This window comes from Thermoflexibacter ruber (genome assembly GCF_900113045.1).
Lineage (GTDB): Bacteria > Bacteroidota > Bacteroidia > Cytophagales > Thermoflexibacteraceae > Thermoflexibacter > Thermoflexibacter ruber.
The window spans coordinates 57,672-115,342 of the sequence record NZ_FONY01000011.1 but is presented as its reverse complement, the minus strand read 5'-3'; the positions used below and the strand labels follow the sequence as shown (position 1 = coordinate 115,342).

41 protein-coding genes and 1 riboswitch (2 of these 42 cut by a window edge) are annotated in these 57,671 nt (G+C 38.3%); of the genes, 21 read left to right on the top strand and 20 right to left on the bottom strand.

From position 1 onward, the window contains the following. On the bottom strand, positions 1–567 hold the 5' portion of the coding sequence (locus BM141_RS07940; protein WP_091543564.1) for a HipA family kinase. Its footprint begins 282 nt before the window's first position; the window shows 567 of its 849 coding nt (coding positions 1–567); its start codon is at positions 565–567; its stop codon lies beyond the left edge, outside the window. A gap of 490 nt (positions 568–1,057) precedes the next feature. Between BM141_RS07940 and BM141_RS07935 the strand changes: the two genes are divergently transcribed. The 5 genes from BM141_RS07935 to BM141_RS07915 all read left to right on the top strand — a co-directional run bounded on the left by BM141_RS07935 (position 1,058) and on the right by BM141_RS07915 (position 5,138). Next, the gene (locus tag BM141_RS07935; RefSeq protein WP_091543561.1) at positions 1,058–2,353 is read left to right on the top strand and encodes an MFS transporter; all 1,296 of its coding nucleotides are present in this window, start codon (positions 1,058–1,060) and stop codon (positions 2,351–2,353) included. Between the two features lie 213 nt (positions 2,354–2,566). After that, entirely contained in the window at positions 2,567–3,196 is a 630-nt protein-coding gene (locus tag BM141_RS07930) for a peptidoglycan-binding domain-containing protein (protein ID WP_091543557.1), read from the top strand. 109 nt (positions 3,197–3,305) lie between these two features. Further along, a complete protein-coding gene (locus BM141_RS07925; RefSeq protein WP_091543554.1) occupies positions 3,306–3,626 on the top strand; it encodes a hypothetical protein in 321 nt (106 codons plus the stop codon). 21 nt (positions 3,627–3,647) lie between these two features. Then, on the top strand, positions 3,648–4,298 hold the full coding sequence (locus BM141_RS07920; protein ID WP_091543550.1) for a hypothetical protein: 651 nt from the start codon (positions 3,648–3,650) through the stop codon (positions 4,296–4,298). Positions 4,299–4,310: 12 nt separating this feature from the next. Beyond that, complete coding sequence (locus BM141_RS07915; protein WP_091543547.1) at positions 4,311–5,138, top strand: hypothetical protein; 828 nt, start codon at positions 4,311–4,313, stop codon at positions 5,136–5,138. A gap of 1 nt (position 5,139) precedes the next feature. Here BM141_RS07915 and BM141_RS07910 read toward each other — a convergent pair whose 3' ends face one another. The 3 genes from BM141_RS07910 to carB are packed head-to-tail and all read right to left on the bottom strand — an operon-like array spanning position 5,140 to position 9,240. Beyond that, positions 5,140–5,610, bottom strand: coding sequence for a WbuC family cupin fold metalloprotein (locus BM141_RS07910; protein WP_091543545.1), 471 nt, complete (start codon positions 5,608–5,610; stop codon positions 5,140–5,142). A gap of 2 nt (positions 5,611–5,612) precedes the next feature. Next, a complete protein-coding gene (locus tag BM141_RS07905; protein ID WP_091543542.1) occupies positions 5,613–6,389 on the bottom strand; it encodes an SDR family oxidoreductase in 777 nt (258 codons plus the stop codon). Between the two features lie 37 nt (positions 6,390–6,426). Then, the gene (carB, locus tag BM141_RS07900; RefSeq protein ID WP_091543540.1) at positions 6,427–9,240 is read right to left on the bottom strand and encodes a carbamoyl-phosphate synthase large subunit; all 2,814 of its coding nucleotides are present in this window, start codon (positions 9,238–9,240) and stop codon (positions 6,427–6,429) included. A 451-nt stretch (positions 9,241–9,691) separates the two neighbouring features. After that, positions 9,692–9,801, top strand: a riboswitch (SAM riboswitch). 269 nt (positions 9,802–10,070) lie between these two features. Between carB and BM141_RS07895 the strand changes: the two genes are divergently transcribed. Together BM141_RS07895 and metX are read left to right on the top strand one after the other, a co-directional pair. After that, entirely contained in the window at positions 10,071–11,369 is a 1,299-nt protein-coding gene (locus BM141_RS07895; protein ID WP_091543537.1) for an O-acetylhomoserine aminocarboxypropyltransferase/cysteine synthase family protein, read from the top strand. Positions 11,370–11,521: 152 nt separating this feature from the next. Next, positions 11,522–12,592: a homoserine O-acetyltransferase MetX gene (gene metX / locus BM141_RS07890; RefSeq protein WP_091543535.1), complete on the top strand. Its 1,071-nt coding sequence runs from the start codon at positions 11,522–11,524 to the stop codon at positions 12,590–12,592. 86 nt (positions 12,593–12,678) lie between these two features. On the opposite strand, the gene atpA is transcribed toward metX, so the two are convergent. The 5 genes from atpA to atpB all read right to left on the bottom strand — a co-directional run bounded on the left by atpA (position 12,679) and on the right by atpB (position 17,049). Then, positions 12,679–14,262 carry a F0F1 ATP synthase subunit alpha gene (gene atpA, locus BM141_RS07885; RefSeq protein WP_091543531.1) on the bottom strand — a complete coding sequence of 528 codons (1,584 nt, stop codon included), beginning with the start codon at positions 14,260–14,262 and terminating at the stop codon, positions 12,679–12,681. A gap of 130 nt (positions 14,263–14,392) precedes the next feature. Further along, positions 14,393–14,950, bottom strand: coding sequence for an ATP synthase F1 subunit delta (gene atpH, locus BM141_RS07880; protein WP_091543528.1), 558 nt, complete (start codon positions 14,948–14,950; stop codon positions 14,393–14,395). 12 nt (positions 14,951–14,962) lie between these two features. Beyond that, positions 14,963–15,457 carry a F0F1 ATP synthase subunit B gene (gene atpF, locus BM141_RS07875; protein WP_091543525.1) on the bottom strand — a complete coding sequence of 165 codons (495 nt, stop codon included), beginning with the start codon at positions 15,455–15,457 and terminating at the stop codon, positions 14,963–14,965. 181 nt (positions 15,458–15,638) lie between these two features. After that, entirely contained in the window at positions 15,639–15,890 is a 252-nt protein-coding gene (atpE, locus tag BM141_RS07870; RefSeq protein WP_091543523.1) for an ATP synthase F0 subunit C, read from the bottom strand. Positions 15,891–15,984: 94 nt separating this feature from the next. Then, the gene (gene atpB, locus BM141_RS07865) at positions 15,985–17,049 is read right to left on the bottom strand and encodes a F0F1 ATP synthase subunit A (RefSeq protein WP_091543519.1); all 1,065 of its coding nucleotides are present in this window, start codon (positions 17,047–17,049) and stop codon (positions 15,985–15,987) included. 226 nt (positions 17,050–17,275) lie between these two features. On the opposite strand from atpB, the gene BM141_RS07860 reads away from it, so the two are divergent. The 3 genes from BM141_RS07860 (at position 17,276) to BM141_RS07850 (ending at position 23,716) form a co-directional block, all read left to right on the top strand. Next, complete coding sequence (locus tag BM141_RS07860; RefSeq protein WP_091543516.1) at positions 17,276–18,310, top strand: WD40/YVTN/BNR-like repeat-containing protein; 1,035 nt, start codon at positions 17,276–17,278, stop codon at positions 18,308–18,310. A gap of 76 nt (positions 18,311–18,386) precedes the next feature. After that, positions 18,387–22,802: a hypothetical protein gene (locus BM141_RS07855; RefSeq protein WP_091543513.1), complete on the top strand. Its 4,416-nt coding sequence runs from the start codon at positions 18,387–18,389 to the stop codon at positions 22,800–22,802. A gap of 32 nt (positions 22,803–22,834) precedes the next feature. After that, positions 22,835–23,716: a fructosamine kinase family protein gene (locus BM141_RS07850; RefSeq protein WP_091543510.1), complete on the top strand. Its 882-nt coding sequence runs from the start codon at positions 22,835–22,837 to the stop codon at positions 23,714–23,716. A gap of 8 nt (positions 23,717–23,724) precedes the next feature. Here BM141_RS07850 and BM141_RS23775 read toward each other — a convergent pair whose 3' ends face one another. The 3 genes from BM141_RS23775 to BM141_RS07840 form a co-directional block, all read right to left on the bottom strand. Further along, entirely contained in the window at positions 23,725–23,892 is a 168-nt protein-coding gene (locus BM141_RS23775; RefSeq protein ID WP_221407647.1) for a hypothetical protein, read from the bottom strand. 25 nt (positions 23,893–23,917) lie between these two features. After that, on the bottom strand, positions 23,918–24,058 hold the full coding sequence (locus BM141_RS23415; protein ID WP_221407644.1) for a Uma2 family endonuclease: 141 nt from the start codon (positions 24,056–24,058) through the stop codon (positions 23,918–23,920). A gap of 174 nt (positions 24,059–24,232) precedes the next feature. Continuing rightward, a complete protein-coding gene (locus BM141_RS07840; protein WP_091543507.1) occupies positions 24,233–28,375 on the bottom strand; it encodes a DEAD/DEAH box helicase in 4,143 nt (1,380 codons plus the stop codon). Between the two features lie 187 nt (positions 28,376–28,562). Between BM141_RS07840 and BM141_RS07835 the strand changes: the two genes are divergently transcribed. Continuing rightward, a complete protein-coding gene (locus BM141_RS07835) occupies positions 28,563–31,091 on the top strand; it encodes a TonB-dependent receptor plug domain-containing protein (RefSeq protein WP_091543503.1) in 2,529 nt (842 codons plus the stop codon). Positions 31,092–31,214: 123 nt separating this feature from the next. On the opposite strand, the gene BM141_RS07830 is transcribed toward BM141_RS07835, so the two are convergent. The 3 genes from BM141_RS07830 to BM141_RS07820 form a co-directional block, all read right to left on the bottom strand. Continuing rightward, complete coding sequence (locus BM141_RS07830; protein WP_091543500.1) at positions 31,215–33,437, bottom strand: M56 family metallopeptidase; 2,223 nt, start codon at positions 33,435–33,437, stop codon at positions 31,215–31,217. Between the two features lie 342 nt (positions 33,438–33,779). Next, positions 33,780–35,225, bottom strand: a complete 1,446-nt coding sequence (locus BM141_RS07825; protein WP_091543497.1) for a serine hydrolase domain-containing protein — start codon at positions 35,223–35,225, stop codon at positions 33,780–33,782. A gap of 38 nt (positions 35,226–35,263) precedes the next feature. Then, positions 35,264–35,620, bottom strand: a complete 357-nt coding sequence (locus BM141_RS07820; RefSeq protein WP_091543494.1) for a BlaI/MecI/CopY family transcriptional regulator — start codon at positions 35,618–35,620, stop codon at positions 35,264–35,266. Between the two features lie 281 nt (positions 35,621–35,901). Between BM141_RS07820 and BM141_RS07815 the strand changes: the two genes are divergently transcribed. From BM141_RS07815 to BM141_RS07775, 9 genes are all read left to right on the top strand, one after another. Next, complete coding sequence (locus BM141_RS07815; RefSeq protein WP_143090848.1) at positions 35,902–37,185, top strand: hypothetical protein; 1,284 nt, start codon at positions 35,902–35,904, stop codon at positions 37,183–37,185. Positions 37,186–37,202: 17 nt separating this feature from the next. Next, positions 37,203–37,961 carry an SDR family NAD(P)-dependent oxidoreductase gene (locus BM141_RS07810; protein ID WP_091543489.1) on the top strand — a complete coding sequence of 253 codons (759 nt, stop codon included), beginning with the start codon at positions 37,203–37,205 and terminating at the stop codon, positions 37,959–37,961. 168 nt (positions 37,962–38,129) lie between these two features. Next, positions 38,130–40,745 carry an AAA family ATPase gene (locus BM141_RS07805; RefSeq protein ID WP_245764015.1) on the top strand — a complete coding sequence of 872 codons (2,616 nt, stop codon included), beginning with the start codon at positions 38,130–38,132 and terminating at the stop codon, positions 40,743–40,745. A 30-nt stretch (positions 40,746–40,775) separates the two neighbouring features. Continuing rightward, positions 40,776–42,044: a M16 family metallopeptidase gene (locus BM141_RS07800; protein ID WP_091543485.1), complete on the top strand. Its 1,269-nt coding sequence runs from the start codon at positions 40,776–40,778 to the stop codon at positions 42,042–42,044. 78 nt (positions 42,045–42,122) lie between these two features. Next, positions 42,123–44,024 carry a sensor histidine kinase gene (locus BM141_RS07795; protein ID WP_091543481.1) on the top strand — a complete coding sequence of 634 codons (1,902 nt, stop codon included), beginning with the start codon at positions 42,123–42,125 and terminating at the stop codon, positions 44,022–44,024. A gap of 25 nt (positions 44,025–44,049) precedes the next feature. Continuing rightward, complete coding sequence (locus BM141_RS07790; protein ID WP_091542823.1) at positions 44,050–45,099, top strand: SO2930 family diheme c-type cytochrome; 1,050 nt, start codon at positions 44,050–44,052, stop codon at positions 45,097–45,099. Positions 45,100–45,291: 192 nt separating this feature from the next. Beyond that, positions 45,292–45,996 carry a hypothetical protein gene (locus BM141_RS07785; protein WP_091542820.1) on the top strand — a complete coding sequence of 235 codons (705 nt, stop codon included), beginning with the start codon at positions 45,292–45,294 and terminating at the stop codon, positions 45,994–45,996. 27 nt (positions 45,997–46,023) lie between these two features. Beyond that, on the top strand, positions 46,024–46,551 hold the full coding sequence (locus tag BM141_RS07780; protein WP_177217303.1) for a 3-hydroxyanthranilate 3,4-dioxygenase: 528 nt from the start codon (positions 46,024–46,026) through the stop codon (positions 46,549–46,551). 37 nt (positions 46,552–46,588) lie between these two features. After that, entirely contained in the window at positions 46,589–47,611 is a 1,023-nt protein-coding gene (locus BM141_RS07775) for a dipeptide epimerase (protein ID WP_091542817.1), read from the top strand. Here BM141_RS07775 and BM141_RS07770 read toward each other — a convergent pair. Further along, positions 47,608–48,363: a hypothetical protein gene (locus BM141_RS07770; RefSeq protein WP_091542813.1), complete on the bottom strand. Its 756-nt coding sequence runs from the start codon at positions 48,361–48,363 to the stop codon at positions 47,608–47,610. The two genes, BM141_RS07775 and BM141_RS07770, sit on opposite strands and share 4 nt — an antisense overlap. A 146-nt stretch (positions 48,364–48,509) precedes the next feature. Further along, entirely contained in the window at positions 48,510–49,382 is an 873-nt protein-coding gene (locus BM141_RS07765) for a universal stress protein (protein ID WP_091542810.1), read from the bottom strand. Between the two features lie 106 nt (positions 49,383–49,488). Between BM141_RS07765 and ribD the strand changes: the two genes are divergently transcribed. After that, on the top strand, positions 49,489–50,529 hold the full coding sequence (gene ribD / locus BM141_RS07760; protein WP_245764014.1) for a bifunctional diaminohydroxyphosphoribosylaminopyrimidine deaminase/5-amino-6-(5-phosphoribosylamino)uracil reductase RibD: 1,041 nt from the start codon (positions 49,489–49,491) through the stop codon (positions 50,527–50,529). Positions 50,530–50,533: 4 nt separating this feature from the next. Here ribD and BM141_RS07755 read toward each other — a convergent pair whose 3' ends face one another. From BM141_RS07755 to BM141_RS07745, 3 genes are all read right to left on the bottom strand, one after another. Next, positions 50,534–51,151 carry an NUDIX hydrolase gene (locus BM141_RS07755; RefSeq protein WP_091542808.1) on the bottom strand — a complete coding sequence of 206 codons (618 nt, stop codon included), beginning with the start codon at positions 51,149–51,151 and terminating at the stop codon, positions 50,534–50,536. Between the two features lie 29 nt (positions 51,152–51,180). Then, complete coding sequence (locus BM141_RS07750; RefSeq protein WP_143090847.1) at positions 51,181–53,985, bottom strand: alkaline phosphatase family protein; 2,805 nt, start codon at positions 53,983–53,985, stop codon at positions 51,181–51,183. A gap of 102 nt (positions 53,986–54,087) precedes the next feature. Then, a protein-coding gene (locus tag BM141_RS07745; RefSeq protein ID WP_091542806.1) for an AAA family ATPase crosses the window boundary here: on the bottom strand, positions 54,088–57,671 show its 3' portion. It continues 1,750 nt past the right edge of the window; 3,584 of the gene's 5,334 nt are visible here — the last part of the coding sequence; the start codon falls outside the window, past its right edge — the gene reads right to left on this strand; it ends in the stop codon at positions 54,088–54,090.

The following is a 57,671-nucleotide window of genomic DNA, read 5'->3' as shown; positions in this document are numbered from 1 at the left end:
GGAAAATATTCCAATACTTTGCTCTCCGCCAAAAGTAAAAGCATGGTCAAAAGCAAAAATTTGTTGCTTGCTCAGAAAAGGGGCAAACAAAAGGTTATAGTTATACCCTCCAATTTTTAATGCTTTCCCTCTATCATTGTTGTCCACCCATAAGTCAAAAATAGCTATCTTAATTAAATCGAGTGGGTTTATAATTTTATGGAAATCTTGTTCTTTTTCTATTACTTCAAAATCTGTAATCAAATGACTATTAGGTATTTCTTTTGAGCCAAAGGCAATAATATTAGGTTTGGCATATCGCTTATTGGCTTTCAAACTCTCAGGGCTAAAACTTCCTTCGCTAATATAAACAAGGGCTGTCAGAGGAGTAGGAACACGGAGAGTTTGAAGTAACTTAGAACAAAGTATTTCATAAAAAAGAAAAACTAATTCATTCTTATTGAAACTTTTACCACTCCTGTACTTCACATAATAAATATCTCCATCAGAACAAATAAACTTCATAGGGCTGTGTCCATCTGTTCTCATTTCCTCTATGAGCGTAACGGTTTCTACTTTAGGAATCATGTTTTCATCACTTTTTCTAACTCACAAACTTAGTAAATTTCCTTGTTTTGTGGAGAGTATATATTTAGAAAAGAATAACTTATACAACAATTTCGTAGGTGATGATTCCAATTGTATGATGTGATGGTATTTTATCTACTGTTATCAATTTGATGAGAAAAGTGTTTTTTTGAATAAAAATCTGTGTTTATCAGCCAAATCCGTATTATCAGTGTTCTATTTTGGAACACTGATGACACAGATTGTACCGATGAGAACGGATTTTTTTAAACACATAAAATTATCATACATTTGAAAGCACCACCATTTCGTATTAGGTAAAAGATAGAACTATCTTGGATTTTAGTAGAGGAAAAATCTCAAATTTTTTTTCTATTCCCTCAGAGTTGCTATTTTTGAGCAAAGTAAAAAAAGATTAATTATCCTGACATAAAAAGTCATACTTGTCCACTGTATGTATTCTTTTTATTTTATACTTTAAAAAACAAAGATGAAAAAACAAACAAATCCTATTGGGAGGTATCGTTGGGTTATTGTTGCCTTGCTTTTCTCTGCTACCACTATCAACTACATTGACCGCCAAGTCTTAGGCTTTCTTAAGCCCGAGTTAGAAAAAACCTTTAACTGGTCAGAATCAGACTATAGCAATGTTGTCATGGCGTTCTCGGGTGCCTATGCTATAGGTCTGCTCTTATTTGGGAGATTTATTGATGTGATAGGAACGAAATTGGGCTATATTATTTCTATTGTAGTGTGGAGCGTTGCGGCTATGTTTCATGCCGCCGCCCGAAGTACCTTAGGCTTTGGTATAGCAAGAGCGGCATTAGGACTGGGCGAGGCAGGCAATTTCCCTGCCGCCATCAAAGCTGTCGCAGAGTGGTTTCCTAAAAAAGAAAGAGCCTTAGCCACAGGTATTTTTAACTCAGGAACAAATATAGGAGCAGTCATAGCCCCTATTTTAGTGCCTTGGATAGTAGGCATTTATGGATGGGAAGAGGCTTTTATCATCACAGGGGCTATTGGATTCGTTTGGCTAATTTTTTGGTGGATTTACTACGACATTCCTACTAAGCAAAAGAGGCTTTCAAAGGCTGAGTATGAGTACATACATAGCGATAATGAGCCTGCTAATGAAGTAAGTAAAGATAAACCAGTGAGTTGGCTCAGGCTTTTCCAAATTCGACAAACTTGGGCTTTCGTTTTCGGCAAGCTATTGACAGACCCTGTGTGGTGGTTTTTCCTTTTCTGGCTACCTTCTTACTTTGCGACTACTTTCCAGATTGATTTCAAAAAGCCCAACATTCATTTGGCTATTGTCTATACTGCTACAACGATTGGGAGCATAGGCGGCGGGTATTTGTCCTCTTACTTGATTAGTAAAGGCTGGGTAGTGTATAGAGCGAGAAAAACAGCTATGCTTATTTTTGCCTTTTGTGTAGTTCCAATCGTTACCGCTCAGTTTGCCAGCAATGTATGGCTGGTAGTAGCGTTGATTAGCTTAGCCGCAGCAGCACATCAGGCTTGGAGTGCCAATATTTTCACTACGGCATCTGACATGTTTCCAAAAAAAGCTGTAAGTTCGGTGGTAGGCATTGGGGGAATGGCAGGTTCAGTAGGCGGCATTCTGTTTCCTCTCTTTGTGGGGAAACTATTAGATAGCTACAAAGCAGCAGGGGACATTACGGCAGGCTACAATATACTATTTACGATATGTGGCTTGGCATACCTATTGGCATGGGTAGTTATGCACTTTTTTGCCCCCAAAATGGAGCAGGTGAAACTGTAATATTTGCTACGTACTTACTTTTTATTTAGTAAGGTAAAAGCAAATAAATTTGTATATTTTTGATTTATTACTAATTTTACCCTGAATAATTATTAGAAAACTTACTTTTGTAAAATTTAATCTGTTTTACCTACAAAATCTATTTTCTCTATAACTTGATTGAATTAATAAAAAAATTAACAACTTTGTTATTCAAAACCTTAACGCTTTGCAATGAAACGCATTATCATTTTATTGGTATTCATTAGCTTAGTCATTATTGCCTTTTCTCAGTATTTGAAATACAAGAAATTCAATATTCCTAATGATTACGACTACAAGGTAGCTGAGGACATAGATGCGAACTACCACGATGTCAGCCTATTATCTGATTACTACACTACCGCTTATCAAATAGGAAGTTTGGCAAGAGAAATGTGGTTCAATCATGGCATAGATGTTAAATTAGTCGACAAGAGCGACCCTCAAAGCGTAAGCGCGACCTTAGCTTACAATCAACTTTTGGCTAAGGTCAAGTTTTTGGAAGGTAAACTCAGAGAATCCAAACGTCTCAAAGACTTAGGTTATAATAACTTGGATATTAAATACATGGAGGAGAATGGAGTTTCTGAGAAAAATTTTCTACTTTATCAACTGTTCGGAGGAAAGCCATTAAAAAATGGAGAAAAGTCCGAAGCAGTTTGGGAGTTACAAAGTCTTTTGGTCAAAGCAGGATATGAAATTCCCGTAGATGGCTTTTTTTCTGATAAAACCGAAGGAGCTATCAAAGAATTTCAAAAAAGTCAGAAAATATATCCCTCAGGGATAGCTGATACAAAAACCCTTAAACTTTTAATCAAATAATCTACCATGTAGGAATAGCGAATGAGAAGCAATCACAAAATTTAGAATACGCCTAATATGGTAAATTTGCGTTTTCATTCCAGATTAAACAATTCTTAATTTTAAAAATATGGAAAACTACGACAGCTACACAAATTCACGCATTGATGCAGTCAAAGACCTTATCTTTGGGCAAAACCTTAGAGAGTATGAGGAGAAAATACAGGCGATTTACGCTAAAATGGGACAGCAGAACAGTCAAATCCAAAGTGAAATGAATAGCCTTCGCTCCCAATTATTGGAAAATATTGCCAATATGGAAAGCCGTATGTTAGCACAAATAGAGGAAGTCCGCCGTGCTACCGAAGCAGAGCTGAATCGCCAGAACGAAGCCCATATAAGCAAAGAAAATTTAAGTAGTATCCTTAGCCAAATAGCCAGAAATATCTAATTTTCAAATAGTTAAAAAATTATGGAGGAAATAAATGACCCAATCCAAGAGGAAGAAGTATCCAAAGTAGAATTGGTCAGAGAACTCATCGTTGGGAAAGACCGCAAGGAGATAGATGCCCAAATTACAGGCATGAAAGAATTATTTACTTCTATGCTTATTGAGAACAAAAAAGAGTATGACAGACAAGTCAATGACATGAAACAACTGTTTGTCAATATTTTAGAAGAGAATCGTAATACATTTAAACAGCAATTGGAAGAAATACAGCGTGCCTTGCCTCAGATGATACAAAAAACAATTAACAAGCAAGCACAAGAGGAGTTCATCTTAGTTGCCAGCGAAAGTGAACGCAAAGAGCAAATTCGCATGAGCAAAATCGATGCCGTCAAAGAAATCATCTTAGGCTACGATATGGAAGTGATGAATGAAAAGGCTCACAAAGTAAATCAGCAATTAGATGCTGACTATGAAGCACATATAAATCATCTCCACGAAATAGGTCAAGATGTAACCAATGAACTAAAAGCTACTATAGACCGACTAAACAACGTATTGGCGAGGCTTAGTGAGGAAATTTCAAAAGCATTGGCTAAAAATGACCATCACCAAGCACACAGAAAAATATTTAGCAGTTTCTTGGACGAAGTAAGCGAAAAAATTAAAGTTTGATAAGAAAAGCAGGTGGAAGACAAAATACTTCAAAAACTAAAAGATATTTTATTAGAAGAAGAAGTCAAAAGACGCGCACTTTTGGAAAGGGAAGTCTTGTCTTTAAAAGAGGAGATTTCACCTGAGCATATCAATTCCCACTTAGAACCTATTGTCGATAACAAAGTCAATGAAATAAAAAATAACATGACAGCTCTCTCTGGAGAGGCACTTGGCGAAGCTATCAGAACACAAATACGCAACAACAGAGATGATATTATAGATGCGCTATATCCCATTATGGGTAGTCTGATTAGTAAATATATCCAAGTAGAGTTAGAAAGATTATCGGAAAATATTAATAAACAGATAGACGATACTTTCTCTTGGAAAGCTATCAAACGAGAGTTTTTAGCCCTTTTTGGCATCAAAGAAAAAGACCAACTGATGAAAGATGCACTTGCCCCTGTCATTGAGGAAGGGTACGTCATTTACCAAAACTCAGGTTTGCTCATCGGACACTATACCCGCAAAGATACAGTCGACCAAGATATGATTGCAGGTATGCTCACAGCTATCAAGTCCTTTGTAGAAGATGCTTTCCAACAAAAAGGAGGGAATTTGGATATGATAGAGTACGGTACTTTTAAGATTATCATACAAAACAGCTACCGCTACTACATCGTTGCCGTAGTGAGTGGTGTAGTAGATACTAACTACAAACTCAACTTACTCAAATATTTAAATCTCTTTGCTGAACGGCACTTAGCCAAACTCAAAGAAGAAAACTTAAGCGAAGGAGCAGTTTCAGAACTACTTGGCAAGCATTTGTTAGAATTTGACCCAGAGTATATATTCTAAATTATGAAAATCCCAACTTTCTGATAATATTTTCATTAAACTCCAAGCAATTAGCCTCTCCCTCTTTTGGAGCCCAAGTGGCAAAGGTTTTGTCTGTTTGGGCATCGTAAGGACCGTGTTTGATTTCAAAAATAACTGTCCCAGACTCTAAGGAGATAAGCGTATGATAAGTTTTAGGAGAAATTTCCAATCCAAAATCCGAAGTTCCAGCTTTCAAAAGATAGTATTGCATTATTTTCCCATTTTCATCAAAAATAACAAATAATATGCTCCCTTGCAGTATAATAAAAGCCTCATGTTTATCAGGGTGGAAATGTGGCTGGACATAGGTATCTGGCTCTAAGGCATTTAACATTCTGTGCATCGTATCTTCGTCTTTTTCATGAAACCGAAAGATAGCACGCCTCCTTGGAGAGTTTTTTGCTTTCGTAACCAACTCATCTATAAGCACTTGGTCTATTTTTACCATCATTCTTATTCGTATTTTAAAATTTTCTTAGTCATCATTTTGACTATTGAAGTAGGTAAAAGTTTTGCTAAAAAGAAAAATAGTTTAGTATCCGTTCCCACCAGCCAATGGAGGCGATTTTTATGTGCTGCTTTCCATACTGTTTCTGCCACATCTTCAGCGGTAAGTTTGACTTTTTCTAATTTCACATTTCGATATTTTTGATAGTAATCTCTTACCATATTTGTTTTTACATAGATAGGTAAAATATCACATACCTTAATATTGTACTTTTCCAAAGCAATATTCAGACCTTCAGTTAAGCTCTTAATAGCACTCTTAGTAGCGGCATACACACTAATTTCAGGATTTCCATAAATCGCTGAGGCAGAACTCATATTGATAATCTTGGCGCCACTTTTGTTTTCTTTCAGGTATGGAAGGGCAAAAGTGATACAATTCACTACTCCTAAAAAGTTTACCTCTACTATGCGCCTATGCACCTCAATATTAATAGTTTCAAAATCTCCTACCTCTACTATGCCTGCGTTATTAAAAAGCACATCAAACCTTCCCCTTGTTCGAAAAATGAAAAGTTCTACTGCGGCTTTGACGCTTTCAGGCTCAGTAACGTCCATTGCGATATAACAACAATTTTCTTTACCTATTTGCTCTGCCAATATTTCTAAACCTTCTTTATTGACATCAAAAAGCCCAACAAACCACCCTCTTGCTGCGAACATGAGTGCAGTAGTTCTTCCTATGCCCTGTGCCGCTCCTGTAATGAAAATTGTCTTTTGCATTGAATAAAATTTTATGTTAAAAACTCTTAACTTCTCCTTACCTACTCAAATACAAGTTTCTTTTAGAGTACAAATCCATAAAATAGTCGTCTGTGAGGTCATCTATGAAGTAAATCGCCTCACCTGTAGATTTCATCTCAGGACCGAGTTCCTTGTTTACATTGGGGAATTTGTTGAAAGAGAACACAGGAAGTTTGATAGCATAACCATTTTTATATGGATTGAAGTCAAAATCTTTGAGTTTTTTCTCGCCAAGCATAACTTTGGTGGCATAGTTTACATAGGGTTCTTTGTATGCTTTGCAGATAAAAGGCACTGTACGAGAGGCTCTTGGGTTTGCCTCTATGACATAGACAATATCGTTTTTAATTGCAAACTGTATATTGATAAGCCCAACAGTATTGAGTGCCAAAGCAATTTTGCGAGTATGATTTTTGATTTGTGTCATTACAAAATCTCCTAAATTAAAAGGAGGCAACACTGCATTGGAGTCGCCAGAGTGAATCCCCGCAGGCTCTATATGTTCCATGATACCAATGATATAGACATCTTCCCCATCGCAAATAGCATCTGCCTCTGCCTCTATCGCTCCGTCTAAGAAATGGTCAAGCAATACCCTATTCTCAGGATTGTCGTTCAAAATATTGACTACGTGTTGTTCTAATTCTTTTTCATTGATAACGATTTTCATACTTTGCCCGCCCAAAACGTAGGAAGGTCGCACTAAAAGCGGGAAGCCCAATTCTTTGGAAAGCTCTATGGCTTGGTCAGAATCTTGTATGACTCCGTATTTTGGATACGGAATATTATTTTCTTTCAAAAGGTCTGAAAACTTGCCTCTATCTTCGGCTAAATCAAGACTTTCATAGTTTGTTCCTATGATTTTTATGCCATAGCGGTGCAATTTCTCTGCTATTTTCAAGGCAGTTTGCCCTCCTAACTGTACGATTACGCCCTCGGGTTTTTCGTGCTGAATGATGTCATAAATATGTTCCCAAAAAACAGGCTCAAAGTACAACTTATCCGCAATATTAAAATCAGTAGAAACCGTTTCTGGGTTGCAGTTAATCATAATCGTTTCATAACCACACTCTTTTGCCGCTAAAACTCCATGCACGCAAGAGTAGTCAAACTCTATGCCCTGCCCGATTCGGTTAGGACCAGAACCCAATACTACTACCTTCTTTCTGTCTGTAACGATAGATTCGTTCTCCTCCTCAAAAGTAGAGTAATAATAAGGCGTTTTCGCTTCAAACTCTGCCGCACAGGTATCCACAATTTTAAATACCCTATTGATTCCCAATTCAGTACGTTTTTTATATACCTCGCTTTCTAAACATCTTACCAAGTGAGCAATTTGTCGGTCAGCATAGCCTTTCTGCTTAGCAGTGCGTAATAAATCTTTGGGAATATCATGAACAGTATATTTTTGAATTTCTTTCTCCAGCAAAACCAACTCCTCGATTTGATACAAAAACCACTTGTCTATTTTGGTGAGTTTTTGGATAGTCTTAAAAGAAATCCCCAATTTAAAAGCATCATAAATTCTAAACAACCTGTCCCAAGAAGGATTTGCCAATTTGTCTAAAATTACATTTTGGTCGGTGAGTTCTTTACCGTCAGCCCCCAAGCCATTTCGCTTGATTTCCAAAGACTGACAGGCTTTTTGCAGTGCCTCTTGGAAGTTCCGCCCTATTCCCATTGCCTCCCCTACTGATTTCATTTGAAGCCCTAATTTGGTATCAGAACCTTTGAATTTGTCAAAGTTCCAACGTGGGACTTTGACAATCACATAGTCTAAGGCAGGCTCAAAAAACGCAGAAGTCGTTTTAGTAATTTGATTTTCTAATTCATCTAAGTTATAGCCAATTGCCAACTTTGCCGCTATCTTGGCGATAGGATAGCCCGTAGCTTTAGAAGCCAATGCAGAAGACCTTGAAACTCTGGGATTTATTTCTATCGCTATGATTTCATCAGTATCAGGATTGACGGCAAACTGTACGTTGCACCCACCAGCAAATTGCCCTATGCCGTGCATCATCTTAATAGCTAAGTTTCTCATTTCTTGATAAACCGTATCGGGCAGGGTCATAGCTGGTGCAACCGTAATAGAGTCGCCTGTGTGTACGCCCATAGGGTCAAAGTTCTCAATAGAACAGATAATCACCACATTTCCCACATTATCTCTTAACAATTCTAACTCAAATTCTTTCCAGCCAAATATGCTCTGCTCCACCAAAACCTCATGCACGGGCGAAGCATGCAGCCCTCTATTAAGTGCTTCATCAAACTTTTCAGGGTCATCTACAAAGCCACCACCTGTGCCTCCCAGCGTAAATGAAGGTCTGATTACTAAGGGGAAACCAATCTCTTGGGCTATTTCTTTGCCTTCTAAAAATGATTTTGCAGTACGTCCCTTGCATACGCCAACGCCTAACTCCAACATTTTCATACGGAAAAGTTCCCTATCCTCTGTGGTATTAATCGCCCCAACGTCCACGCCTATCATCTGCACTCCATATTTCTTCCAAATCCCTGCTTTTTCGCACTCAATCGCCAAGTTCAGAGCCGTTTGCCCACCCATAGTTGGCAAAACCGCATCTATTTTATGTTTTTCCAAGATTTCCCTGATGTACTTTTTCTCCAAAGGTTTCAGGTACACATGGTCAGCAGTAACAGGGTCAGTCATGATAGTCGCAGGGTTGGAGTTAATCAAGATAACTTCTATCCCCTCTTCCCTGAGAGAACGAGCGGCTTGCGAGCCAGAATAGTCAAATTCGCAGGCTTGCCCAATCACGATGGGACCGCTGCCGATAATGAGTACGGATTTGATATTTGGATTTTTTGGCATTTTTATTAAATTGTTGAATAGTTTGATAGTTGAATAGTTAATGATTAAGTATCTATAAATAATTTTAACTGTTTAATTTTTTAACTATTTCAAATTTCAAAAAATTGGCTTTACTAAACTTTTATCAAGTTCGGTAAAGCCTTGTATTTATTCGTTTTATTAAAATCGGTAATTGTAGGTATCTTCACTTTTGACACATTTGCTTTGATGTGAAAAGTATTATTTTTATTTCCTTTCATCAAAAGACGAAGGCATATTCCTTAAAAAATCTTGCAAAGATAACAGCTTTTTCAAAGATAGTATATCAAAACGAAGTTAAATTTTATGATGTCCCACAATAATTTTTCGTATTACTCAAAATTTACCAAAAAATCTTGCAATTCTAAAACTTATCTTATTTATTTGCGTTGTAAAGAAAAACACTTTTCTATCAACTCCACCAAAGGTAGTTGATTTATAAAGAAAGGGGGAGAGATTAGGCTCACTGAACCCTTAGCAACCTACGCCAAAACGCAAGGTGCTACATCCTAACCCAAATTTAAGTTTAGGGAAATATAAATTAATTACAAAACATGAAAAATTCGCTTTCTACATCTTCTAATCCTGACTTGTCTTTCTCACAAAGACTCTTTTCTCTTATCTTTCTTTCTACACAAGCGCACATACAATCCTGTATGATGTGTTGTTGTTGCTGTTAATCCCGTTTAATTACCAATTCATAATGACTAATTACTAAAGAGTTGATTTCTTGTAAACATCAAAGTAATTAGTAATTAAAAATTAGTAATTCCATTCATAACTCATAACTAATTCATAACTCAATAAACACTATGTCTAATTACAAATTCGAAACCTTACAATTGCACGCAGGTCAAGATGTCGACCCAACTACTCGCTCAAGGGCAGTACCTATTTACCAAACTACTTCTTATGTGTTCAAAGATTCAGAGCATGGGGCTAACTTATTCGCTCTCAAAGAGTTTGGAAATATTTATACCCGCATTATGAACCCAACTACTGATGTTTTTGAAAAACGCATAGCAGCATTGGAAGGTGGGGTAGCGGCTTTGGCAACTTCTTCTGGGCAAGCAGCACAGCTCTTGGCTTTACATAATTTTTTGCAAGCAGGCGATACTTTGGTGAGTAGTCCTTACCTCTACGGCGGCACTTACAACCAATTCAAAGTAGCTTTCAAACGCTTAGGTATTACCGTCAAGTTTGCAGATTCAGACTCAGCAGAAGACCTTGAAAAACAAATAGATAGCAATACCAAAGGTCTTTACTTAGAAACCATCGGCAACGGGGCTTTTAGCGTGCCTGACTTTGAAAAAGTCGTAGCTGTAGCAAAAAAATATGACATTCCTTTGGTAGTGGATAATACCTTTGGCGCAGGGGGCTACCTCTGCCAACCGCTTAAATTAGGGGCAAATGTGGTTGTGAACTCCGCTACTAAATGGATTGGTGGGCATGGAACAAGCATTGGTGGCGTAATCGTGGACGGCGGAAACTACAACTGGGGCAATGGCAAATTCCCTCAATTTTCTGAACCTGCTGAGGGTTATCACGGCTTAAACTTCTGGCAGGTTTTTGGCACAGATGGACCTTTTGGAAATATTGCTTTCATTATCAGAGCAAGGGTAGAAGGATTGAGAGATTTGGGTGCCGCACTTAGCCCATTCAACTCTTTTTTGCTCTTACAAGGACTTGAAACCCTTTCGCTTAGAGTAGAGCGAACTGTAGAAAACGCACTTAAAGTAGCTCGCTGGTTAGAGGCACATGAGCAAGTAGAAAGTGTAAACTACCCCGGATTGGAAAGCAGTAAGTTCCATGCCTTGGCAAAAAAATATTTGAAACATGGCTACGGAGGCGTATTGACTTTTAACCTCAAAGGGGACAGGGCAAAAGCGGCAAAGTTTGTAGATAACCTAAAGCTAATCAGCCACTTAGCTAATGTGGGTGATGCTAAAACTTTGATTATCCACCCTGCCTCTACTACGCACCAGCAACTTTCTGATGAGGAGCAACTTGCCGCAGGAGTAAATCCTACGCTATTGCGTCTTTCTGTGGGTATTGAGCATATAGATGACATCATTGCTGACTTGACGCAGGCGTTTCAAGCGATTTCATAAATAGTTATGAGTTTGTTTCGCAGATTACATGCTTCATGTGATAACACATGAAGCATTGATAAATCAATTTTTTATGCGTTATCACATAAAAAACTAAATTTATAAAACTAACTCATCATTCATAACTTATCACTTATAACTAAATTAAGATAATGCAAAACCCGACCTTTTCCTTTAACCAAATAAGCCATGCAACCTCAGTGAAAACGCAGTTTTTCCACTATAGAAGACCTTTTGAATTAGAAAGTGGAGCAGTGTTACCCGAATTACAAATTGCTTATCATACTTACGGCAAACTCAATGCCGAGAAAAGCAATGTAGTCTGGGTATGCCACGCCCTCACTGCCAATGCTGATGTAGCAGATTGGTGGAAAGGACTGGTAGGTGAAGGCTTTTTAATCAATCCTGAAGAATATTTTATTGTGTGTGCCAACATCTTGGGTTCTTGCTACGGCACTTCCAGCCCTACTACACACAATATCATAACTAATGAAACTTACTTTATTGATTTCCCTCAAGTTACGATTAGAGACATGGTAAAAGCACACGACTTATTGCGTCAGCATTTGGGCATTGAAGAAATAGCACTTTGCATTGGTGGCTCTATGGGTGGTCAGCAAGCCATGGAATGGGCAATTTTGCAACCTCATTTGTTTAAAAAATTAGTTTTATTGGCTACTAATGCCCAACATTCACCATGGGGAATTGCTTTTAATGAATCGCAACGTTTGGCAATTTATGCAGACTCGACTTGGAGTGAGCGCAGGCACGACGCAGGGCAGGCAGGGCTAAGTGCTGCAAGGTCAATCGCTTTGCTTTCTTATCGCAACTATCAAACTTATGAAAGCCGCCAAAGTGAAGAAACTAACGAAAAAATTGATGACTTCAAGGCTTCAAGCTACCAACGCTATCAGGGCTTAAAGTTAGTAAGAAGATTTAACGTACTGTCTTACTTGATATTAAGCAAGGCAATGGACTCTCACAATGTGGGAAGAGGAAGAGAAAGCAAAGAAAAAGCCCTTCATCAAATCCAAGCAAAGACCTTAGTAATAGGCATTACTTCTGATATTCTGTTCCCGCCTTTCGAGCAGCAGTTTTTGGCAAAGCATATTCCTGATGCTCAATATGTGGAGATAGATTCACCTTATGGGCATGACGGATTTTTAGTAGAAACAGAAAAAATTTCAGAAGTTTTGAAAGAATTCTTGAATGAATCATTATAACAAATAAACCCTAAGAATTTTTTAAAACTCTTAGGGTTCTCATTTTCAAACCATTTTTGGGTTTGCGATTTATGAGCTATGTAACCTTATTTGGCATAGTTCTTAGCCAATTCTAACGCCAAAGACCTCAGAGGGCTTGTTACACTATCGTCTAACACTCCTTTCTTTAACTTTGCAAGTACTTCGCTGTAAGAAGCATCATCTAATCTCACAGAAAACTCATTTTCAAAGTCTTTTACTCTATTTACAGGAACAGTATCTAGCAAACCACTTGTCGAGGCATAAATAATAGCTACTTGTTTTTCCACAGGGACAGGTGAATATTGACCTTGCTTCAAGATTTCTTGGTTTTTTCTTCCCCTGTCAATAGTCAATTTAGTAGCAGCATCTAAATCAGAGCCAAACTTTGCAAAAGCCTCTAATTCACGGAATTGGGCTTGGTCAAGTTTGAGCGTACCAGCTACTTTTTTCATTGACTTTATTTGAGCCGAGCCACCTACCCTTGATACAGAGATACCCACGTTAATCGCAGGACGAATACCAGAGTTAAAAAGGTTAGACTCTAAGAATATCTGACCGTCAGTAATAGAAATTACGTTAGTAGGGATATAAGCAGAAACGTCCCCTGCTTGCGTTTCGATAATTGGCAAGGCAGTCAAAGACCCACCACCTTTTACTTTACCTTTCAAAGAAGGTGGTAAGTCATTCATTTGCTGGGCAACTTCATCAAAGTTATTGATTTTAGCAGCACGCTCCAACAATCGTGAGTGCAGGTAAAATACGTCCCCAGGATACGCCTCACGTCCAGGAGGTCTTCTTAACAAGAGAGAAACCTCTCTGTAAGCTACAGCTTGTTTAGAAAGGTCATCATAAATGGCTAAGGCAGGTCTTCCTGTATCTCTAAAATATTCGCCTATCGCCGCACCTGTAAAAGGAGCGTAGAACTGCATAGGTGCAGGGTCTGCCGCAGAAGCCGCTACTATAACGGTATAAGGCATGGCACCTGCTCTTTCTAAAGCATTGACGATACCCGCAATTGTAGAAGCCTTTTGCCCAATCGCTACATAAATGCAGTAAACAGGTTTCCCAGCTTCGTAAAACTCTTTTTGGTTGATAATCGTATCAATCGCTACTGCCGTCTTTCCTGTTTGGCGGTCGCCAATGATAAGTTCTCGCTGCCCTCTACCAATAGGAATCATGGCATCTATGGCTTTGATTCCTGTTTGCAAAGGCTCATTGACGGGCTGGCGATAAATAACACCTGGTGCTTTCCTCTCCAAAGGCATATCAAACAATTCGCCTTGAATAGGTCCTTTGCCATCAATAGGGTTTCCCAAAGTATCTACTACCCGTCCTAACATACCTTCGCCCACCTTGATAGAGGCAATAGTTCGTGTTCTCTTGACAGTATCACCTTCTTTGATACCACTGGAGTCCCCAAAAATTACCGCACCTACATTGTCCTCTTCCAAGTTGAGTACCAAACCTCTCAAACCGTTGGCAAACTCTATTAACTCACCAGCTTGCACTTTGGTAAGCCCATAAATACGAGCCACCCCATCGCCGACTTGCAACACCGTACCGACTTCTTCTAACTCTGCCTCTGTCTTAAAGTTAGATAACTGCTCTCTTAATATTGCAGAAACCTCATCAGGTCTAATTTGCACCATGTTATTTATATATTTTAATTACTAATGACTAATTAATTATGAATTGTAAATCTAAACGATGAAAAACAACCCTAATTTATAATACCAATTAAAGTTTATTAATTAGTAATTATAAATTAGCAATTTAATATTAAAACTCCTTGATATATGGATTTTCAGAAAACTTCACCCTTAGTTCTTTTAAGCGACTGCTAATAGAAGTATCTATTTGCTTATCATTGATTTGCAAAACAAAGCCACCAATCAACTCAGGATTTATTTTTTCTTTCAACTCTACTTGCTTGCCTGAGATTTCCTCTACTGCTTTTCTGAAACTCGCCCGCAAATCTTCTGTGAGTTCAAAGGGTGTAGTTACCAAAGCATTTTCTATTTTCATCAAAGCATTGTACTGCTTATGAAACTCTTTGGCGATTACATCTAAGAGATTTTCTCTTTGTTTTTTAGTCAAAATCTCAAAGAATGAAAGCGTAATCGTGTGAAATTTATCTGAAAAAAGACGGCGTAATGCTTTTAATTTTACGTCATGATTGATAATTGGATTTCGCAACATCAATTTCAATTCCCTTGAATTATCACAAGTATTAGAAAAAAGTTGCATATCGTTATGCACTACTTCCAATGCACCTTTTTCTTCTGCCAATTCAAGCAAAGATTTTGCATATCTTGAAGCTACTCTAATTTCTGACATTGTTTGCCTATTTTAGTTTGCTTTAATTTCGTTCATAAAAGATTTTGCCAACTCTATTTGAGCATTCTTGTTGCTCAATTCGTTTTTAAGCAATTTCTCAGCAATGGTCAGCGAAAGATTTGCGACTTGGTTTCTCACTTCGGTCATTGCTGCTTGCTTTTCATTGCGGATAGCTTCTTGGGCAGAGGCGATGATACGGTTGCTTTCTTCTATGGCTTTTTCCTTCGCCTCGTTCACAAATCTGTCTGCCACTGCTTTTGCCTCTCTCAAAATTTTTTCTCTCTCCGCTATGGCTTCTTGCAGAAGTTTTTGATTTTGAGCATTCAAAGCTGCCATTTCTTCCTTTGCTTTTTCTGCCGCTGCCAAAGAATCAGCTATTGTTTTTTCTCTTTCATCTAACGCTCCTAAGATAGGCTTCCAAGCAAATCTGCGGAGAATGACGAGTACAACAACGAAAGTCAATGCTGTCCAAAATATTAGCCCTACGCCCGGTGTTACTAAATCCATATTTTTAGTGATGAGTAATAAGTTATGAGTTATTTATTATGAATTATAAATGCTTAAATATTTAATAATCAAAATACAACACATCTATCTAAACTTTCAACTATCTAACTATTTAAAAAATTAAATCAAAACAAACAGGACTATCAGACGCAAGCCGCCTGAATGTCCTGTATTGCTGAGATTATGCGTTACCTGCGATAAGCAAGCAAACAACGATAGCAAATAGCGCCGCGCCTTCGACCAAAGCCGCCGCAATAATCATCGCAGTTTGCAATTTGCCGAAGATTTCAGGCTGACGAGCCATTGCTTCCATAGCGCGACCACCTACTCCACTGATACCTACACCTGCACCTATCACCGCCAAGCCAGCACCGATACCAGCTCCCAATGTACTCATGCTACCACCGATTTCCAATAATAAATTAGCTAACATAGTTTTAAAAATTTAATAATAAATTATGAATTAAGAATAAGGAATCTGGAATTAGAAATGTCAATCACAATTATTTTATGCCAGATTCCAGATTTTAATGATGTTCTGCGTGTTCGTGTTCATGCTCTGCGATTGCCATGCCTATGAATAGGGAAGTCAAAAGCGTAAAGATATAAGACTGTAAAGCGGCAACAAATAGTTCTAAAAACATCATCACTACCACACCCGCAGAAGCCGCAAAACCTACAGTGATACTTTTGAAAATAAAAGCAAAACTTACCAAGCTCAATATGATGATGTGTCCACCTGTAATATTGGCAAAAAGACGAATCATCAAGGCAAAAGGCTTAGTAAAAATACCTATGAACTCGATAGGAGCTAAGATAATCATAAGCAACTTAGGTACACCGGGAGTCCAAAAAATATGCCCCCAATATTCCTTGTTGCCTGAAATATTTGTTACCAAGAAAGTAATTAATGCCAAAGTCATAGTGAAGGCAATGTTGCCAGAGGTATTCGCCCCACCCGGAACTAAGCCAAGTAGATTATTTGTCCAAATAAAGAAGAATAAAGTAAGCAAATACGGCAGATATTTCTTGTAATGTTTTTCACCAATGTTAGGAATGACTACCTCATCGCGAATAAATACAATAATCATTTCAAAGAAGTTTTGCGCACCTTTGGGGGCTTGTCCTGCTTGCTTTACGTAAGCTTTTGCTACAGAAGTAAACACCCAAATCAAAATAATGGCACTTATTAGCATAGAAGCCACATTTTTGGTAATAGACAAGTCAATGATTTTCTTACCATTAGCTTCTTTGATATGCCCATGCTCGTCCATGCGATACACGTTTGTTCCTTTGATTACCTGCTCTTTCCCATGATGAAAAGCACTTGACATGAAAATATCTAAGCTACCGTCAGTAAAAAGAATCACAGGAAGGGGAATACTTACTGGGTGTTCCTCTCCGTTGGCATCTTTATAGTCCAAGATATGCCACTCATAGCTATCCATAACGTGGTGCATAATCATGTCCTTAGGATTGAACTTTTCACTGTCGCCATGCCCGCCTTCCGCCTTCGCAAGTGGACTAACTGCCCATAAAGATAAAAGAAGCAAGAAAAATGAGAATAAAAATTTCTGCGTATATGTTTTCATTTCTAATTTTTGATTCGCTGCAAAACAAGCGTAGTTTGTTAATAATCAGAAAATTAACAGCTAATAACTGTTAAAAATTGCTGAATCGTGCCGCAATTTAGACAACAAAGTTTTAATTTCAAATAACTTATGAAAATTTACTTATGAAAATTTATACCTTTAAGTAATACACTTGATAGTTGATAAGTCTTTGAAACTACAATTTTCTAAAATATATAAGAATACCATGACACATAAATTCTATATTTTTTTGCTGTGCTTTTTGTCGATGTTCAAGCTCTATGCCCAATGGATTCCTCAAGAAGTGGCGACCAAAGCCAATTTTAGGGCTGTGCATACGGTTAGCCCCAAAGTTTGCTGGATTGGTGGCTCACAAGGAACTTTTCTCAAAACCACTAATAGCGGAAAATCTTGGCAAGTACAAAAAGTAGCTAAGGCAGATAGCTTGGATTTTAGAGATGTATATGCTTTTGATAACAAAGTAGCTTTTTTGATGAGTGCGGGAGAAGCAGAAAAAGGCAAAGCCAAGATTTACAAAACTATAGACGGAGGGAAAACGTGGAAAATAGTTTTTGCTACCCAAGAAAAAGGTGTATTTTTAGATGGTATAGATTTTTGGGATAAAAAAAACGGAATCGCTTTTGGCGACCCAATAGAGAACAAATTTTATATTTTGATTACCAAAGACGGAGGAGAAAGTTGGCAAAGAGTGAATCCTGACCTTCTTCCCCCGATACAAGAAGGAGAAGCCGCCTTTGCCGCAAGTGGCACAAGCATAGTAACTTATGGGAAAACAAGTGCTTGGATAGGTACTGGAGGGGGGAAAGTAGGGAGAATTTTTTACACTCACGACCAAGGAAAATCTTGGCAAGTAAGCGAAACTGCACTCCAAGCAGGGAAAAGTGCAGGTATTTTTGGTTTGAGATTTTGGGATAAGAACACAGGAATTGCGGTAGGAGGCGACTACATCAATACTAAAGACGCTGCTCCCAATGTCAGCATCACTTATGACGGAGGGAAAAGTTGGAGTGTAATTACCACCACAGACCCCAAAGGTTTGAAAGAAGCGGTTAGTCTTTACAAAGAAAAAATACTTTTGTGCGTAGGCAACGGAACGTGCTATTCTAAGGACTTTGGTAAGACATGGACAAAAATAGATGATTCCGTATTTCATGCCGTTAGTTTCTCGGGAAATGTAGGTTTCGCAGTAAGTGGGAAAGGGGTAGTTAGCAAATTCGACAAGCAATTTGATTTGAAATAAGCCCCACCCAAAAAACACAAAATGAGCATATTTTTTGTTACCTTTGAAAGCATTTGCATTTGCCCAACTAAAGTAGATGAATAACATTGTAAAGCATAGGATTAGAAAGGGATTAATGATTCTGTCAGGCTTATTTTTAGTAGGTCTGCTTGCTTTACATTTTTTGCTTAACTATCACTTAGACAGGGTTATAGGGCGTACTGCTCGCACGTTGGTAGATTATCGTAGCGGTGGAATTTATCGCCTGACCTACGGCAAAATAAAAATCAACTTATTGCGAAGTCGCTTACAAATTCATCACCTACAAATCAAAGCGGATACCACCCGCTACCGACAGCGAAAAAACCACAATTTAGTAAAGAGCGGACTTTTCGAAGCAAAAATTCCCCAAGTAGAAATAGAGGGCATCAATTTTTGGGAGGTTTTCTTACATAAGAAACTACAAATCAAAAACTTATATGTACAGACTCCTCATGTCCATATCTTGGATTATCCTAACGAGCGAAAAAGAGAAGAAAGGCTGAAAGTCAATAACTTATATCGCTTTATTTCTGATTATCTTACTTTCTTCAGGGTAGAAAATCTCACCATAGACAATGGTTCTTTCACTGCCGCACTTCCCAAAGACCTTAGCAGGCAACTTTGTAAAATAGATAGTATCTCTCTGATTATCAGTAATTTTAAAGTAGATTCTACGCATCAGCCTCAGTACTCGACCAAGCCTTTTGAAGTAGCAGATATTGAATTAGCTATCCAGAGAAACTCCTTACAAATCCCTGAAAGTGAGCATGAAATCAGCATGGGGAAGTTGTATCTTTCTACAAAAAAAATGCTGGCGAGCATTTCTCATATCCAACTTAAAAGCAAGGATTGGGAGTTGGTGATGCCACTTTTTAGGCTAAGTGGCATTGATTTTCATACACTTTACTACACCAAAAAACTGATAATTAATAATCTATGGCTACAAAAACCTCATTTTAGGCTACATAAAGAGTGGCACCTGACAAGCCATCAGGAGAAAGACCAAGCCCAGCTCTCAAATGTACTATCTAAGTCTTATAGCCTCATTTCCAAGTTTTTAACTTCCTTAGAGATTAGTCATATTTTATTAGAAAAGATAAATCTTGCTCCTTTTCCCTCTAAGGTAGCTTTACCAAAAAATCTATCCATTCTACTTCATCGTTTTTACTTGGATTCTTTGACGGAAAATCAAAGAGCAAAACATTTTTTCATTGATGATATTACAGCAAAAATAAGCGATTATGAACTCTTACTTAGTGATAATCTGCACTTTGCGAAAGTAAAAAATTTAGAAATTTCTACTAAAAAGTCTTTGCTTGAAGCAGAAAATGTATCTATAACAACTTTGGAAGAAATACAAAACGTTGTTTCACCTCAACAGGACGTACTTCATTTGAATATACCTAAACTAAGTCTGAAAGCTAAAAATTTATGGGAGAATCTGCTTACTGCTTCTCTCAAATTTGAAGAATTGTGGATAAAAACTCCTCATATACAAGTTTTTAAAAAATTGGCTTCAGAAGCTAATGAGGAAAGTTCTCCTAAACCTCTTCCTTTTTCAGTGCAGAAAATTCACATAGAAAATGCCGACATCGCCTATTATCAATGGGAAAAAACAGAGAAGCAGCCCATTCTGAGCAAAATAATTTACTCGCCCAATTTCTCTGCTAAGTTGCATGGCTTGCAGATAGATAAAGAAAAATACTTTGATTATCTCTTAGTCAATGGACAAAACTTGAATGTATATTTATCTGATAATCAACATAACTTTCAAATAGGAAATCTGGACTTCTCCTCTGCCAAACAGCAATTACGCATGAGTAATTTGCGTTTTTTTCCTAAAAATTTAACAAATAAGGCATTGGCAATGGACGCAAACCTCTCAGAGTTGCTATTAGAACAGTTTGATATTCACCAAGTTTATCGTGAAAGAATCCTCAAAGCACAAAAACTGACTTTGCAAAACCCTTCTTTAAAAGTAATTCAAGAGTTAGAAGAAATCATTACCTCCACAAAGCAAGGCAAAAGTCCATTAAAAAGTATAGAGTTGGAAGAGGTATATATGGAAAATGGCAGAATAAATATACACAAAAAAAGCAATGATTTATTTCAAAATATGCACTCCTCAGAAAAACTTTCTGCTCAACTTAAACAAGTTATCCTAAATTTTGATAGCTACGTAAAACCCAAATCAGTCAAACGCTTAGAAACAAATATTGGATTGAACTGGTCTTTGGGAGAAGGGAAGATAGATATAGAGGACTACTCTTTTACCTTTCCAGACAATTCCCACACCATTAAAGTAAAAAAAATAAATTTAGATTATACACAGTCCTCTGCAAGTCTGAGAGGCATCTATATTATCCCTAAAAATCTAAAGCAAGGCAAAGAGTCTGTCTATCAAGCTGAAGTACCTTTTATTCATCTGAAAATCAAAGATATAAGCCATATTTTTGAGGATAAAAATTGGGTAGTGGAGCAGTTGAGCGTTCATAAGCCTTTAATAGATGTTTACCTCACTCCCCCAGTGGCGTCTCCAAGCAGGCAGTCAGAGAAAACCAAAGATTTGCAATTCGCTGATTTATTTAGCAAAACCCCATTTAACAAATTGTCTATCAACAACTTTGAAATAGACAGTTGTTTTGCCAAACTCATTTACAGGCAAGCCAATGAGAAAACACATGTTATCAAACTCGACAATCTTGGCTTGTACCTATCTCATTTTGAAATAGACTCAGCTAAGCATCATTGGGAACAACTCTTTGATTTAAAGTATATTAACCTTAGCGTAGCTAACTATTATCATATTTTACCTGATAATACCCATCATATTACTACAAAAGATATTAAACTTTTTTCACAAGATTCTTTATTGATAGTCAATGAGTTGAGTATCACTCCTCAAAGTTCTCTTATCCCTTATAGCTTAGAGAAACAAGACAAACAAAACCAAATAGATGTCAAAATCCCTCAACTTTACTTGAAAGGATGGGATTTGGTTAGTTTTTTGGAAAAGAGAGAGCTGAGTTTGAGCAAGGCAAGTTTGGAGATGCCCCAACTGAACCTCCAAATCCATCGCCCAGATACTACCAAAAAGTTAAGAGATTTTACCCAAAAACTGCGAGCAGATAGCTTACATTATTTTATTTCTCCTTTCTTAAATACACTAAAAATCAATGATTTCAAAATCAATAATGCAAATTTGGTATTGATGACTCACCACTTTGACCGAACTAATCGCTTCACCTTAGATAGGATTTCTGTTTATGCAAAAAAATTTGATATTCACCCGATTAAACCCATACTGATAGATGAAAGCAAGCAAGTACTCCCTCCTCCCTTTGTATTTGACCCTACCCCTTATCATTTCTTGAACTCTGAAAATCTGATAGTTAGTCTTAAAAACTATACTTTCCAGCTACCAGACAAAATACACACGCTAAAAGCAAAGTCTATCTACTTATCTATCAAAGATTCTCTTTTAGAAGCAGATAATGTGGATTTTATACCTTCTTTGGACAAAATTACATTTTCTCAACAACAAGCATACAAAAAGGCTTGGCTATATCCCCAAATTAGCAAATTGACTTTACAAAAGTTTGACTTTTATAGCCTACTGCATCATGAGGAGTTGAAAATGAAGAAGTTAGAACTTGATAAGGTAAAATTTGAAATTTATAGAGATAGAGGACTTCCTGACCGACCAGACTACTACCCGCCTATGCCTCAAGACTTGCTGAGAGAACTGCCTTTTTATGTAAAAATAGACTCAGTCAAGGTCAAAAATGCAGATTTTATCTATGAGGAGCAGCTTCCAGAGAAACCAAGACCGGGAAGGCTTACTTTTGAAAAAACAGAAATTAGCTTATCCCCGCTTACCAATCACAAGGATTCTTTGCAAAGTTATTATTTCCAGCCCATTCTCTCTGCTCATACTCAAGTAATGAGACAGGGAAAACTTAGCCTGCAAGCGCGTTTTTTCCTGAGCGACCCTAAAAACTTGCACTTTCTCAAAGGAGAAATAGGGGAAATGGACATGACTGCCTTTAATGAGATGCTGGAATACGTCTTTCCGGTGAGAATTACCAGTGGAGTGATTAAGCATGGAAGTTTTGACTTAAAACTGAACTACAAGAATGCAAGAGGACGTATGCTATTGAGATACAATAACTTAAAAGTAGAGGTTATTAATCGCAAGTTTGCATCTTTCGTGGCTAATAGCTTTGTCGTGAATAATCACAATCCTTCTCGCAGATTTGCTCCTTTGCGTGTTGGAGAAATCAAGAGCAGACGCAATCTCTCTCGCAGTATCTTTAGCTATTGGGGGTATTCTGTGCTTAATGGTTTCAAAACGAGTATAGGATTACGCGGAAAAAAGCAACAGAAAAAATCTAAATTTGAAAAAAATAATTTCCTCAAACATAAAAAGCTAAAGATGCGAAACCAGAAGATACAAGAAAATGCTTTATAAAATCAATTCCAAAACTACAAACTCCACTAAACATGTTTTCCGCAGATTATACTCCTTTTTTTGAATCTGTATTGTTTGAAGCCTTTGGCAAAGATGTAGAAGTAAACAAGTACCAATTTTTAGGGGGAGGCTGTATCAACAATGCGGTAAAGTTAGATACTGCTATGGGCAAATTTTTCCTCAAATGGAACGACTCCAAGCAGTCAGAAGAAATGTTTGAGGCAGAAGCAAATGGTTTAAGTTTATTGATTGATAAACAAGCGATTACGATTCCTCATGTGATTAAATATGGGAATAATAATGGCAAAGCCTATTTACTTTTAGAGTTTATCTCCTCTGCTTATCGCCAAAAAAACTACTGGGAGCGTTTGGGAGGGCAGTTAGCTGACTTACATAGAAACACCCATTCCTATTTTGGCTTGCACTTCAATAATTTTATTGGTGCATTACCACAAAGCAACGAATACTTGCCTTCTTGGGTTGATTTTTTTATAGAAAAAAGGTTAAAAGTGCAAGCAGGGTTGGCTTACTACAACGGCTTAGTAGGAAAGGATTTGCTAAAAAAAATGGAAAAGCTATACGAAAAACTACCCTCGATGTTGCCAGAGGAACAGCCAGCACTATTACATGGAGATTTGTGGAGTGGGAATGTCATGGTGGATAGTCAAGGTTTGCCGTGCCTGATAGACCCCGCAGTGTATTACGGGAATAGAGAAATAGAACTCGCTTTTACACAACTGTTTGGAGGTTTTGATGATGACTTTTACTATGCTTACCAAGCAAGTTTCCCTTTGCTACCTGAGTTTGATAAGCGGGTAGAAATTTATAACTTATATCCTCTATTGGTGCATGTGAATCTCTTTGGCACAAGCTACCTAAGCGGAGTAGAAAGAGTACTGAAAAGGTATGAATGAGGTTTTATTTATTGGATTCGTACTGTATCAGCAAAAACTTTTTTCAAATCTATACTTAGCTGCGGAAGAGTCAGTGTGGTAATCATGTCAGTATCATCGTAGATACCTGCTTCTATGTATTTCCCATTTTCTTGTAAAAAAAAAACTTCTACCCATCGGTCTTGGGGATAGACTATCCAAAATTCTTTTACTCCAAATTCTTCATAAAGCGTTTTTTTTTATCTCTATGTCTTTTTTTTGTGTTCCTTGTGAGATTATCTCAACGATGAGGTCTGGCGCACCCAAACACCCTCTTTCATCTAATTTTTTAGCATCACAAATCACACAAAGGTCTGGCTGCACAACAGTATAAATATCTTTTTATCTTTTAGCTTGCGGATTGGTAGGGAAACGTACATCAAGGGGCGAATCATAAATCTCGCACCCACAAGGATTACTAGTAATGCAGGTAAATACAGATTTAATCTACCCAATTGATACTATATTTTAAAAAACATATTACTCTCTATCAGATACTTACATTTCCTGAATCAGTGCCAATAACTCTTCTGTGGACATTTTTCCGCTTACTTCTGTGCCTTCTAAGAGGCTATCTGCCAAATCTCGTTTATCTTGGTGCAATTTGACGATTTTCTCCTCTATGGTACCCTTAGTAACAAGGCGATAAATAGTTACAGGTCGCTGTTGCCCTATGCGGTGCGCTCTGTCTGAGGCTTGGTCTTCTACGGCAGGATTCCACCATGGGTCCATGTGGATTACGTAGTCTGCCGCAGTCAAGTTTAGCCCTACTCCACCCGCTTTTAAGCTGATAAGGAAAACTTCTCCCTCGCCTCTCTGAAAGGCATTGATAGCGTCTTGGCGTTGTTTGAGTGGGGTGCTTCCGTCTAAGTATTGGTATTTGATGCCTTTTTTGCTAATCTGCTCTTTGATAAGCTCCAAATGCCCTACAAATTGGCTAAAAATCAAGGCTTTATGCCCATTTTCCAAAAGCTCATCTACTATTTCTGAAAGTAAGTTGAGTTTGGAACTTTCTATTTGCGTATCGGGCATGACCAATTTGGCATTGCAACACATACGGCGCAACTTCATAATCTCTGCCAAAATCTGGAATCTCTTGTCGTTGTCATTACCTTCTACATTATTGATTTTCTGAATGGCGTTGATTCTTAGAGCCTCATAGAGAGCCATTTCCTCATCGCTCATTTCTACGGTCAAAGTGATTTCCGTTTTGCTTGGTAGCTCGTCAAGCACTTGGCTTTTCCTGCGGCGAAGGATAAAAGGCTGAATGAGTTTTTGTAGTTGCTTGCGTTTTTCTTTATCTAAATTTTTCTCTATCGGAATGGCAAAGCGTTCATTGAATTTTTCCAACGAACCCAACAAACCTGGATTGATAAATTTAAACAAATTCCACAATTCGCCCAAGTGATTTTCTATGGGTGTTCCTGTGGTGATGATTTTAAAATCAGCTTGCAAGGACATTGCCGCTTTGGAACGCTTGGTGTTCATGTTTTTGATGTACTGCGCCTCATCGAGTACTACTGTTGCCCAAGAAGTTTCGGAGAAAAAGTCAGCTTCTTGTTGTAACAAGCCGTAACTACATATCACTAAGTCGTAGGGCTGTAAGTTTTTGAGCAAGCCCTCTCTGTCCTTTCCACCAAATAAAATAGGCTTTAAGGTCGGGGCAAACTTCTCGGCTTCACTGACCCAATTTCGCGTAACCGTAGCAGGGGCTACTACCAATGTAGGTGCTTTCTCGGCTCGGTCTAAGATGATGGCTAAGGCTTGAATCGTTTTGCCTAAGCCCATGTCATCGGCTAAACAAGCCCCCACTCCCCAGTGTGCCAATCGCGCCAACCACTGGTAGCCCTCTACTTGGTAAGGACGAAGTTCTGCTTGGAGAGTAGAGGGAACTTGGGGTTGGATAGACTGCGCCTCTTTGATTTTTTTGATTTGCTCTTTCCATTTCTTATCAACTTCTATGTTTTTTAGCTCATCGGCAAAATCTTGGAAGGCTAAACTTGCCAAGTTGTGGAAGCGCAAACCGTCTTTGGTCGTATCAGAATATGCCCCAATTTCTTTGAGTCGCTTGCGAAACTCCTCTGTCAAAGCCAAGAACTTTCCATCGTCCAATTGGATAAAGCGTCCTTTGGAATTTTCCATAAGTTGCAAGAGCTGTTGCATGGAAATTACCTTGTCGTCAAGTCGCAATTCTCCGCTTACATCAAACCAATCTTTCCCCTGATTGACTTTCAAATACAAATTTTCAAAAGAGGCTTTGCCTGTAATTCTTAATTTTTCGCCTTCGGGCCACTCTATCACTATTTTTCCTTTTATCAAATCTAAATCCAACAGCACATTGAGGCAATCCTCTGGCTCCTCGAAAAGCCATTCGTAAGAGCCATCATCGTAGTTAGATAGGGTTGCACTTGCTTTGATGACTTCGCGGGCATTGGCTTTTTCTTCTTTAAAATCGCGAATAGTTTGTGTTTTTTGCCCATCAATGGTGGTAAAAACATTGTGATTCCCTATGGCAGGTTTGAAATAAGGAGGTACAGAAGCGAAAGGCTTGACAAAAAACTCTAATTTAAAACCTAAGTTGTACGGCAATAGGTGTACGTGAATACGGTTATCTGGCTCTACTTTGGGGATTTCCTTACCATGCTCCCCTATGACGGAGTGAACAGTTACCAAACCTCCAATGTTGGTAATTGCCCTTGCTAAATGGTCTTTGGCTTGCTCTGGAACAGTAATTCTTCTTTTGCCAAGAATTTCTGCGATTTTGGCGTGTGTTTCAGACACCTCCACTACTTGGTAGCGTGTAGGCGTTTCTTTGATAACATTCACCCCTACTCCCTCAATAGGGATAGAAAAACCAACCTCATAATTTTTCCCCTTACTTTCTATTAAAAGTTCTGGTTCTACTTTGACCAGTTCGCACAGCACACCTGAGTTTTCCAAAAAAAGCAAAGGATGCCCAACTAAATGAACAATAGCTTTGGAAAAATCTATATAATATTGATTTCCACCATAGTATCCGTGGTTTTCATACATGATTGCCGCTCCCGCCACTCTCAGGTCTTGGGCAGTCATGCTGTCCAAATCTCCTTCTCTTAACCTTTTTAGGGCTACGTTACGCCCCGCAGACCAACCACTTTTAGACATTTTTTGCTCTTTGGGGGTAATTTGCTTGCTTTCAAAGTCAATAAACCATGCCAAGCGAGATTGATTATCGCTCCTTTTATTTTTAACATTTGAGCCTAAATATTCTAATGCCTTGATTATCCTGCTCCACTCTTCCTCTTTGGGAACAACTTGCAAGAGGCTTTCAAAACCTGTTCGCTCTTTGATTTCTTCTATTTTCCCTGCATAGTTTTGGTCGTAATTGGAAATTTGCGTAAGAATATTGGCGTATTCAAAAGTAAACCAATCATAGCCATTTTTTAGTGCCAGATTGTAATTGTCCCTTGCGATAGAAGAAAAAAACCTTGCTTTTTCCGCTTTCCCCCAATACACAACCAATATTTTAAGCAATCTTTCTATGGCAGAATTAGGCACAAGCACATCTAAGACCCTATTAGCTTCTATGGTTTGGCTTTCTTGGTTTTTTAACAAGGCATAAAGCAAGTTGTACAGGGGCAGGTAGGCATTGTCTTTTTCTATAGATTTTATATAAGCATAAATGATTGGTAATAAGCTAATTTCTCCTTTTTTTATCAAGGCTAAAATAAAAAATACACCTGTGATTTGCGGAAAAAAGAGTTTTTTGTTGTTGTTTTTTTGTCTATAACTTTCTAAGGCAGTTGAAAATATTTGAATGGCTGTATCATTATTACCTTTGAGGAACTCAATAGTTGCCAAGCGTGCATTGGCATTGGTGCTGTGTTCTTTATCTATTTGACAAATTTTCTCTGCTTCTTTGAGATTTCCCTTGAAAATCAGCAAAGTAGCTAACAAATCTCTAAAGACTCTTCCATAGTTCTCATCGGAAAAATCTTTGCAAGAATATAAATAATCTATAAACCCATCACAAGGCAGGAGCTGGGCTAAAGACTGATTAGTTATTTCTATACTTGCTGAAACTTGGATAGGAAGGGAATATTTTTTTAGTTTTTCTAAATCAAAAGGATTATTGAAAAAATCAAGAAAGAAATGATAGTTTCTTACTTGCTCAGGGAAGTATCTTTTTGCATAGCTAAGGGCTTCGTCTATCAAATTTACATCTCCTTGGAAAAGTCCAATTCGGGCTTCTCTTATACAGCGAATAAAATGCGTAGGCTGGGAAGTGTACCAATAGGAATGTATCATAGGAAATTTCCTGCGAATCACCTCTAAGGCTTTTTCTGCCTCTTTTTTGTTGTTAATCAAGTTCTCTGCTACCTCGTCTGCTATAGCTTCGTTACACTTAAAATAAGTAGAAGAAGCTGGTTCTATGAAAGTTAATAAGTGAGAAGCTAACAATTTTTCTTTGGTAGTTCTTAAAGTAGTAGAGGTATAAGATGTGCCTTTCTCGTCTTTCACACCGATTTCTCGCAATAGCTCTACCAAGAGCGTTTGGCTGATAGCCTCATACAACAACCCACAAATTTCTACAATATTTTTTTCTTTGGGAGAAAGTTTTTTGTACTGTGCCAGTAGTTCTGCTTTATTTTTATTGGACATATTGCTCTCGAAATGGAAAAACGCAAAGATAAGGCAGAAATGGGAGAAAGTAAAGGGAAGTGCTAATTATTTCATGTGCTTTGCATATCTTACTTTCTGATTTTTGTCTGATTTTTGATTTTTTACGTTTATTTTGTAGTTATTTTCCTCTTATGTATATTTAGTGCATTAAACTTATTAAATCTGAATGAAATCTATCTACTCATCTTTTTCTGCTCAAAAACTTTGTTATTGGCTATTTCTTATCCTATCGGTTGCTACAGCCCAGCCTACTCTTGCTCAACAGAAACCACCTGAACTCCTTGAAATAGAGAACTTTTTTAAAGCCTCTATGGAAGAATTGCTCAACGTGGGCATGGTGTCTGCTTCGCAAAAAAAGCAAAGCGTATTAGAAGCCCCAGCTACCGCCTACGTGATTACTGCCCAACAGATTAGAGAAAGAGGCTACAGAAATTTATTGGATTTGTTAGAGGATATTCCAGAAATAGACGTACAAAGGAATGTCAATCCAGATACTCGCAATATACTCTCTATCAGAGGAGTAGCTGGCAGTGAGAAACTGTTGATTTTATTGGACGGTTTCCGAATTACGCCTGCTACGGGGGATACTTATACCATTGGGCATAACTTTGCTTTGGCTGATGCCCAAAGGGTGGAGGTAGTCATAGGTCCTGCTTCGGCATTGTATGGGGTAGATGCTTTTAGCGGGGTAGTCAATATCATCACTGCCTCAGAAAAAGGAGAACAGTTCAAGGTAGGGGGGCGAGTGTCCAGTTTATTTGGAAGTTTCAATACGACTGATAATCAATTATTTTTACGAATGAGGGCAGATAAGTTGCGAATTTCGCTCTCTGCTTCGGGGTATTTTTCCAAAGAACCCAACTACGCCCAAGTTTATCCCAAAGAATACGGCTGGTACAATCACGCTTTCAAAGACAAAGGCTTCATTGCTTTTTCGCCTCAAATCAATTTTTTGTACCGCTATCCCCCTTTTGGGAAACTACCAGATTTCACAGGTGATTCGCTCACAGGCACTTTCCAAATGCCTACTCATGCACGCTACATTCACCCACAGGTGAATTTTGGGGACTTTACGGCAGGTTTTGTGCATTATTACGAAAGGCATAGCAGTGCTTATGGCTTTCAACCCCGCTATACGGCTTACGAACCTGACGCTTTCATAGGTCGTTCGCATCAAATCATGTATTTTCGCCACGACTTCACTTCTTTTAATCAGAGGTGGCAGCTATCTTCGCAACTTTCTTATAACTTTTACCAAATCAGCCCACAAAGCAATTTTTATGGGGCAATTTCTCGTTGGCAGAGAGGCTATCCTTATGCCAATGGACAGAGTGTAAGGCTTCAAGAGCAGTTTTCTTACACTGCTTCCAATAAACTTTCTATCATTGGTGGCGTAATGCTGGAGAATATTGTGGCTGTGCCGCGAACTCCCCCATTACCGAAGCCAGTCGACCCTGCTCGCCCTTTCCAAGACCAAGAACTTTACCTGATAGGCTCGCGAATTTATGACCCAAGATTTATTCCTGCGGGGATTCGCGATTTGGTCAAAGTAGCCGAAACACCTGTTATCCCTTTTTACTTGAACTTCCAAAACTATGGAGGCTATGCACAAGCCCAATACCAGCCTAAAAAATGGATAAACCTAACTTTGGGTACTCGCTATGACTACAATACACGCTTTGGGGGTAGCATCAATCCAAGACTGGGGGCTGTGCTTTCCCCTCACAAAAAAGTAAATATCAAGCTATTATATGGCACTTCTTTTTTAGCCCCTTCGCCTGAGAAGGCTTTTAGGCAAGATGGTTATATTTCTCAGATATTGTTCTATTCTCCTTCTTCTTCTCGACCTACAGGAGGCATGTTGCTCATCTTGGACAATGCAAGACTTCCCAATAGGGACTTGCGACCTGAGAAGCTACAAGCCTTTGAAAGTAGCGTAAACGTACTGATTACAAACAATTTGTCTTTCAACTTAGGCGTAGCCTATACAGAAGTAAGCGATTTAATCAATCAGTTTGCTACGGTGGACTCGCTGAGGTTGTACGAGCCTACTGCTTTTTGGAGACGCTACCAAGACCCGCGATTAGATGCCGAGATTTATCGCTTGGAAACCTCTCGCAACGAGGGGAATTTGCGCTCTACTACCGTAACTGCCCATGCAAATTTTCGTATTCCTTTGGGAAAGTGGCATTTAGACGGCTTTGTAGGGTATAGCTATGTAGGTGGGCGATTTGAGCGACCTCGCTTCACAGGAAGTTCTTATTTTGCACTCTTTGGACAAAATATCCGAAATGGCTTTTCCAATGACGACTTGTTAGACCTTTATACAGACACCATTCCCGCCCAAGCAGGTGGGGTAATTTTGCACTCTCCACATTCCTTGAAGTCTGTACTGACCTTAGCACAAGAGCGTTTTAGCTTGGCTACGAGGCTACTAATCGCAGGAAATGCAAGAGGAGTAGGAACAAATTGGTGGGGGTACAACTCTTACCAAAACCCTATGTATGCTCGCTTGAATATGACAGCCAGATACAATGTAAAAACCAAGAAAAAGTACAATTTTACTTTTTTCACTACGATTGAAAATCTTTTGGACAATCGCTACTATCACACAAGTTTTGGAAGAGATGACATCATGCCCTTGGCTCCCCAAGACCCAAGAAGGATTTTAGGAGGGATAGAGGTGAGTTTTTAGACGAGGTATTTGAAAATCTCCTCAAAGCTAAGTGCTATGTTGGTGGCAGGGTCTTGTACAATTCCTTCACTATATGTAAAAAGCAAAGTGCTACTTTTTGAGTAGCACTTTGCAAGTTTTGTTTTAATTGCTCAGCATAAAATTGCCACCATTTTCTATGTTTATTCCCATGAGGTCTTTAAGTAAATTCTTATACTTTTTAAATAAGGTATCTGACTGCTTCTCATCGTCTATAAAAAGTCCTCTTTTGTTCATACGCACCTCATAGCGAGCGTCTTTGCCTTCAATCAGCCCATCTTTGATTAATTCCTCTAAGATTCTATCCGTGTTTTCGCGAGCTTTCCTTTCATGTTCCCTTGCTTTTTCCTCTAATTTGCGCGCGCTAAGTTGATTCTCATTTGCCATTTCTTGTAATCCTCTTTGCAAATTTTCCAATTCTCTTTGGGCTTTTTGAATTTCCTCTTCGCTCTTACGCATTGCATCTCTTATTGTTGCCTTATAATCAAGCATTTGGTCTTGATATCTTTTACTACGAGATTTGTCTTTCTCGATGTTTTCCTTTGCCTTGTCTATAAGTTTTTGGTGCTTGGGGAAATCTGTCTTTTCTATCTTTTTCCCATTGATTTTGAGGCGTATCAAATTATCGTCTTTATCAAAATCCATTTCTATCCTATCGCCTTTCTCTTCCCAATGGTGCGAATAACCCTCATCATCGTTGAAAAAGCCGTAGCCAAATCCTCTACTCCAAGTATCTCCAAAAGCATCGCTCCACACTCTTGCAGGAGGAAAAGAGGGAATAGTAATCACTCTGGGGCTACTCCAAGCCCATGCCTTAGGAAACTCCTCTTCTTTTCCTGTACTTACTACTACCCCATTTTTAGCGACTATCTCTACACTTCTATCATTTCTCACTATGAAATCGTCTTTGTATTTTTCATAGTCTTCTTCCTCAATGAGTTTTCCATCTTTGTAGATTTCAAAATTCCCATTGCCCTTGGTAATAAGCATAAAGTTGCTACCGAAACGGAGGGTATCTGCCGCAGCAACTGGTGTGTGCGCTAATACATCAGGCAAATCCACTGCCGCTAAGGGAGTAGGTGGCTCTGGCGGTTCTGGTAGTTCCATTTCCTCTACTTCTTCTAAGGGAGGTAAAGAGTGAGGAGGCATTTCTTTTTCACCATTAGAGTCATCACCTATGCCAATTTCTTGGTGGTGAAATAGATTGGCAAATTTGCTATTATGGGCAAAACTTATTGACAACCAAGTTTTTCCCGGTAAAACAAAAGTTGTAAAAACAAATAATAAAATTAAGATGACGATGACTTTCATACGATTTAGTTCTTTTTGGGTAAGGTATTGATTTTTTAAGATGTTCATAATGCGCTGACGCAAAGAAGATTGGTGCAAAGCCATACCAGAAGCAAAACGCAAGGCATTGGGTTCGGTTATCCATTCTGCCACTTTTACTAAAGTGTCTGCCAAAGGTTTAGCATTCCCTGTACTGCGGATAGCCCACTCATCACAACGCTGTTCGGTAACTTCCTGTAACTCTATCCGCATAAGGCGGTTCAAGGGTTGGAAAAATAAAACTGTTTCTAAAAAGTTAAAAAACTTTAGCCAAAGGTAATCTTTGCGAACTACATGGGCTAACTCATGGGCAAGCATACTTTGCTGTTGCTCAGGGGAAAGTTCTGTAAAAGTGCGCGCTGGCAAGCAAATTTCGCCTTTACCCATCGCCAACGGACTGTATAATTTTTCAGAAGACGTAAGCACAATTTTCTGCTCTATACCTCCCCAACTGCACAGTTTGAACAAGGTAAAAAGCAAGTTTTCATCTTTTACCTTTTCTCTCGGCAAAATAGCCTTAAAGAATAGATGTTTTTGAATAAATAGCCTTACTACAAGCAAACCTACTATTGCCAACCAAGCAATCACAGCGATTTCAAAAATAGAAAGTTCCCTCGCTACATTTTCGTTTCCTATTGGGTTAGAGGCAGTAGGATTGCTTAGGTCGCTTGTTGCCATGTCGTCGCTTACTTCCTGATTTTCAGGTAGTTTTTCTGTATTTATTTCTGCTAAATTCTGAGGCTTTTCTGCCATAGCAGCATTAGTAAATACTTCATTTTGTGCGGAAAAATTGCTTGTAAACACACCCGCCCCTGTAAAAACCTGAATACTTGCGGTCAATAAGCCGCCACATAGAGCCACTTTCCAAAGGATTTCTTTAGCTCGGTTGTGGGCAAAAGCAGGAAATTTGACAAGCAATTTGGCTAATCCATAAAACGCGGTGCTATGCAGGAGATAGGTAAGCAACCAACAGGAAAGAATTATTGCAAATGTTTCCATAAAATAAAAGTTGAAGTTTCTATAAATTTAGTTTTAAACATTTTGAAAAGTTGTTTGAGTTAATTTTTAATTCCGTTAGGAGTAGTCTCTTGGTAGAGATTCTTAAAATCATTAGGCTAAAATAACTCCGTAGGAGTGGCATATTTCACCCCTACAGGGTTCTTTTCATCTCAAAAATCTATTTTCTACCAATATTTCACTCCTACAGAGTTAATCCAAAGAGTTTCTAAGATGTGATTCAAATGATAACTCATAAATCAGCAAACAAAAGCATTTGTGAAGTACGGACTTAGTAACACTAATCTTCCTATTATGCACAAAAGCCAATAGTAAGGCAGATTTTTATTTACTCGAATTAATTCTTCGTTCTGCTTCCTCAATCATACGAGTTTCATTATTTTTAATAGCTATATTCTTTGCTATTTCAAAACATTTTATTGCATCTGCCTTTTTATTCAACCTTTTATAAGCACTTCCCTTCATTAGAAATAGAAAACCGTTGTTCGGGAAATAGCGTGTTCCTAAATCAGCCCATTGAACCAAGTTTTTGTTATCCTCCACCATTTCCATTGCCTCACCAACTCTTATAAAAAGCCATTCGTCTGGAACAGTACTTAATGATTTGAAGTAGTGTTTTTCATTTTTGACAAAATCTTCAATTCCCTTGGCATCAATCATATCATAAACCTTTATACTTGCTGGGGTATTTATTTCAGTAGCATTTTTTCCAAGTGCTATTCTAAGATAATTACTGCTTATCTCACGGCTATTCATATAGGTATTGGTGCAAAAAATTACAATAATATGGTTAACTGGTTCAAGGATAGCATCAATCGAGAATCCTGCCCCCCCACCGCTATGTCCAAAATAGCTAATACCCTTCACGGGTTGGTTGTTATACACTTGTAACCCATAAGCGAAGCCTTGAAAGGTGCTATCAAGAGATTTTGTACCATTTGCAGTTCGCATTATCTTTAAGGTAGATGGCTGCAAATATTTATTTTGGTCAATGCCAAGCATAAATCGGTAAAGGTCATTTGCAGTAGCCAGCCAACCACCTGCACCACTTGCTTTTGGGCTTATTGTTTCGTTTCTTAAAACATATCGCTTACTGCTTAGAAACTGGTAAGGTTGTGCATCCTTTGTAGGCATGATAGTATCGTTCAGATGCCGTATAGTTGTCATTTGACTCGGTTGAAAAAAATGAGTAGAGAAGTAATCATCAAAAGATTGTCCACTTATTTTTTCAATTATCCAACTGAGTATGATGTATCCTGAATTGCTGTAATACATTTCTTTCCCGGGAGTATCAAATACAAGGGGTGCGCTACAGATAATTTTTTCCATTTCCTTGTGGGAATAATCTTTTTTGAAATGATAATCAGGAGTTTCCCATGGACTTGTCAAACCCGATGTGTGCGTCAAGAGATGATGAATTGTTATCTTGTCTGCATTTTTTAAATCTAATTCGGGTAATATTTCTTTTACTGTATTATTTAGGTTTAGTTTCCCAGTTTCTACCAGTTGCATAATAGCGGTAGCAGTAAACATTTTCCCAGTGGATTCCGTTTTGAAAAGCGTATTAACTCTTAGCTTGGTCTTCTTTTCATAATCAGCATAGCCCCATGCTTTGTTATAAATAATGGAATCTCCCTTTGCAACCAAAATCACACCTTGAAAGTTTTTTTCTGAATAGGCATGAGTAAGGCTGTCAAAGCGTTCTAAAAGACTCTGTGCATTGATTGTAGATGCAAGAGTTAAAAGGAGAAAGAGAATATTTTTTTTCATATTAACGATTTTAATTTGAATATAACTACTACCATAAACTACTCCTCCAATAACTTTTTCAAGTCTTGGATTTCCTTTTTGTCAAATTCTCCTTCATTGACCAAGTGATTGACCAAAGCCTTAGGACTTCCTCCAAAAAACTGCTCTATCAGCGAGCCTAACATAGACTTTCGGGTATCTGCCTCTGATAGCAAAGGCTTGTAGATGTACTGTTTACCTTCTGTTTCATGGCTTACTGCACCCTTTTTCTCTAAGCGGGAAAGTACTGTCCCCACAGTAGTAAGGGCTAAATCACGGTCGTCTTTTTCTAACTCGTCGCGCACTTGGGCTACTGATGCCTCACCAAGTCGCCAAAGAGCCTTCATTACGGCAAGTTGCAAATCGTCTAATTTCATCTTTTCAAATTTGTTTAAATGGAGTTTAAGTTTTTATACAAATCAACTACAATCGTAGTAGATATAAAGATTAAAAAAGTGGTTTTGACACCACTTACTACAAGCGTAGCACAAATCTACTACACTTGTAGTTAATATCCAAATTTTTTATGAAAAATTTTTAGATGTAGTTGATAATATGCTTTGATTTTACGTGTAAATTTAAGCCTTAAAATACTCTAATTTATTTTATGTTGAGGATATTAGTTGATACAAAGAAATCTAAAATCTTATCTTCTCCTATGAACAACCTATATATTTCGCCTTTTTATAAACTTTACTCTTCATTTTGGAAAAGGAGTATCGTTGTTAGTATAGGTTTGATTGTATTATTTATGCAAAGCTGTCAGCCAAGTTCCCCCAAAGAGCGAGAGGGCAGTCTGCAAGAAAATGATGATAAGAATACAGGTATAGAACTTCCTATCACTTCCTCAGAAAATAATATAACTAAGGGGCTTGAACCTATCAAAGTTAAACACAGGTTGTACAACGATTTTGCTCGTTTAGTCGCAGGTTTACCTCTGGAAGAGGGAAGTAGCTTGACCCGATACACCCAATCAGAGGCATATAAGAAAATGGTGGTGGACTTAGACAAGGCTTGGGCAAAGGTAGATGCAGACCGTTTTGCTAAGATGCGCTCTTGGGCAAAAACCGAGTTAAGCACAGCCAATCAAGATAATGCTCTTTTGTTCTATCCTTTTTCAGGTCCCGATTTTGTCAATGCTTATCAATTTTTTCCCAATGCAGAAAGCTATTTATTGATTGGCTTAGAAACGGTTATGCCCTTTCCAGACTTTCGTACTTTTACTGCTAAAATGATAGACAATTATTTTATCTCTATTTTAGAGTCGGTTGATGATTTATTTGAAAAAAGCTATTTCTTTACGCGCAGAATGTCCAAAGATTTCCAGAAAGGGCGAACCGAAGGCATACTGCCCGTACTTTGCCTATTTATTGTTCGTACAGGGCATACCATTGCTGACATAGAAAAGTTAGAAATTAACAAGCAGGGAGAAATCTTAGCCTCTGCCATAGATACGGTAAATGTCAAACTCAAAGGAGTGAAAATTAGCTTTTTCAATCCACAGGACAATCAGCTAAAAACTGTTTACTATTTTCGCCAAGACTTGTCCAATAATGGATTAAAACAAAATCCTAATTTTATGAAGATGCTTCAAAACTTGCCATCTTGCAATACTTATTTTAAGTCTGCTTCTTATTTGCTGCATTATCCTTATTTTACAGATTTAAGACCTTTGATTTTAGAAAAAAGTAAGAGTATTTTGCAAGATGATACAGGCGTACCTTTCAGATTTTTTGATAGGGCAAAGTGGGACTTAGCAGTGTATGGGGTGTATGACAAGCCTATCAAAGATTTTAAAAGAATGGAGCAGAAGGACTTAAAAAATTTTTATGATAGCCTGAAATCTCTTGGAGCAGTCAAACCTATGCCGTTTGACTTAGGCTATCACTGGGGAAAAAAGGATAATAATTTGATGCGTGCTATTAAAAAGATAAATAAGTAAAATACATTCAATTCAAGATGCACATTAATCTTACAGGACAACACATTTTAGTAACAGGGGCAAGCAGAGGAATAGGGAAAGCCATCGCACTGAAACTAATAGAAACAGGGGCAAAAGTAGCTATTCACTACTCACAACACCAGCAATCCGCCCAAGAAATTGTCAAGGCTTATCCAGAACACGCCGTAGCTTTCCAAGCAGACTTAGCCAACCCCCAAGAGGTAGTTGGTCTTTTTGAGGCAGTCATCAAAGCATTTGGCAAGTTAGATGTCTTAGTCAATAATGCAGGCATTGCCATCAGCTCGGCGATGACCAAAGATGACCAACTTTGGCTAAAAGACTGGGAACTCACTATGGCTGTCAATCTTAGTGCAACAGGCTTGCTTTGCAAAAAATCTATTACTCATTTTCTCACTCATCAATCGGGCAGGATTATTAATATTACCTCACGCGCTGCTTTCAGAGGAGATACCGCTGAGTACATAGCCTATGCCGCTTCCAAAGGGGGAATGGTTGCCTTAACACGCTCTATTGCAAGGGCTTATGGGAAGCAAGGAATCAAAGCCTTTAATATTGCTCCCGGTTTTACCCGAACTGATATGGCACGTAGCTTTATTGACCAGTACGGCGAACTCTATGCTATGAACGACATCGCCTTAGATAGACTGACAGAGCCTGAAGACATAGCCCCTCTGGTCGTTTTTTTGGCAAGTGGCTGGGCAGACCATGCCACAGGCGCAACTATTGACATCAATGCGGCAAGCTATGTTCACTGACAAGAAAAAAAAGTATTTTTTTAAGAAAAATTATTGATACCTTGCATATAATTTATTTTTTTATATACTTTATGTTTTGGAAATTTTTAAGCAAAATATTTGCTTTGCTTAGCTTTTGAAGGTGTGTATTTCCATATATTGTAAAATGATTTTTCAAATATTAATAAGGTGTTAGATAAAAAATACAAATTCAAAGATTTAAAAGTATATTCCTCTACCGAATGGCTTGCTGATGGCAAGAAGAAGTATCGTACCGTTTTTGAAAATATAGAAACAACTTACTTATACGCAGAGCTTTCCTTTTATAACAAACTTTTTGACGAGGAGGACTGGGAAACTTCTATACGGCTAAAAGCCTACCGACTTAATGAGAAAGGACGAAAAGATGAACTCTGCGATATAAAACTGGAAAAATACAAGGTTTCTAAGGAAGACAATATAGTGCAAATACGTGAGGGCTGGGGAAATAAGGAAGCAGGTGCATTCTGGTCAAGAGGGGATTACCTGTGGGAAGCCTACATAGACGAAGAGTTAGTAGGTAGGAAAAGATTTTATGTCGAAAGTGGGGGACCCGTATTAAATGATGACAACCCTTACTTTGAAATTAGCTATATCAAACTCTATGAAGGTCCCAATAAAGGAGTAACTGAAGGAGAACGTAGCTATTACACTTGCTTCAAAGCCAAAGATACACGTTATATATGGGTAGAGTTTTGTTTTAATAACTTGCAATCTTCTTCTTGGTACGCTGAACTTTTCTTTAACTTTTATAATGATGCTGGTCAGCTCAAAGGCAGAACAGTAGAGTTAAGAAAAGTAAACCCTAACGAAGAAACAGTCGTCATCACCACTGGCTGGGGGTCAGACACGCCTGGTTCTTGGTATGAGGACAAATACCGCTTAGAGGTCATTTTTATGGACCAACTCATTGCCGTTGTCCCTTTTGAAGCAGGCGACGACTGGCAAAAAGGAGAAAGTACGCTGCTGGTAGGCAATGACTTATTGCGTACAGAAAATTATCATCAAAAGACAGAAGAACCTGAAGAAACCTTAGAGGAGTTACTTGCCAAACTTAACGAGATGATTGGCTTGAATCAGGTCAAAACGAGAATCCAAGACTACATCAGTTACTTACGTTTCCTCAAACTTCGTAAAGAGCAAGGTTTTGATGAATATCAAAAAATTAACCTTCACTCTGTTTTTCGTGGTAATCCGGGAACAGGTAAAACTACGATTGCTAAGATGTTAGGCAAAATATATAAGCAAATGGGCTTGCTAAGCAATGGTAAGGTGCATGAGGTTGGCAGGGCAGAACTCGTAGGGCAATATATTGGACAAACCGCTCCCAAAGTCAAAGAAATGATAGACAAAGCAAGAGGCGGCGTACTCTTCATTGACGAGGCATATTCTCTTATTAGGAGTAAGGAAGACAGCAAAGACTATGGACAGGAAGTAGTGGAAACGCTTGTCAAAGAGATGTCTGACGGTCCAGGCGACATAGCAATTATCGTAGCAGGCTATCCTAAGGAAATGGATATTTTCTTGGACTCCAATCCCGGATTCAAGTCGCGTTTCAATATTTACTTTGACTTCCCTGACTATTTGCCTCAGGAACTCAGCCAAATCGTAGAACTTTCGGCAAGAAAAAGAGATATAGAGTTTACCCCAGAAGCCTTAGCTTATCTGAACAAGAAAATTACGGAAAACTACCGAAATAGAGATGAAACCTTTGGCAATGCTCGTCTGGTTAATTCCTTAGTCGACGAAGCCAAAATGAATATGGGCTTGCGCGTGATGAAATCCGCAGATCTTTCGCAAGTTACGGCTGAGATGCTTAAAAAAGTAGAACTGCAAGACGTACAAAAAATCTTTAAAGAAGAGATACAGGAACTCCCTCTAATTGAGGAAGACAATGCACTCTTGGACGAGGCTATGACCGAACTGAATAGCATGATTGGCTTGGTAGAGGTTAAGAACCAAATTTTTGAACTCATCAAGTTAGTGCGCTTTTATCGGGATATGGGCAGAGATGTATTGGGGCGTTTTTCCTTGCATACTGTTTTCAAAGGCAATCCGGGAACAGGCAAAACTACTGTAGCAAGGATTTTAGCCAAGATTTACAAGGCACTGGGTATCTTAGAAAGAGGGCATTTGGTAGAGTGCGATAGGCAAAGTTTGGTAGCAGGCTATATTGGACAAACAGCTATCAAAACCCAAGAAAGAATAGACAAAGCTATGGGTGGAGTACTTTTCATAGACGAGGCTTATGCACTCTCTCCACAAGGAGTGGTCAATGATTTTGGCAATGAGGCATTGGAAACTATCCTCAAACAAATGGAAGATAAAAGAGGAAAGTTTATCGTCATTGTGGCAGGTTATACCGAACCTATGGACAGATTTATAGAATCCAATCCCGGTCTTAAATCTCGATTTGACAGAACACTCAATTTTGAGGACTATACCGCTGAGGAACTTTTCCAAATAGCTACGTATATGCTTCACCAAGAAAAGCTTACGCCAGATGCAGAAGCAGAGGAATATCTGAGAAAGTACATGAAGTACCTTTATGAACGCCGAGATAAATACTTTGGTAATGCTCGTTCCGTGAGAAAAATAATAGGTCAAGGAATAAGAAAGCAGCACTTGCGCATGGCTTCCTTAGACAAATCAAGTCGTACAGAAGAAATGCTAACTACTCTGACGCTGGCAGACCTGAAAGATTTGAACTTTGAAGAAGAAGCAGGTAATCAGCGAAAAATTGGCTTCAGACCACAAGCAGAGTAATTCACAAAAATTATCACAGGCAAATTTTTTATGTTAGACAGAAGCGTACCGCCACCTATTTATTCGATTCAAAATTTTTCTCTGAAAAAACCTATTACGCAAGTCCTTAAAAATCAAATACCTCTACATTTTGTCAATGTAGGGGTACAGCCTGTACTTAGTGTGCAGCTGATTTTTTCTCAAGGCGCATACTTAGCTGATAATCCTACAGTTAACCATTTTACAGCCAAGATGCTATTAGAGGGTACAGAGAAAAAAACAGCCTCTCAGATTACTAATGAGATAGATAAATATGGGGCTGCTTTGGATATTGGCGCAGGTATAGAAGAGGCTTATGCCGATTTTCACTGTTTGAATAAATACTTACATCACTTATTAGATTTGGTGATAGAGTTACTTTCTTATCCTACTTTCCCTGAGCATGAATTAGAAAAACTCAAAAGCATAGCTATACAAAATATTCGAATCAACAACGAAAGAACCAGTTTTATTGCCAGCAATAAGTTTAGAGCCAATCTTTTTGGAGAAGACCACCCCTACGGATATACTACCACAGAAGAAGCTGTTAATCAACTGGATACAGAAATACTACGTCAGCATTTTCACAAGATTTTTTATCAAAAGCCTTTTCGGGTAATTGTGGCTGGGGCTTTCGCCGAGAAAGAAATGAAGCTCATCGGGGATTATTTGGAACATTTACCTACTGAACACGAATGGACTAAAAATGAAAAGGAATACTTAAAGGTTTCAAAAACCGAAGCCGTCTATATAGAAAAGCCCAATGCCGTACAAACCTCTATACGCATAGGAAAGGAAATTTTGAAAAGGCAGGAAAAAGATTTTACTGTACAACTTGTACTAAATACAATTTTAGGTGGTTACTTTGGCTCTCGCCTAATGAGCAATATCCGCGAAGACAAAGGGCTTTCTTACGGGATTTCTTCTCAACTTAGTATTTTGAAAAATGCTACTTACATGATGATAGGTACTGACGTAAAAAAAGAGCAAAGGCAAGTTGCTTTGAATGAAATCTATAAGGAAATTCAAAAACTAACACAAGAACCTGTCAGCCAAAAGGAGTTGGACTTAGTCAAAAACTATATGAAAGGAACATTTGTAAACTCACTGAATACCCCCTTTGCTATTGCAGACAAGTTCAAAACGATTTATAGTTTTGGGCTTTCCGAAGATTACTATGATTACCATATACAGCGAATCGATGCGGTTACTGCCGAACAAGTTTTAGCGTTAGCTGAGCGTCTTTATAAAAACGACCTTCTTGAGGTAATGGTAGGATAAGCTCTATTAGATTATAGCACATCTGAAAACCAAAAATTACAAACAAGCCAAGTGGTTATACTAAAAATCGACTTGAAAATGTTATCTTTGTTAAAAAATGCCAAGATTATAAAAAAACTATTCAAATCATTATCAAGTCCTGTATATCTCCTTGTCAATCAAGGTGTAACTGAAAAACTTTCTATCAGAGAGAGTTCTCGCATCAGAAGAACAAATATTATTGCTATTTTTCTTATTATCAACACTTTATTAGGACTTTGGTTAGGTGGACAAGTATCAATTACCGCAACCATAGCAGAGTGTGTTGCTTGTTTACTTTATGCCAGCAGTATCATTTTTAATCGCTTTTTAAAATATCGTACTGCCAAAGTCTTGCTTATATGTTCAGTAAACATAATAGCTTTCTTATTTTCTTTTCACATTATTCATGCTTTTACCTATCTTTTTTTCATTCCTATCTCTTTCTTAGGTTTTGTTGTCTTTCGCAAAAAAGAATATGTTTTTATTGTTTTTGCTGTTTTACTTTCTTTTATATTATTTATAACAAGAGTTTGGTTGAGTATAGAAATCTTTAATGTACCTACTATCAATCAACAAAGTACAGATTTAGCGAACAAAGTAATAGCAACCGAGCTATTCGTCGTATGCCTGATATTGGTTTATTACATGTTTTTAGAAAATGACAGAACCTCCTCCCTACTCGCCAAAGAAATCAAAAAAGCCCAACAATCTGAAGTAGAATTAGCTAAATATCATCAGGCAAACCTCTACCTTACGCAGAGTACTGTCATACGCACAGGGAGTTTGCAAGAAGCCTTGAACGTAATAGCAAAAGTTGCCTCAGAAACTATGCAAGTCAGTCGGGTCAATATCTGGCAGTTTGATGAAAATTATACACAAATTACTTGCTTAGCCCACTACGATTTAGAGCAAAAAGAAAATATAATTGGAACAGTAATAAAAGCTATTGATTATCCCATTTATTTTCAGCATCTATCCCAAGCAGAATTAACGACAGCTGTTGATGCAAGAAATGACGAGTTTACCAAAGAGTTTAAAGAATCTTATTTAGAACCCGCAGACATTTACTCTCTATTGGACATTCCTATCAAGATAGAAGGAAAAATGCAGGGAATTATTTGCTTTGAGCAGACCAAAGAAAAAAAGGACTGGACAATCAATGAAAAAGAATTTGGACTAAGCATCGCCAGTATTGCCGCCTTAGCCATAGAAACAGCCGCCCGCAAGCAAATGAATGCACAACTCACTCAGTCTTTAGAAGCTAAGGATATGATATTAAATATTTTAGCCCATGATTTAAAAAACCCAATCAGTGGAACGATTACTGCCTGCGATGTGATAAAAAATGAGGCTGATAGGATACAAGACCCAGAGGTAAAGGCTGAAATTGAGATGTATGCTGAACTGATTACCCAATCTCAAAAGCATGCCCACAACATTATCCAAGATTTATTAGAAACTATCAAATTAGAAGCAGAAAAAGCAACTGCTCTTATAGTAGAGAAAGTAGAGTTAAATGATTTTATCCACCCCATTTTCAATTCTTTTGAAGCCAAAGCAAAAAACAAACAAATCCAATTAACACATAATTTTTATCAACAAGAATTGTACGCTGACATTAATCCTACTAAATTTGAAAGAATCATAGAAAACTTGATGACCAATGCCGTTAAGTTTACGCCCAAAGGTGGTAGAGTATCCCTTTTACTGCACGCAGGCAATTTGCATCACCTAATTATTGTGCAAGATAACGGCATTGGGATACCCTTAGAAAACCAAGCTATTGTTTTCAATAAATTTACCAAAGCTAAAAGAAAAGGTACAGAAGGCGAACCCACTAACGGCTTAGGCTTGTTTATTTGTAAGCAAATCGTAGAAATGCACAAAGGAGAAATATGGGTAGAAAGCAAAGAAGGGCAGGGAAGTGCTTTTTACGTAAAGATACCCAAAGCCTACTGATGATTGGACTAAAATAAATATGACTATGAAATATAGAAAAATTATTTTCTTAGCAAGTTGTGTGGTTTTTATGCTTACTGCTTTTAAAGTTCAAAAAAATACAAAGGAAGTAGCAGTCAAAGAAAAACTTTCTGATTATGGGTTCTTTGCAGGCAAGTTAGCCGACTTGAACCCCAGCGAAGGAGTAATTCCGTATCAACTCAATACCCCTTTGTTTTCAGATTATGCTGAGAAGCAACGATTTATCAAATTACCCTCAGGAACTACAGCCCAATTTCATGCCATAGAAACTTTCCAATTTCCCAAAGGAACGGTACTCATCAAAAATTTTTACTATCCTTTTGATGTCAGAGATAAAAGCAAAGGAAGACGTATTTTGGAAACTCGCTTGCTGATTCACCAAGAAGAAGGCTGGGTAGCCTTGCCTTACATTTGGAATGAGGAACAAACAGAAGCCTATTTAGACGTAGCAGGTGATACTAAAGAGGTAAGTTGGAAAGATGAAAAAGGGAAAAAACAAGTTTTGCAATACACTATCCCTAATGTAAACCAATGCAAAGGTTGCCATTTAAAAGATGGAAAAATGACACCTATTGGCTTAGTGGCTCGCCAACTCAACGGAAACTTCCCTTACAAAGAAGGTGAAGAAAACCAACTGCTCAAATGGAAAAAATTAGGCATTTTAGAAAATCTACCAGAACTTTCGCAAGTGAGTCAAGTTCCCGTATGGGCAGATGCCAACTCAGGTGATTTGAACAGCAGAGCAAGGGCATGGTTAGATATTAACTGTGCATTTTGTCATAATCCCAAAGGAGCGGCAAGCACTTCGGGGCTATTTTTAGAATATAATCAAGACAATGCGACTGCCTTAGGAATTTTCAAAAATCCTGTAGCGGCAGGCAAAGGCTCTGGAAATCGGCAGTTTGACATCGTTCCTGCACAGCCCGATAAATCTATCTTAGTATATCGCATTGAGTCCAATGACCCCTCAGAGATGATGCCCGAGATAGGAAGAAAAGTAGTTCACAAAGAAGGTGTTGCACTTATCAAGGAATGGATAAAACAAATGAAGTAAGATAAATAGTTATTATTTTTTATTTTAATTGTTTGTATATCAACGGATTAAGACAAAGCAAGTGTGCTTTTGAAGTCATGGCTTAACATTTTTTATACCATGACTTGATAAAATACTGAAAAATACTCCTTATCTTAGATTTGCTAATTGCAACAATACAGTTTCAAAATCTGAACTTAAACACCTAACTTTATGAAAAAAGTATATTTCTTAGTGTCCATCTTTTTTATTAGTAGTACTTCTTTGATATATGCCCAACTCATCAGAGAAACTTCTGCTTCCATGAGTTTAGGACACAACAACGCTATTATGTTGGAATTAGATTATGCTGATGCAAGCAAAGTGCTTGAGGTATTCAACAAATATGTCAATGATTTCAAAGCCAAAACTAAAACCAAAAAAGGAGAACTCTTTGCAGATAATGCCTTGATAAAATCTATAGGAGGCAATAACACCATAGACATCTACGCAAGAGCCGAGAAAGGCATGAACAAAGCTGTACTTACAGTATGGTTTGACTTAGGTGGGGCTTATCTGTCTTCCAGAAGCCACCCCGATAAGTATTTGGAGGCAGAGAAATGGCTAAATGAATTTGCCAAAATCATGGTCAAAAAAGGCATAGAAGATGAACTGAAAGCAGAGCAAAAAAAGCTAAGTGAATTGGAAAATGATTTGAAAAATCTCACCAGAGACAAGGAAAAATTGGAAAGAAACATCACCAGCGATGAGAAAAGCATCAAAGATATGGAAAATAAAATAGCACAAACCAAGCAGAACATAGAAAAATCAAAGCAGGACATCATTACCAACTTAGACCAACAAAGAAATAAGAATGACGAAATAGAAAGACAAAAAGAAGTCATCAAAAAAGTGGAAGCTAAGTTAAAAGGCAATTAAAAGTTTTAGACAAAACAAGCAAATATTATGGCTATTACAAGACCTTTCAATTTCAAGCAGTGGATAGATGAGCATCGCCATCTGCTCAAACCTCCCGTAGGGAATCAGCAAGTTTACAAAGGCAACAACGACTATATCGTCATGGTAGTTGGAGGTCCTAATGCACGCAAAGACTACCATTACAACGAAAGTGAGGAATTTTTTTACCAAGTAGAAGGAGATATTACTTTGAAAATCATAGAGGACGGACAGCCCGTAGATATTCCTATCAAAGAAGGTGAAATCTTCCTACTACCTCCCAAAGTGCCACATTCCCCACAAAGGAAAGCCAATACAGTAGGTTTAGTTATAGAGCGTTACCGCAGAGAAGGAGAAAAAGATGGGTTTATGTGGTTTTGCGAAAAATGCCATCAAAAACTCTATGAGGAGTATTTTGAACTGACCGACATTGTAAAGCAACTCCCCGTAGTGATGAAAAAGTTTTATGATTCAGAGGACTTGCGTACCTGCAAACAATGTGGAGCAGTCATGCAACCGCCACAGCCCGTAGGCTAAAATATTTTTTGAGGTTTAGAATTTTGAAGTAACACACATGGACATATACCTACACAGATATTTACTAAAACTAAAACACCATTTTAAGATTGCAAGAGATGAAAGAAGCGTACAACCCACATTGATTGTAGAATTATCTGACGGACAAATAAGTGGTTACGGCGAAGCAACCACCAATACTTACTATGGAATCACGTATGAAAACATGTCCGAGGTCTTAGCAAAGGCAGGAGATACTCTCAAAGATTATTCTTTTTCTACGCCCGCTCAACTTTGGGAAGATTTGAAGGATATTTTCCACTCTAACTCTTTTGCTCAGTGTGCTTTAGATGAAGCCGCCTACGACTACTACGCCCAAAAGTTGGGAAAACCGCTCTATCAAGTTTGGAATTTAGACCTCAGTACTATGCCCCAGACTAACTATACCATAGGCATAGATACCATAGAAAACATGGTAAACAAACTCAAAGAAATGCCTTGGAATATTTATAAAATTAAACTGGGAACGCCACACGACATTGAAATTGTCAAAGCACTCAGGAAACATACCCAAGCAAGGTTTAGGGTTGATGCCAACTGTGGCTGGGGTGTAGAAGAAACTATACGCAACTCATACGAATTGAGAAAGTTAGACGTAGAGTTCATAGAGCAACCTATGAAAGCAGACAATTGGGAAGGTATGAAAGAAGTGTATCAGCATACTGCCCTTCCCATTATTGCAGATGAAAGTTGCATTAGGGAAAGCGATGTAGAAAAATGCTTCGGACATTTTCACGGTATAAACATCAAACTGATGAAATGCGGTGGGATTACTCCAACTCTTCGCATGATTCAGAAAGCACGCCAACTCCAAATGAAAGTCATGGTAGGGTGTATGACCGAATCATCTGTAGGAACATCTGCCATCGCACACCTCGCTCCTATGATAGACTATGTAGATATGGACGGACCCTTACTGATAAGCAATGACATTGCCGACGGGGTCAAACTAAGCATAGAAGGTACTGCCTTTCCACCCAGAAATGGCTTAGGGATAGTCTTACTTCCAAATCTCCATTAATTGTATTTGGCTCTTTCTTGGAAAATCTTTTTGACCTTAGCCTCTAATTTGAGGGCTTTAGGTATCAAAATCTGATTCTCAATGAGTGCATGTTCTGACAGTTCATGCTCAAACTGTCTGAGTTCTGTGTATAACACTTTGAGCATGAACGGTGTGTTTTCTTTGATTTCGTAGTTATTCGTCATTTCACGAATACCCTCCATATCATCGTCATCAGTAGTATGAGTAGTAGCAAACTTGCGGATAGAGTATTTTTCCATATCAAAATAAATCTTTGAAAGGGGCATCTGATGATACACTACATCATCTAAACGCATAATATAGTTAAAAATCTCTGCTTCCTCTTCTAAGATATGGTGAACAAAATCCTCTGCAAAGATAGGAAAAGCTATTTTTAAGTCATTGACAATCTCATCATAATAAGTATCAGTAGTAGGTAGGTTGGTATGAACTACTAAATCGAGCATATAAGGTAAGCGACGACGCATAAAAACGCGATGTGCCTGTCTTAGATAGTCTATGACCATGTCCACAGGATACTTAGAAAGTCGTTCAAAATCTTTGCTTTGTTGGCTTTGAGAAGTTTTTAACTCCAATTCTTTCAAGACCACCGTAGGGCTAATGTGGCGAGCAATACACATGGCTTCTAAGGTCTTATAGGGATATTTGAAAAAATCAATACCAAATTGGTGCAAGACCGCACCAAAGCTATAATTCTCTGCCACAATTTCTGCTAAACTTTTGCTCCACATACTTGCCTTTTGTTTTTGCTACTTTAACAACTAAATGATAAACTACTTAAAACTTATACCTATAAGACTTGAGCAGCCTTATAGGTATATCTATTTCAAAATTTATGCAAATATAAGATTTTTTATGTAGTAAAATCAGTAATAGGCTAAGATTGTTTTTCTTCTTCTGCTATTTTTTTCAAAACCAACAGGGGAACTTTTGTTTCAAAAGCAAGTGATTTGGTAATGCTGGCATTAAATAGTTTTTCATACCAAGGTCTTTCATAACTTGCTACGCTCAGCATAGAAGGTTTACTATAGTTTACGTATTCTTCTATGCTCTCTGCTATCTCCTCGTCTTGGTCTTCGGTAGCTACGAAAGTCATTTCTATATTTTCATATCCATATTTTTCTTTTATATTTTTTAAAAAGCCCTCTTTATCAAAGGCTTCTACATCAGTAATCGAGCTGTGCAAGTGGAAAATCTCTATCCTTGCGTTAAAAAACTTGGCAAAGTCGAGCAAATCTTGGAAAAAGCTATCTACCTGCAAAGTAATAGAAGCAAGGCTTATTTTTTCTACTGTTTTTATTTTGCATTTCTTGGGAATCATCAGCACAGGGCAAGGGGCTTCTTCCAAAAGGTTAGCTGACTCGCTTCCATAAAAGAAACGCTGTATTCCATTGGATTTTGATTTTCCTATAATGACCAAATCTACTGCTTGCTCGTTGATAGTGTGCAATACATTGTCTAAAAACTCTCCGTGCTTTACTATCCAATCAATTTCAAAAGGTGGTCTTTCTAACCCCAAGCGGTTCAGAACCCTTTGACTCAAATTTTGCAGCCTTTCCCAATTTTGAGTAAGTTCATACTCTACCAAATCGCGATACACATTGCGCGGTGTTCTCTCGGGTACTTGGGTTTCAGTAGCATGGAAGAAGATAAGTTTTACATCTTTTCTGTTAGCAACCATACGCACTGCAAACTTCATGGCTTGCAAGGTATGGGGAGAAAAATCAGTAGGAACTAAAATAGTTTTCATATAAAACGGATAAAACTTTAAACTACAAAATTGGCAAATAGATTTCAAAAACTAAAATATTACTTGTTTACTTTGCAGTTCAAAAGTCATTTTTTGCTTTATTGAAATGTCATTAGATAAAGATGCTTTGTATATGAACAGGGCTATGGAGTTAGCCCTCCATGGACGGGGAGAGGTCAGCCCTAATCCTATGGTAGGTTGTGTAATTGTTTATCAAGACAAAATCATAGGAGAAGGCTATCATCAGAAATACGGCGAACCTCACGCCGAGGTGAATGCAATTCATTCGGTACAAAACAAAGAACTACTTTCTGAATCAACTCTTTATGTAAATTTAGAACCTTGCTCTCATTTTGGGAAGACTCCTCCCTGTGCCGATTTAATCATCAAGCATCAAATCAAAAAAGTAGTAGTAGCCAATTTGGATACCAACCCACTTGTTGCGGGCAAAGGCATTCAAAAACTCAAAAATGCTGGCATAGAAGTCCAGATAGGGATTATGGAAAAAGAAGGGAAAAGCCTCAACAAGCGTTTTTTTACCTTTATGAAACGTATGCGTCCTTATATTATCTTGAAGTGGGCAGAAACAGCTGACGGGTATATTGCTAGAGAAAATTATGACTCTAAATGGATAAGCAATTCGCTATCAAGAAGATTGGTGCATAAATGGCGAAGTGAAGAAGATGCAATCATGGTAGGGACTAATACTGCCTTTTACGACAACCCCCAGCTTAACGTAAGAGATTGGACAGGACGCAACCCTATTAGGATAGTCATAGACAGAAATCTAAGACTTCCCGCACATCTACATCTTTTTGACGGTAAACAGCCTACTATCTGCTATAACTCGATTAAAGATAATATCAGCCCCAACGTAGAGCATATCAAAATCAAAGAAGGGAACTTTATCAAGCAAGTAATAGAAAACCTCTATGCCAAACGCATACAATCAGTACTGGTAGAGGGAGGCAGTGGACTTATTAACTCCTTGTTAGAAAATGATTTATGGGACGAGATTCGGGTTTTCCGAACAGCTATTTGCTTTGGAAAAGGCATCAAAGCCCCTCAAATTAGAGGGATACTTTTTGATAGAGCTACTATACAAGACAATGACCTACTCATTTTTAGAAGGGGGGACGAGTGGTAAAACCTTAGTCAAAAACAGTCTGCTTTTCAGGATTTTCCAAAAACTCAAACATGAGTGCTATCTGCGAGTGCAAGATTCTATCCTGAGAAAGTTCAGGAAGTTGGTCTAAGGCAAAGAATCCTACTCCCTTGGTTTCTGTTCCGCTTCTCAACTCCCCTCCAATAATTTCACAAAGAATAAATAGCTTGTAAACATAAAAAGGTGAAGGGGGGTGTCCTTGCTTTTGTTTATCTAAGACAGCTAACAACCTAATAGGCTTTACCTCTAAACCTGCCTCCTCTTTAGTTTCTTTGACGGCTACTTCCGCCGGCGAGTAGCCTATATCAGCCCACCCGCCCGGCGGACACCAGCGGTTGTCTATAGCTTCTTGCACCAAAAGTATTTGCTTCTGTTGGAATACTATTGCCCTTACGTCTGTTTTAGGAGTAAGATAGTTTTTTTCTTCTGAAAAAAGTAGTTTGATTTTTTCAGGAGGTACCTCTGTGAGGTCTTGCATCATTTGGAGGCTGAGGTCTAAGAGTTCCTCATACCTATCTCGGTCGTAATGGCTTTGAGTAAAATTTAACCCTATTTGGCTAAGTGCATGGATACGCTTGATATAAGCTAACCATTTGTTTTCCATAATATTTTCTTATAGCTTATTGAAAGTTCTTACTGTTTTTTCTTTTCTTGATTCTTTGGTACGCTAAGTTGTTCTTCCTCTTTGCTTCGCCTTTGCATATCCTCTACCTTGTCCATTTCCTCTGATTCCTCAAAAGCCTTCCAGTCAAATTTTTCGTTAAAGGGGTCAAGGGCTTTTTGAGGGTCAAACAAACATTTGTCTATGGGCAGTGCTTTGTAAGGCGTAAAGTCAGGCTCAGAGGTAAACATATCAGACATGTCGGTAGCCCCAGCATCATATTGATTCAAATAGGGCAAGCCCAAGATATGCCAAAATGTTTTAAAGATACTACCAAAACTATAATGTATATGGCTTACATAGTTTTTCTTGGTATAGGGAGAAATCACCATAAGAATACTGCGGTGTGCGTCTATATGGTCGCGTCCTCCCTGAGGGTCGTCTTCCGTGATGATGATTGCCATATTTTTCCAATAAGGTGTATTGGACAAATACTCCACTATCCTGCCTATCGCAAGGTCGTTATCCGCCATATAGCTTTCTAAGAAAGGAAATCCTGCATGAGGTCTTTCTCTCGCTCCATGGTCATTGGGAATGATAATGGTCAGGACTTGGGGGAGGGGCTTGTTCGTGCTAAGCCACTTTTCTTCAAATTCCTTTTTAAATATATCAACTCTAAACTGGTCAGGAATCGCCATGTTGTAGGTAGGATAAATTTTGGAAGTTTTTGCAAAAAGAGGTTCAGGCAGGGGATAGTTCACGATATACTTTACTCCGCCATATTTGAGCGTGCTATCGCTATACAAGGCACTTCCCATTTCTACCCCAAAGCCAAAGTTGAAAAAATCAATTTTATTTCTGTCCAAATGTTCCCAAATAGAGCCTGCCTCGTTGTAATCCTCGGGGAAAATTGCTCCTGCCGCCCCTACAAAAGCCAAATTTCCTTTTGCCTTAGAATCTATCCTCATACTGCGTTTCCCCCCATAAGCGGCGGCAGTACTGGTTTCCACCCATTCATTAGGGTAAGTTCCTACCAGCCACCTATGCCCATCGGCTGATACATCAGAGTCGCAGTAAAAATTATCGGACATAGCAAAACGCTTTGCTAAGGCATGGTGATTGGGCATGACATCTACTCCTGAGAGTTTCAAGTCCCCTTTTCTATTGGCAAAAGTACGATTAAGCCCAAAGCGCGCCAAAGTAGTATCGCCTTTGCCATTCGTATTTTGGGCAAAAACCTCATCGTAAGTACGGTTTTCTTTGGAAATAAAGACGATGTACTTGATAGGTGATTCAGAATACTTAGAATAGAGAGGAATGGGGTTAAGAGTAGGCTTTTTGGCTTGTTCAGAGGGATTAGTTATTTTCTCAAATTTAAAATTATTTTCTACCACTTGCTTAGTAAAGTTTTCTAATTCAATATCTTGAGGGATAGTAAAAATAGATACTGTGCCTTTCATCAAAGCACCGATGTAGCTTCCCTCTGCTCCTGCTTGAAAATCTTTTCCCCCGTTAGGTCCGCTTCCGTATCCTTTGGCATTGGCAACGATGAGTTTTTTACCGTCATTGCTTACTTTGAGTTTAGAAGGAAACCAGCCTACGGGCAAATGACCCAACAGTTTCAAACTTTCTACGTCAATTACCCCTACTGCATTGATGCCTGCCTCTGCCACGTACAATCGCTTGTTATCAGGAGAGAGAGCCAAGCCAAAGGGAATGACTCCTCGCAAATTGCCTAATCGCTCATCAAGCACAAGGAAAATATCTTTGACTACTTTGTTAGTTTTGATGTCAATAACAGAAATGCAATCATTGTTCCCATTGCTGACAAATACATACTTATCGGTAGCTACCACCGAGTTTGGGCTGGAACCACCCACTGTAGGGAAGTCCTCTACTTTTTGCCCTACCAAGTAGCCCGTTTTGATTTTGGCAGTAGTTTCTTTTTTTGCCAAGTCAATCGCCCAAATAGAAAAAGCCTCTGGCGCATTGGGGTCGCCAAGAGGAGGGATACCCAGAGAGTCATTACCTTCTCGCATTTCTTTGGTGTTGTAGCCTGTGCTTGCGTAAGGTCTGGAAGTATTTTTCAAATCTTTCAAATCTACATCTTTAAGGAATTTGTACTCAAAAACTCCCACATTAGCAACATAGGCTTGCTTTTCGTCAGGGGAGAGTGCTATGCCAAAAGGATAACGCCCTGTGGGAACATTGGCTATAAGAGTTTGCTTTTCAGTATCTATGATAATCAGGCGGAAGTTGATTTGGTCGACTATGTAGAGCGTTTTTCCGTCTTTGCTCAAAATCATATCTCCCAAATAACCATGTGTAAAATCTTCATTTTCTATCTTCATCGCACAGTTGATTTCTCCCTTTTTCTGATTGGTATTCAAGTCAAAAATAAATACTTTATTGGTTTCTCCACCTGCTACGTAGAGCGTTTGGTTATCAGGAGAAATCGCCAAGCCCATGAAAACGGCTTCTAAAATACCTTCATCAGTTTTTGCTCCTTCGGGAATTTGCTGAACGATAGGATTCTCGCTCAGCAGATTTTTTATTACAGTAATAGAAAAAGGTGAAGTTCCTGAGTTAGCAGTTACAGCTATGTTTCCATCTGGGCTGAGAATAAGTCCATAAGGATGGGGAGCGGTCGTTATTTGTTTCCCAAGTGGCGTAATAAATCTCCCATTGGGCAAAATAGTTTTTCCATTTTTATCTATTCTCACATATTCGCTACCCGCAGGGGCATAAGCTATCCACTGTCCTTGCTCATTATCATTACTTGTACTGCACGAAGCAAGAAATAAAAAAATAAAAAGCAAAAAATAACTATTTTTCATACTTTTGAAGGGCTTGAGTTTGAACCCAAATAAAGCAAGAATAGAGGAGATTTAGGTTATGCAAGCATGAATTTATGATGAATAAATACTATGGCTTTTATGCTAAATTCTAAAGCCCATCACCAATATATCATCTACCTGTGAGCTATTTCCCTCCTGCATCCAAGCCTCTAAGGTGCTATTGAGTATGGCTCTTTGTTCTTGCATAGGCTGGGTATGAATCTCAAAGAGTAGTTCTCTAAAACGCTTAGTCATGAACTTGCGTCTTTCTATCCCTCCAAATTGGTCTTGGTAGCCATCAGAAAAAATATAGAAAGTAGTTGGCACGGAAATATCTATCAAATGCCTTTTGAATGTATAAGAAGTATTCTTATTAAAACCTCCAATAGGGAAAATATCTGCTTTGATGTAGTGCAATTGGGGTGTGCCAGCATCATCATTTTGTATATAGATAAGTGGATTACCTGCGCCTGCATATTCCATGACTTGGGCTTGCTTGTCTATAATGCAAATCGCCATATCCATACCGTCGCGGTTATTGGTTTCATCTTGTTGGAGGAATACCTTTACTTGTCTGTTCAGGGTATTAAGAATTTCGTCTGCTTGGGTAATATGCTGTAAGTTAATAACTTCATTGAGTTTTGCCTCAGAAATCAAAGACATAAAAGCCCCTGGTACCCCATGCCCGGTACAGTCTATTGCCGATACGATGATTTTACCTTCTTTCTCCTCTAACCAATAAAAATCTCCACTGACTATATCTCTTGGGCGGAAAAGAATAAAATGGTCTTGAAAGTACTTACGAAAGTCCTCTGCCAAAGGAAGCATTGCCGATTGAATCCTCTGCGCATAATTGATACTTGCGGTAATTGCTTGATTTTTACTGTCTAATTCCTTATTGGTTGCGGCTAAGACTTCTGCCTGCGCTCTGACTTCCTCGTTTCTTTCGTGGAGTTTTTTAGTCCTTTCTCTTACTTTCTCTTCTAAGTTTTCATAGAGCAAGGCATTTTCTAAGGAGATAGAAATTTGGGCTGAGAGTAGCTTCAAGATTTCTAATCGGTCAGCCGTAAATACGCCCTCTACCAAGTTATTTTCTAAGTAAAAAATTCCTGCGGTTCTACCCTTATAAGTAATTGGGAAACAAAGTACTGACTTGGGCTGATGGGTTTTGATGTAGGCATCGGTATTGTACTTTTTATCTTCTGCCGCATTATTCAATACTACCGAATCTTTGGTGCGAATTACATAGTTCACTATAGAAGTAGCAATTCTCCCATATTCTTCTATGGGGAGTTGGTCTATAGATTGGTAGTTGCCTACTCCATTGGATTCTGCTATCACTTTGAACTGCCCTCCCTCCGCTCTTTGCAAGAGTACCGCAAACTCTGCTCCTGCATTTTCCATGACTATTTGGAGCATCTTTTCTAATAGCTTGCTCAAAACTACCTCTCCAGAAAGCGTTTGAGAGGCTTTGATGATGCTTCGCATATCCAAGACAGAACTCATCGTTACTGTGCCTTGCATACTCATACTGCCTGTAATAGTAGCACTTTTAGAGAGCGTAATGGTTTTACTTGTAGTAGCGGTGGCTGTTTTGACGGTAAATTGGCTGATTTGTGGATATTGATTTTCTAAGTGCTTTACTTTCGCTAATGCTCCCCAAGCTCCGTAGCAACGGACAGCATTTTGTAAGTAAAAATTAGCCAAATAGGTTTCGTTAGTGTTTATGTAGAATCTGCCTGCCAATTCCCATGCTAAAGCCTCATCGTTGATGAATTGGTGCTTATTAGCTAAGGAAATGGCTTTGTCGTAGTGTTGTTTCGCAAGTTCTGGCTTGGCATCGGCTTGGGCTAACTCTGCCTCTACCAAATAATATTTCTGCAAACTATTGTTAGGACATAGTTTAGACCAGACTTGCAACTTTTTTTGGTTCTGTCTTATTCTGCTAAGTTCTTTCTTACTTCGCTCTTTTTTATTTAGAATAATAAGCGAGTCATAAAAATAATAAAAGTATAAAAAAGGCGACCCCATAGCCGTTCCCATATTTTTTCGTGCTTCCTCACTATTTTTCCAAGCATTTTCATTATCTCCAAAAAGATAACTTAATATCATCTCATCAAACAGTACTGTAAAAATGTGTGCTTGGTCTTTGGAGGCTTCTCTCTTTGCCTTGTTATTTTCTGAATGGTAGAAATTACCAGCTAAAATTGTGGGGTTGTCAGTTTCTTGGGCTAAGTTAGCTACTAACTGTTGCAAAGTTAATGAGTGTTGATAAGACTGCTCCTGCCCTACTTTTAAGCAAACTTTGGCACTTTCTGCACTTTGTTTTTGCAAATCAGGCAGATATTTGCCCGACATGAAGTAAAGCACATCGGCAAGAGTGATGCAGTAAGCGGTAAAAAGAGGGTCTAAACCATATTCAAGGGATTTTTTGTAGGCATTTTCCAAACCCTTGGCGGAGTTTTGCAGAGGCTCTTTCCAGTGGTAGATAAAGTAGTTATTGACAAAAGCAGTTTTTGCTTCTAAGCGTTTTACTTTCCACTCTACCAACAGTTTATCTGCCACTTTCCCAAAGCGATAGCCAGTTTCTATGTCGTTCAATACCCCACAAAGCAATAAACCATAAGAGGCATAGGAGTAAATCGTATCCTCTGTATTGCCATATTTTGCTGCTAACTTGACTTGATTAAAAATGATGATTGCCAGCAGTGTAGGCTCTGCAAAATAAGCGGCTTGTCCTATCGCTTCGTATAATCTGATAAGAGCCTTCGCTGTTTCGTCTTGCATAGGCGGGAGCTGTGCAAAAGACTCCGGAGTCTTCCCACGGATAGCCATTTTTAAAGAGATTAGACTCTTAACTATATCTAAATTAGAGGCTTTGCGTGGTAGATGAATCTTAAACTCTTTCAGTATTTCTATGCTTTGGTCAAGCATTTGGGCTATTTGATTCTGAGAAAGTAGGGCTTTGAGTTGGATTTCATAGATAGGTGCTTTCTCAACTACATTCTTCGCATGAGCTAATATACCTTTCCCTATTTCGTTTGCCTCTTTGAACTTACTGCAATAAAAAGCATTCTGAGCGGCAGTTTTATAAACTTGATAGGTAAAACTATAATCTTTTTCCCAACAACTTGGCTCTAATAGACTGATACTGCTTTTGAGATAATCAAAAGCAGCCTCGAAAGCAGTAGAATCTTCTGCTTTCAGACCCGCTTGGTAATTGAGGTGTGCCAGCCTTGCTTTTTCCTTTTGGGTAGTAATTAGGCTAATTCCTAAATTTAACTGATTGACCAACTCAAAAAGGTTTTCCTCTTGCTCTTCCTTGTCCATAGAAGCAACAAGGGCATTCCCAATATTAAAATGGGTTTGTATTTTTTCTTCTTCACTAATGAGCGAATAAACAGCCTGCTGAATACGGTCGTGAGCAAATTTATAATTATTAAAATCGGTAGGTAAAATCAAATTTTCTGCAACGGCACTTTCTAAATCTTGATTGATTTGCTCACTATTTTTTTTGCTAATCAGTTCAAGAGTATGCAAATCGAAGCGATTGCCTAAGCAAGCCGCAATTTTTATGGTTTCTTGGGTAGTTGGGGGCAGTTTTTCTATTTTAGTTACTAATAAGTCAATGACGTTATCTGTAAAATTGAGCTGTTGTATGTAATAAGTATCCCATTCCCAAGCCG

What these genes read in the sequence shown, in the direction of transcription:
- BM141_RS07935 (WP_091543561.1), top strand. Translation starts at nt 1,058, where the DNA reads ATGAAAAAACAAACAAATCCTATTGGGAGGTATCGTTGGGTTATTGTT.
- BM141_RS07930 (WP_091543557.1), top strand. Translation starts at nt 2,567, where the DNA reads ATGAAACGCATTATCATTTTATTGGTATTCATTAGCTTAGTCATTATT.
- BM141_RS07925 (WP_091543554.1), top strand. Translation starts at nt 3,306, where the DNA reads ATGGAAAACTACGACAGCTACACAAATTCACGCATTGATGCAGTCAAA.
- BM141_RS07920 (WP_091543550.1), top strand. Translation starts at nt 3,648, where the DNA reads ATGGAGGAAATAAATGACCCAATCCAAGAGGAAGAAGTATCCAAAGTA.
- BM141_RS07910 (WP_091543545.1), bottom strand. Translation starts at nt 5,610, where the DNA reads ATGATGGTAAAAATAGACCAAGTGCTTATAGATGAGTTGGTTACGAAA.
- BM141_RS07905 (WP_091543542.1), bottom strand. Translation starts at nt 6,389, where the DNA reads ATGCAAAAGACAATTTTCATTACAGGAGCGGCACAGGGCATAGGAAGA.
- carB (WP_091543540.1), bottom strand. Translation starts at nt 9,240, where the DNA reads ATGCCAAAAAATCCAAATATCAAATCCGTACTCATTATCGGCAGCGGT.
- BM141_RS07895 (WP_091543537.1), top strand. Translation starts at nt 10,071, where the DNA reads ATGTCTAATTACAAATTCGAAACCTTACAATTGCACGCAGGTCAAGAT.
- metX (WP_091543535.1), top strand. Translation starts at nt 11,522, where the DNA reads ATGCAAAACCCGACCTTTTCCTTTAACCAAATAAGCCATGCAACCTCA.
- atpA (WP_091543531.1), bottom strand. Translation starts at nt 14,262, where the DNA reads ATGGTGCAAATTAGACCTGATGAGGTTTCTGCAATATTAAGAGAGCAG.
- atpH (WP_091543528.1), bottom strand. Translation starts at nt 14,950, where the DNA reads ATGTCAGAAATTAGAGTAGCTTCAAGATATGCAAAATCTTTGCTTGAA.
- atpF (WP_091543525.1), bottom strand. Translation starts at nt 15,457, where the DNA reads ATGGATTTAGTAACACCGGGCGTAGGGCTAATATTTTGGACAGCATTG.
- atpE (WP_091543523.1), bottom strand. Translation starts at nt 15,890, where the DNA reads ATGTTAGCTAATTTATTATTGGAAATCGGTGGTAGCATGAGTACATTG.
- atpB (WP_091543519.1), bottom strand. Translation starts at nt 17,049, where the DNA reads ATGAAAACATATACGCAGAAATTTTTATTCTCATTTTTCTTGCTTCTT.
- BM141_RS07860 (WP_091543516.1), top strand. Translation starts at nt 17,276, where the DNA reads ATGACACATAAATTCTATATTTTTTTGCTGTGCTTTTTGTCGATGTTC.
- BM141_RS07855 (WP_091543513.1), top strand. Translation starts at nt 18,387, where the DNA reads ATGAATAACATTGTAAAGCATAGGATTAGAAAGGGATTAATGATTCTG.
- BM141_RS07850 (WP_091543510.1), top strand. Translation starts at nt 22,835, where the DNA reads ATGTTTTCCGCAGATTATACTCCTTTTTTTGAATCTGTATTGTTTGAA.
- BM141_RS07840 (WP_091543507.1), bottom strand. Translation starts at nt 28,375, where the DNA reads ATGTCCAATAAAAATAAAGCAGAACTACTGGCACAGTACAAAAAACTT.
- BM141_RS07835 (WP_091543503.1), top strand. Translation starts at nt 28,563, where the DNA reads ATGAAATCTATCTACTCATCTTTTTCTGCTCAAAAACTTTGTTATTGG.
- BM141_RS07830 (WP_091543500.1), bottom strand. Translation starts at nt 33,437, where the DNA reads ATGGAAACATTTGCAATAATTCTTTCCTGTTGGTTGCTTACCTATCTC.
- BM141_RS07825 (WP_091543497.1), bottom strand. Translation starts at nt 35,225, where the DNA reads ATGAAAAAAAATATTCTCTTTCTCCTTTTAACTCTTGCATCTACAATC.
- BM141_RS07820 (WP_091543494.1), bottom strand. Translation starts at nt 35,620, where the DNA reads ATGAAATTAGACGATTTGCAACTTGCCGTAATGAAGGCTCTTTGGCGA.
- BM141_RS07815 (WP_143090848.1), top strand. Translation starts at nt 35,902, where the DNA reads ATGAACAACCTATATATTTCGCCTTTTTATAAACTTTACTCTTCATTT.
- BM141_RS07810 (WP_091543489.1), top strand. Translation starts at nt 37,203, where the DNA reads ATGCACATTAATCTTACAGGACAACACATTTTAGTAACAGGGGCAAGC.
- BM141_RS07800 (WP_091543485.1), top strand. Translation starts at nt 40,776, where the DNA reads ATGTTAGACAGAAGCGTACCGCCACCTATTTATTCGATTCAAAATTTT.
- BM141_RS07795 (WP_091543481.1), top strand. Translation starts at nt 42,123, where the DNA reads ATGTTATCTTTGTTAAAAAATGCCAAGATTATAAAAAAACTATTCAAA.
- BM141_RS07790 (WP_091542823.1), top strand. Translation starts at nt 44,050, where the DNA reads ATGAAATATAGAAAAATTATTTTCTTAGCAAGTTGTGTGGTTTTTATG.
- BM141_RS07785 (WP_091542820.1), top strand. Translation starts at nt 45,292, where the DNA reads ATGAAAAAAGTATATTTCTTAGTGTCCATCTTTTTTATTAGTAGTACT.
- BM141_RS07780 (WP_177217303.1), top strand. Translation starts at nt 46,024, where the DNA reads ATGGCTATTACAAGACCTTTCAATTTCAAGCAGTGGATAGATGAGCAT.
- BM141_RS07775 (WP_091542817.1), top strand. Translation starts at nt 46,589, where the DNA reads ATGGACATATACCTACACAGATATTTACTAAAACTAAAACACCATTTT.
- BM141_RS07770 (WP_091542813.1), bottom strand. Translation starts at nt 48,363, where the DNA reads ATGTGGAGCAAAAGTTTAGCAGAAATTGTGGCAGAGAATTATAGCTTT.
- BM141_RS07765 (WP_091542810.1), bottom strand. Translation starts at nt 49,382, where the DNA reads ATGAAAACTATTTTAGTTCCTACTGATTTTTCTCCCCATACCTTGCAA.
- ribD (WP_245764014.1), top strand. Translation starts at nt 49,489, where the DNA reads ATGTCATTAGATAAAGATGCTTTGTATATGAACAGGGCTATGGAGTTA.
- BM141_RS07755 (WP_091542808.1), bottom strand. Translation starts at nt 51,151, where the DNA reads ATGGAAAACAAATGGTTAGCTTATATCAAGCGTATCCATGCACTTAGC.
- BM141_RS07750 (WP_143090847.1), bottom strand. Translation starts at nt 53,985, where the DNA reads ATGAAAAATAGTTATTTTTTGCTTTTTATTTTTTTATTTCTTGCTTCG.